The 40,674-nt window shown below is 64.7% G+C and carries 39 protein-coding genes; 24 read left to right on the top strand and 15 right to left on the bottom strand.

Annotation, left to right across the window (positions count from 1 at the left end; genetic code table 11):
• The 3 genes from EOA49_RS09580 to EOA49_RS09570 form a co-directional block, all read left to right on the top strand.
• Positions 1 to 831: NAD(P)-dependent oxidoreductase (locus EOA49_RS09580; protein WP_164749207.1), on the top strand; the 831-nt coding region annotated here is incomplete at its 5' end.
• On the top strand, positions 828 to 1,169 hold the full coding sequence (locus tag EOA49_RS09575; protein ID WP_127241079.1) for a hypothetical protein: 342 nt from the start codon (positions 828 to 830) through the stop codon (positions 1,167 to 1,169). The genes EOA49_RS09580 and EOA49_RS09575, both read left to right, overlap by 4 nt.
• A 125-nt stretch (positions 1,170 to 1,294) precedes the next feature.
• Positions 1,295 to 3,625: a response regulator gene (locus tag EOA49_RS09570; protein WP_127241078.1), complete on the top strand. Its 2,331-nt coding sequence runs from the start codon at positions 1,295 to 1,297 to the stop codon at positions 3,623 to 3,625.
• A 1-nt stretch (position 3,626) separates the two neighbouring features.
• Here the strand turns inward: EOA49_RS09570 and EOA49_RS09565 are convergent, their stop codons facing one another.
• The 3 genes from EOA49_RS09565 to EOA49_RS09555 form a co-directional block, all read right to left on the bottom strand.
• Positions 3,627 to 4,487 (bottom strand): lytic transglycosylase domain-containing protein, encoded by an 861-nt coding sequence (locus tag EOA49_RS09565; RefSeq protein WP_095799807.1) that lies wholly within the window; start codon positions 4,485 to 4,487, stop codon positions 3,627 to 3,629.
• Between the two features lie 3 nt (positions 4,488 to 4,490).
• Complete coding sequence (ispG, locus tag EOA49_RS09560; RefSeq protein ID WP_067319688.1) at positions 4,491 to 5,741, bottom strand: flavodoxin-dependent (E)-4-hydroxy-3-methylbut-2-enyl-diphosphate synthase; 1,251 nt, start codon at positions 5,739 to 5,741, stop codon at positions 4,491 to 4,493.
• Positions 5,742 to 5,996: 255 nt separating this feature from the next.
• Positions 5,997 to 6,176: a YdcH family protein gene (locus EOA49_RS09555; RefSeq protein ID WP_040998838.1), complete on the bottom strand. Its 180-nt coding sequence runs from the start codon at positions 6,174 to 6,176 to the stop codon at positions 5,997 to 5,999.
• 235 nt (positions 6,177 to 6,411) lie between these two features.
• On the opposite strand from EOA49_RS09555, the gene EOA49_RS09550 reads away from it, so the two are divergent.
• Positions 6,412 to 6,615, top strand: coding sequence for a DUF465 domain-containing protein (locus EOA49_RS09550; RefSeq protein ID WP_127240597.1), 204 nt, complete (start codon positions 6,412 to 6,414; stop codon positions 6,613 to 6,615).
• A 24-nt stretch (positions 6,616 to 6,639) separates the two neighbouring features.
• On the opposite strand, the gene EOA49_RS09545 is transcribed toward EOA49_RS09550, so the two are convergent.
• On the bottom strand, positions 6,640 to 7,440 hold the full coding sequence (locus EOA49_RS09545) for an IclR family transcriptional regulator (RefSeq protein ID WP_095824056.1): 801 nt from the start codon (positions 7,438 to 7,440) through the stop codon (positions 6,640 to 6,642).
• 162 nt (positions 7,441 to 7,602) lie between these two features.
• On the opposite strand from EOA49_RS09545, the gene EOA49_RS09540 reads away from it, so the two are divergent.
• The 8 genes from EOA49_RS09540 to EOA49_RS09505 all read left to right on the top strand — a co-directional run bounded on the left by EOA49_RS09540 (position 7,603) and on the right by EOA49_RS09505 (position 14,054).
• A complete protein-coding gene (locus EOA49_RS09540; protein ID WP_189413851.1) occupies positions 7,603 to 8,433 on the top strand; it encodes a transporter substrate-binding domain-containing protein in 831 nt (276 codons plus the stop codon).
• A 122-nt stretch (positions 8,434 to 8,555) separates the two neighbouring features.
• Positions 8,556 to 9,221, top strand: coding sequence for an amino acid ABC transporter permease (locus EOA49_RS09535; protein ID WP_067319366.1), 666 nt, complete (start codon positions 8,556 to 8,558; stop codon positions 9,219 to 9,221).
• Positions 9,221 to 9,871, top strand: coding sequence for an amino acid ABC transporter permease (locus EOA49_RS09530; RefSeq protein WP_067001941.1), 651 nt, complete (start codon positions 9,221 to 9,223; stop codon positions 9,869 to 9,871). The genes EOA49_RS09535 and EOA49_RS09530 overlap by 1 nt, the downstream gene beginning before the upstream one ends.
• Positions 9,872 to 9,875: 4 nt before the next feature.
• A complete protein-coding gene (locus tag EOA49_RS09525; RefSeq protein WP_067319368.1) occupies positions 9,876 to 10,670 on the top strand; it encodes an amino acid ABC transporter ATP-binding protein in 795 nt (264 codons plus the stop codon).
• A gap of 37 nt (positions 10,671 to 10,707) precedes the next feature.
• Positions 10,708 to 11,169: a RidA family protein gene (locus EOA49_RS09520; RefSeq protein ID WP_127240598.1), complete on the top strand. Its 462-nt coding sequence runs from the start codon at positions 10,708 to 10,710 to the stop codon at positions 11,167 to 11,169.
• Positions 11,170 to 11,186: 17 nt separating this feature from the next.
• Positions 11,187 to 12,392, top strand: a complete 1,206-nt coding sequence (locus EOA49_RS09515) for an aminotransferase class V-fold PLP-dependent enzyme (protein WP_127240599.1) — start codon at positions 11,187 to 11,189, stop codon at positions 12,390 to 12,392.
• Positions 12,393 to 12,483: 91 nt separating this feature from the next.
• Complete coding sequence (purE, locus tag EOA49_RS09510) at positions 12,484 to 12,981, top strand: 5-(carboxyamino)imidazole ribonucleotide mutase (protein WP_127240600.1); 498 nt, start codon at positions 12,484 to 12,486, stop codon at positions 12,979 to 12,981.
• A complete protein-coding gene (locus tag EOA49_RS09505) occupies positions 12,978 to 14,054 on the top strand; it encodes a 5-(carboxyamino)imidazole ribonucleotide synthase (protein ID WP_095828369.1) in 1,077 nt (358 codons plus the stop codon). Before purE ends, EOA49_RS09505 begins: the two co-directional genes overlap by 4 nt.
• Before the next feature lie 6 nt (positions 14,055 to 14,060).
• Here EOA49_RS09505 and EOA49_RS09500 read toward each other — a convergent pair whose 3' ends face one another.
• Positions 14,061 to 14,477 carry a lysozyme inhibitor LprI family protein gene (locus EOA49_RS09500; RefSeq protein WP_067002206.1) on the bottom strand — a complete coding sequence of 139 codons (417 nt, stop codon included), beginning with the start codon at positions 14,475 to 14,477 and terminating at the stop codon, positions 14,061 to 14,063.
• 335 nt (positions 14,478 to 14,812) lie between these two features.
• On the opposite strand from EOA49_RS09500, the gene ykgO reads away from it, so the two are divergent.
• The 3 genes from ykgO to EOA49_RS09485 all read left to right on the top strand — a co-directional run bounded on the left by ykgO (position 14,813) and on the right by EOA49_RS09485 (position 17,021).
• On the top strand, positions 14,813 to 14,938 hold the full coding sequence (gene ykgO, locus EOA49_RS09495) for a type B 50S ribosomal protein L36 (RefSeq protein ID WP_040974291.1): 126 nt from the start codon (positions 14,813 to 14,815) through the stop codon (positions 14,936 to 14,938).
• A 109-nt stretch (positions 14,939 to 15,047) separates the two neighbouring features.
• Positions 15,048 to 15,665, top strand: coding sequence for a hypothetical protein (locus tag EOA49_RS09490; RefSeq protein WP_067001924.1), 618 nt, complete (start codon positions 15,048 to 15,050; stop codon positions 15,663 to 15,665).
• A 297-nt stretch (positions 15,666 to 15,962) separates the two neighbouring features.
• A complete protein-coding gene (locus EOA49_RS09485; RefSeq protein ID WP_127240601.1) occupies positions 15,963 to 17,021 on the top strand; it encodes an alpha/beta hydrolase in 1,059 nt (352 codons plus the stop codon).
• Between the two features lie 151 nt (positions 17,022 to 17,172).
• On the opposite strand, the gene pyk is transcribed toward EOA49_RS09485, so the two are convergent.
• Both pyk and EOA49_RS09475 read right to left on the bottom strand, forming a co-directional pair.
• Positions 17,173 to 18,600, bottom strand: a complete 1,428-nt coding sequence (pyk, locus tag EOA49_RS09480) for a pyruvate kinase (protein WP_067319379.1) — start codon at positions 18,598 to 18,600, stop codon at positions 17,173 to 17,175.
• Positions 18,597 to 19,109, bottom strand: a complete 513-nt coding sequence (locus tag EOA49_RS09475; RefSeq protein ID WP_206519896.1) for a DUF1036 domain-containing protein — start codon at positions 19,107 to 19,109, stop codon at positions 18,597 to 18,599. Before EOA49_RS09475 ends, pyk begins: the two co-directional genes overlap by 4 nt.
• 220 nt (positions 19,110 to 19,329) lie before the next feature.
• Between EOA49_RS09475 and EOA49_RS09470 the strand changes: the two genes are divergently transcribed.
• The 3 genes from EOA49_RS09470 to EOA49_RS09460 all read left to right on the top strand — a co-directional run bounded on the left by EOA49_RS09470 (position 19,330) and on the right by EOA49_RS09460 (position 21,876).
• Complete coding sequence (locus EOA49_RS09470) at positions 19,330 to 20,127, top strand: N-formylglutamate amidohydrolase (RefSeq protein WP_067001916.1); 798 nt, start codon at positions 19,330 to 19,332, stop codon at positions 20,125 to 20,127.
• 29 nt (positions 20,128 to 20,156) lie between these two features.
• Entirely contained in the window at positions 20,157 to 20,465 is a 309-nt protein-coding gene (locus tag EOA49_RS09465; protein WP_127240602.1) for a DUF1244 domain-containing protein, read from the top strand.
• 229 nt (positions 20,466 to 20,694) lie between these two features.
• Positions 20,695 to 21,876 carry an MFS transporter gene (locus EOA49_RS09460; RefSeq protein ID WP_127240603.1) on the top strand — a complete coding sequence of 394 codons (1,182 nt, stop codon included), beginning with the start codon at positions 20,695 to 20,697 and terminating at the stop codon, positions 21,874 to 21,876.
• Here the strand turns inward: EOA49_RS09460 and EOA49_RS09455 are convergent.
• Positions 21,834 to 22,748 carry a LysR family transcriptional regulator gene (locus EOA49_RS09455; RefSeq protein ID WP_067319388.1) on the bottom strand — a complete coding sequence of 305 codons (915 nt, stop codon included), beginning with the start codon at positions 22,746 to 22,748 and terminating at the stop codon, positions 21,834 to 21,836. The two genes, EOA49_RS09460 and EOA49_RS09455, sit on opposite strands and share 43 nt — an antisense overlap.
• Positions 22,749 to 22,844: 96 nt before the next feature.
• Here EOA49_RS09455 and EOA49_RS09450 point away from each other — a divergent pair, with 96 nt between their 5' ends.
• The gene (locus EOA49_RS09450) at positions 22,845 to 23,801 is read left to right on the top strand and encodes an SDR family oxidoreductase (protein WP_127241027.1); all 957 of its coding nucleotides are present in this window, start codon (positions 22,845 to 22,847) and stop codon (positions 23,799 to 23,801) included.
• A gap of 64 nt (positions 23,802 to 23,865) precedes the next feature.
• Here EOA49_RS09450 and EOA49_RS09445 read toward each other — a convergent pair whose 3' ends face one another.
• The 3 genes from EOA49_RS09445 to EOA49_RS09435 form a co-directional block, all read right to left on the bottom strand.
• Positions 23,866 to 24,024 (bottom strand): DUF3309 family protein, encoded by a 159-nt coding sequence (locus EOA49_RS09445; protein ID WP_040991775.1) that lies wholly within the window; start codon positions 24,022 to 24,024, stop codon positions 23,866 to 23,868.
• Between the two features lie 99 nt (positions 24,025 to 24,123).
• A complete protein-coding gene (locus EOA49_RS09440; protein WP_127241028.1) occupies positions 24,124 to 27,300 on the bottom strand; it encodes an efflux RND transporter permease subunit in 3,177 nt (1,058 codons plus the stop codon).
• 74 nt (positions 27,301 to 27,374) lie between these two features.
• A complete protein-coding gene (locus EOA49_RS09435) occupies positions 27,375 to 28,547 on the bottom strand; it encodes an efflux RND transporter periplasmic adaptor subunit (RefSeq protein WP_127241029.1) in 1,173 nt (390 codons plus the stop codon).
• A gap of 22 nt (positions 28,548 to 28,569) precedes the next feature.
• Here EOA49_RS09435 and EOA49_RS33940 point away from each other — a divergent pair, with 22 nt between their 5' ends.
• Entirely contained in the window at positions 28,570 to 28,704 is a 135-nt protein-coding gene (locus EOA49_RS33940) for a hypothetical protein (protein ID WP_280944302.1), read from the top strand.
• Positions 28,705 to 28,915: 211 nt separating this feature from the next.
• On the opposite strand, the gene EOA49_RS09430 is transcribed toward EOA49_RS33940, so the two are convergent.
• The 3 genes from EOA49_RS09430 to EOA49_RS09420 all read right to left on the bottom strand — a co-directional run bounded on the left by EOA49_RS09430 (position 28,916) and on the right by EOA49_RS09420 (position 32,873).
• Positions 28,916 to 30,337, bottom strand: a complete 1,422-nt coding sequence (locus tag EOA49_RS09430) for a coniferyl aldehyde dehydrogenase (RefSeq protein ID WP_127241030.1) — start codon at positions 30,335 to 30,337, stop codon at positions 28,916 to 28,918.
• Between the two features lie 118 nt (positions 30,338 to 30,455).
• Positions 30,456 to 31,586 carry a patatin-like phospholipase family protein gene (locus tag EOA49_RS09425; protein ID WP_067319396.1) on the bottom strand — a complete coding sequence of 377 codons (1,131 nt, stop codon included), beginning with the start codon at positions 31,584 to 31,586 and terminating at the stop codon, positions 30,456 to 30,458.
• Positions 31,587 to 31,787: 201 nt separating this feature from the next.
• Positions 31,788 to 32,873 (bottom strand): citrate synthase/methylcitrate synthase, encoded by a 1,086-nt coding sequence (locus EOA49_RS09420; protein ID WP_127241031.1) that lies wholly within the window; start codon positions 32,871 to 32,873, stop codon positions 31,788 to 31,790.
• A 93-nt stretch (positions 32,874 to 32,966) separates the two neighbouring features.
• Between EOA49_RS09420 and EOA49_RS09415 the strand changes: the two genes are divergently transcribed.
• On the top strand, positions 32,967 to 34,118 hold the full coding sequence (locus tag EOA49_RS09415) for a citrate/2-methylcitrate synthase (protein WP_127241032.1): 1,152 nt from the start codon (positions 32,967 to 32,969) through the stop codon (positions 34,116 to 34,118).
• A 3-nt stretch (positions 34,119 to 34,121) separates the two neighbouring features.
• Here EOA49_RS09415 and phaR read toward each other — a convergent pair whose 3' ends face one another.
• Positions 34,122 to 34,715: a polyhydroxyalkanoate synthesis repressor PhaR gene (gene phaR, locus EOA49_RS09410; protein WP_067319402.1), complete on the bottom strand. Its 594-nt coding sequence runs from the start codon at positions 34,713 to 34,715 to the stop codon at positions 34,122 to 34,124.
• A gap of 299 nt (positions 34,716 to 35,014) precedes the next feature.
• Here phaR and EOA49_RS09405 point away from each other — a divergent pair, with 299 nt between their 5' ends.
• The 3 genes from EOA49_RS09405 to EOA49_RS09395 all read left to right on the top strand — a co-directional run.
• Entirely contained in the window at positions 35,015 to 36,202 is a 1,188-nt protein-coding gene (locus tag EOA49_RS09405) for an acetyl-CoA C-acetyltransferase (RefSeq protein ID WP_127243129.1), read from the top strand.
• A 133-nt stretch (positions 36,203 to 36,335) separates the two neighbouring features.
• The gene (locus tag EOA49_RS09400) at positions 36,336 to 37,058 is read left to right on the top strand and encodes a beta-ketoacyl-ACP reductase (protein ID WP_067319406.1); all 723 of its coding nucleotides are present in this window, start codon (positions 36,336 to 36,338) and stop codon (positions 37,056 to 37,058) included.
• Positions 37,059 to 37,781: 723 nt separating this feature from the next.
• A partial coding sequence (locus tag EOA49_RS09395; RefSeq protein WP_245460584.1) for a helicase-related protein occupies positions 37,782 to 40,674 on the top strand: 2,893 nt, incomplete at its 3' end.

Genomic DNA, 40,674 nt, shown 5'->3' with positions numbered 1-40,674 from the left:
CGCCTGCTCGCTACCGGCAACCGACTCTTCGTGTTTGATCTCGACACGACCAAGGTGGAAACGCTGGTTGCGAAGGGCGCCAGCGCCGCGGCCAGCGCGGCCGCGGCCGCCGCAGCGGCCGACTTCGTCATCCTCAGCCTCAATTCCGCGGCGATCGTGCGCCGCGCCGTGTTCGGAGATGGCGGCGTCGCCGCCGGCGCGAAGCCCGGCACGCTGATCATCGACATGTCGTCTATCGACCCCGACGCGACGCGCCAGCTGGCGGCGGACGCCGGCGAAAGGAGTCTGCGCTGGGTCGACTCTCCGCTCTCGGGCGGCGCGCCGAAGGCATTGGTCGGCGAATTGACGCTGATGGCGGGCGGCAAGGCGGAAGATGTGGTGGACGCGCACAAGGTGCTCTACCACGTCGCCAGCAACTATACCCATATGGGTCCGGCTGGCGCGGGCCAGACGACCAAGCTGATCAACCAGGTGCTGTGCGCCTTGAATTTCATGGCTGTGGCGGAAGCGACGCGGCTGGCGCTGGACGCCGGTGTCGACGCGCTCAAGATTCCGCAGGCGCTGAAGGGCGGCCGCGCCGACAGCGCCATCCTGCAGGAATACCTGCCGCGCTTCGCCACCCGCGACTACCGCCGCACCGGCCGCATCGACAACATGGTGAAGGACCTCAACGCTGCGCAGGACCTGGCGCGGCGCACGCACACCGCAATGCCGCTGACGGCCGTCTGCGCTGAAGTGCACCGGCTGTTGACGGCCGCCGGACTGGGTGGCGAGGACCAGGCCGCTTTGATGGAATTTTTCCGACGCAAGGATGAGGAGCCCGCAGCATGATCACACGCTATGCGCTGTTTGAAGGCAAGGTGAAGGACGGCCAAACCGAAGCCTTCCGCGAGGATGTGATCAGAACCGTCCTGCCGAAGTGGAAGGCTTTCCCGGGCGCGCTAGACGTACGCGTCAGCTTTGCCGAGAAGCGCGACGACGGCGCGCCGGAATTCCCGATGATCCTGGCAATCAACTATCGCGACATGGCCGCGGTCGAGGCCGCGCTCGCGAGCCCCGCCCGCTCGGAATCTCGCGCCGCGACCGAGGCGGTGTTGGCCAAGTATTTCGAGGGACGCATTCACCACCACGTCACCATCGCCAACGAGTTTTCCCTGTCGACGGATTGACGTGCTTAAATCTGCCCCTGAGCCCTAAATGCGCAGGCAAGACAGGCAGCCGCACCAACGAAATCTTAATGTAAATCAAGCGTAATCCCGACCGTTAAAATTGTGCGTTTGGGTTGGGGTTACGCATGCCGGAGTATTCCTCCTTCATCCGGTCGATCCGGGTCCGCTATATTTCGGGATTGCTCGTCTTTGCCCTGGCCTCGGCGGTCGTCATGTTCGCGCTCAACCGCGTGAACTCATACCGCCACGAAGTCGATGCCTTGAGCGCCAATTTCGTCATCTTCTCGCGCGACCTGCGCAACGCCACCAATTTCGCCGAGACGACCGGAACCGTGTGGCGGGCTGAGACCCGCGATGGGCTGACCGCAGCCGCGCGCGGCCATTCCGAACGGCTGATGGGCGAGATCGAAATCCTGAACGCGCAGCTCGCGGCGATCAGGCCGCGGCTGTCGAAGAAAACGCTCAATGCGCTCGAATCCGCTTCGGTGAACGACGATCTGTTCTGGTCGGCGCGCGACATGGTGCGCAATTTCAACCTGATGTCGGTGGCCCAGACAGTCGACGAATGGAGCTACCGCGAGATCCGCAACCAGAACGATCTTTTCGCCCAGCCGATGCTGGTTCGCGTGCGCACCGCGCTCGATGACGAGCGGCGCCTCGCCGATGCCGCCAGCGACCGGCTGCTCCTATGGGCGAGCGGTCTGCTGATCGCCGTCATCGCCATCGCCGCGGTTCTGATCTTCCGGCCGATGGAGAACGCGATCCGCCGCGCCTTCGCCGAAACCGCCGCATCGTTGTTCAAGGCCGAGGCGGCCGACCGGGCGAAATCGGAATTCCTCGCCAATATGAGCCATGAGATCCGCACGCCGATGAACGGCGTGCTCGGCATGGCCGAGCTTCTCGCCAAGACCGAGCTGACGCCGCGCCAGAAGACCTTCACCGACGTCATCGTCAAATCCGGCAACGCGCTGCTCACCATCATCAACGACATTCTCGATTTCTCGAAGATCAATGCCGGCCAGCTGACGCTCGACCCCGCCCCGTTCCGCCTGGCCGAAGCGGTCGAGGACGTGGCCACGCTGGTCTCGGCCCGCGTTGCCGAAAAGAACCTCGAGCTCATCGTGCGCGTCGACCCGCGCCTGCCTGGCTTCGTCGTCGGCGACGCCGGCCGTTTCCGCCAGATCGTTACCAACCTGCTCGGCAATGCGGTGAAGTTCACCGAGAAGGGGCATGTGCTGATCGATGTCGGCGGCGATGTGGTCGATGGGACCGTCCAGCTCAAGGTCCGCGTCGAGGACACCGGCATCGGAATCCCCGCCGAAAAGCTGCAGAGCGTGTTCGAGAAATTCGCCCAGGTCGACGGCTCGTCCACCCGTCGTCACGAAGGCACCGGGCTCGGCCTTGCCATCTCCGCCCGCCTCGTCGACCTGATGGGCGGCAAGATCGGCGTTGAAAGCGAGATCGGCCGCGGCTCGGTCTTCTGGTTCGCCGTACCGCTGCCGGCACACAAACAGCAGGCGCGCGACGAGATCGTGCCGGTCGACGTAACCGGCGCCCGCGTCCTGGTCATCGACGACAACCCGGTCAATCGCGAGATCCTGCTCGAGCAGCTGCGCAGCTGGAGCTTCGACTGCGCCGCGGCCGAAAGCGGCGCCGTCGGCCTCGCCTTTCTCGACCGCGCCTGCCAGCTCGGCGCTTCGGTCGACTGCATCATCCTTGACTACCAGATGCCCGGCATGAACGGCGCCGATGTCGCCAAGGCGATCGCCGCCGACAGCCGCCTGTCTTCCATTCCGGTCGTGCTGCTCACTTCGGTCGACCAGGTCGATTTCGGCCGACTGGTGATCGATTTCGGCATCGTCGCGCATCTCACCAAGCCGGCGCGTTCGGCGGTGCTGCTCGGCACCGTGATCTCCGCCATCCAGAAGGCGCGCACGCAAGGCGGCAAGGCGCATTTCGTGCGCGAGCCGGTCGTCGTCCAGTCGGCTCCGCCGCCCTTCACCGTCATCCGTGGTCCAGCCGTTCCGGTCCTCTCGCCCGAACCGGCGGCGGCGCCGAGCGGTCCGATCGATATCCTGATCGCCGAGGACAATGACGTGAACCAATTGGTCTTCGGCCAGATCCTCAACGGCCTCGGCCTCAGCTATCGCATTGCCGGCAATGGCCGCACCGCGGTTGAGATGTACCGCTCGCTGCGCCCGAGGCTGGTGCTGATGGACGTCTCCATGCCTGAGATGAACGGTTACGAGGCGACGCGCGCCATCCGCGCCATCGAAGGGCAGAGCGGCAGCCATACGCCGATCATAGGCGTCACCGCGCATGCGCTGAAGGGCGACCGCGAAAAATGCATGGAAGCCGGCATGGACGATTACCTGCCGAAGCCGGTCTCTCCCGACCGCCTCGGCGCCAAGATCGGCACCTGGCTCAGCGAGACGGTGGCGGCGAAGACGGCTTGAGCTACCGATTTCGCATAACCAGGCACGCCCCGCCGACGCTTTGCAGCTTATTGCAGATGCCGTTGGCCTCGGCGCGCGAGTCGGCACCGATCCTGACCGCATAGATGCCGCGCCGGCCGATCGGCGTGCGCACGCGGCTGACCACAGGATCATGGCTGCCAAGCAGGGAAGGGAATCGGCCGCGAACCCGCAACCACTGGCTGATTGCGGCGGAGCGGCGGAAATTGCCGGCCACCTGGACGCCCCACGGCTTGACGTTGATCGAGGCCATGGCGACGGTCCGCGACATGATCACCGGCAGCCTGCGGCAGGCGACCGCGAAGCTCATCTTCGGATCGAGCGGCCGGATAGTGCCGGCATAGGCGGTGTCCGAGAACTTGTCGACCGGCTCGCCCATGATGTCGAAGACATAGCTTTCGGTCTCCATCGGCAGGAAGCCGCCGGAGGACAGCCAGCGCGATACGCGGTTCTCGCCCGCATTGTAGGCGGCAGCCGCGAGGCCGAGATTGCCGTAGCCCGCCTTCATCTCGGCAAGATACTTGGCCGAGGCGGGGATCGCCTGCCCGATGTCGAAGGGATCGGCAAGCCCGCGCAGCTTGGCCGTGCCCGGCATGAACTGCGCGATGCCTTCGGCGCCCACGGGGCTCACCGCATTGGGATCGAAGCGGCTCTCCTTCCAGATCAGCCGGGCGAAGAAATCCTTGGGCAGGCCATTTTGCTCGGCCTGAGTTTCGATCAGATCACAGACGCGGTTGATCAGCCGTTTTGCGGCCGATCGCGACTGCGGCGGATCGGCGAATGCCTGACCGGCAGGGATCAGCGCGCAAATCAGGATCAGTGCCGTCCTGAGCAAGCGCTGCATGGCTCATTCCGCGGCGGCTTTGCCGTGTCCGTACCGCTGCTCGATATAGTCGGCGACCATCTTTTCGAAATCCTGCGCGATCGAGGGGCCACGCAGCGTCGCCGCCTTCTTGCCGTCGATGAACACCGGCGCTGTCGGCGTCTCGCCGGTTCCGGGCAAAGATATGCCGATATCGGCATGCTTGGATTCGCCGGGGCCGTTGACGATGCAGCCCATCACCGCGACCTTGAGGTTCTCAACACCCGGATATTTCTCACGCCACACCGGCATGTTCTTGCGGATGTCGGCCTGGATGCTTTGGGCCAGCTCCTGGAAGACGGTGGAGGTCGTGCGGCCGCAGCCGGGGCAGGCCGCGACGATCGGCACGAACTGCCGGAAGCCCATCGTCTGCAAAAGTTCCTGCGACACCTGCACCTCGCGCGTGCGGTCGCCGTTCGGCTCCGGCGTCAGCGAGATGCGGATCGTGTCGCCGATGCCCTGCTGCAGGAGGATACCCATGGCAGCCGAGGAAGCGACGATGCCCTTGGTGCCCATGCCGGCCTCGGTCAGCCCGAGATGCAGCGCATGGTTGGAGCGGGTCGCAAGCTCGGTATAGACGGCGATCAGATCCTGCACGCCGCTGACCTTGGCCGACAGGATGATCTTGTCGCGGCCGAGCCCAATCTCTTCCGCCATCTCCGCCGACAGGATCGCCGACTGCACGATCGCCTCGCGGGTGACTTCCTGGGCGGTGAGCGGCGAGCCCCGGCCCTGGTTGTCATCCATCAGCCGGGTCAAGAGCTCCTGGTCGAGCGAGCCCCAGTTGACGCCGATGCGCACCGGCTTGTCGTATCTGATCGCCATCTCGACGATCGCGGCGAACTGGCGGTCCTTCTTTTCCTTGAAGCCGACATTGCCGGGGTTGATGCGGTATTTCGCCAGCGCCTCGGCGCAGGCCGGGTGATCGGCGAGCAGCTTGTGACCGATATAGTGGAAGTCGCCGACCAGCGGCACGTTGACGCCGAGCCGGGCCAGCCGATCACGGATGCGCGGCACGGCAGCGGCGCTCTCGTCGCGGTCGACAGTGATGCGCACGATCTCCGAGCCGGCGCGATGCAGCGCCGCCACCTGGGCAACGGTTTGATCGATGTCGGCGGTATCGGTGTTGGTCATCGACTGCACGACGACCGGCGCGCCGCCGCCGACCATCACGCCGCCGACATCGACGCCGACCGATGCGCGCCGCGGGAAAGGAGAAGAAAAATATCCGGTCATGCCGGCCGCCTTCATCTGGAAGTTCCGGGCATGAGGTGGCGGAGCAAAGATGGCTTGTCAATGGCCGGTGACAGCCACGGTCCGCAAATCGGCTGCGCTTGGTTGGCGGCCGCGCGGTTCAGCAGCCCACATCGGGCTGCGGTTGCATTCCGGGAAGACTCGGGAAATTCAGGCGTAAACTCACCGTACCGGCGGCATTCTTGCCACCGGTTGGGTTGCACCCGACGGGTGCGGTTTATGCTGCCTAGAGGAGTTTCAGTGTGCCGTCGGTTTCGCCTTCAGCTTTTCAATCTCGTCCTTGATTGCCAGCTTGCGCCGCTTCAGAGTGGCGATCTCGAGGTCGTCTACCGAAGGATGATTCATCGCGTCGATAAGCTCGCGCTCGATGTCGCCGTGCTTCCGCTGCAGCTCATCAAGATGGGATGCAAGAGACATGATTGGTTCTCCCTTTCATGGATTCCTCGATTGCAGCCGTCTCAGGCACGTCCACCGCAGGTCGCAACTGTGACGGCACGATGACAGTTTGCCACCAACCAATCTCGATGTCGAATGCCGCGTGGTAGCATTCCACGACAATGTGAAATGTGATATCAGCGGCGCGCCGGTCACAAACCCCACCGGCCCCGCCCAAAGGCCCATCCCTGGGCGACGCATACGCAGACGGTAGATAATGTCCGAACAGGAACAGGCTGAGATACGCCTCGAATATTCCCGGCTCAAACAGGAACACGCCGATTTCGACGCCGCCATCAATGCGATGATCGCCGTGGGTTGCGACCCGCTGCAGATCCAGCGCATGAAGAAGAAGAAGCTGATGCTGAAGGACCGGCTGATGGCGCTGGAAGACCGCATCATCCCCGACATCATCGCCTGACCGGCAGCTTCCTTCGCTCGACGGCTAGGGGATCGAAAGCCGCGCGGCGCGGTCACGCAGCAGCGCGACCAGCTCGCCTGTCCGATCTTCCGACGTGTCGATCGGAACCACCAGGCACATCGTCGCCTCGATCTTCCCGGGCGCTGAAAAGACCGGCGCCGCCAAGCATTTGGTATAGGCGTCGACAAGGCCCGACGTCACGCAATAGCCGGTGACGCGGGCTTTTGCGATGTCGTCGATGAAGTCGTCGAGCTCGATCTTGCGGCCATCCGGCAGCACGAGGTCGTCCTGGGAGATCATCGCCTCGATCCGGCTGCGTTCCAGGCCGGCGAGCAGCAGCCGGCCCGACGCGGTCCAAGGCAGCGGGATCTGCAGGCCGGTGGCCGAGCTGATGCGGAACGGCCTGGTGCCCGGGCTCGAATGGACGATCGTGTAGCGGCCGCTCTGCAGCATGCACAGCTCCGAGGTCTCGCCGGTCTCGCGCGACAGCGTGTCGACCTCCTGCCGTCCGCGCCTGAGGAGGTCGTTGCCGCGCATATAGGCCATTCCGTAGAGGTAAAGCTTCTTGCCGAAATAGACGCGGTTGCCGTCGCCGGCCATCTCCAGGAGACCGGCACCGACCAGCTCGCGAACGAGCGTGTAAGTCGTCGAGCGGGGGGCGTTGAGCCCCTTGGCCAGCTCGCCGATGCCGATCGCGCGCTGCGTGGCATGCAGGAACTCCAGAATGTGCAGCGCGCGGTTGAGACCCTTCTCGCGAGAGTTCGCGGGCCTCTCCTCGTCCGAACCTGCGGCCTGCCACTCGGTCAGCGCTTCGCCATCTTGCATTGTCGATTCCCGGTGTTAGTATCTGTCTTGTACAGGATACATACGTCTCTTGTAAGAGACAATCGTATATCGATTGCTGACGCGTGTATTCATGGGGAACACACACCAAAGGAGGTCGCCGTGAACGACACATCCGGAAGACGTGATTTTCTGAAATTGGGAATGGCCGGACTTGCCACCGCCGGCGCGCTCACCGCGGTCAGCGCCGAGAAGGCCGCCGCGCAAGCCGCGTCCGATAGCGTGCTGCGGACCGCGCTCGATCGCGGCAAGCTGATCGTCGGCACCGGCAGCACCAACGCGCCGTGGCATTTCGAGAACGATGCCGGCGAGCTGGTCGGCATGGACATCACCATGGGGCGCATCCTCGCCAAGGGCCTTTTCGATGACCCGACGAAGGTCGAATTCGTCATGCAGGATCCGGCGCAGCGCATTCCGAACGTGACCACCAATAAGGTCGATATCACCATCCAGTTCATGACCATGACGGGGCAGCGCTCGCAGCTGATCCACTTCTCGCGCCCCTACTATGTCGAAGGCGTCGCGCTGCTGACGCTGCCGGGGTCCGAGAACAAGACTTTCGACAAGCTGCTGGCGAACGGCTCCGCCACGCGCATCTCGATCCTGCAGAATGTCGATGCCGAAAACTCGGTGCACTTTGCCCTGCCCCAGGCGCAGGTCATGCAGATCGACACCCAGGCCAACGTGCTGCAGGCGCTGGAATCCAAGCGTGTCGACGCCGCCGCGGTCGACCTCTCCACCGTGCGCTGGCTCGCCTCGCGCAACCCGGACAAATACTTCGACGCCGGCAAGAGCTGGTATTCGATGCTTTACGGCGCGGCCATCAGGCAGGGCGACCTCGACTGGCTGACCTACGTCAACCAGACCTTCACCATCGCCATGTTCGGCCACGAGACGGCGCTCTACGACGCTGCCTTCAAGGAATATTTCGGCCAGGAGCCGCCGCCGCGCCACCCGGGCTTCCCGGTCATCTGACGAAGCCTTCTGACTTTAGCCGGCGGAGGGACGCAACAAGCGCCCTTCCGCCTGTTCTCCTCGACACGGGCTCCTGCAGTGACGAATCCTGGATCGTCACCACAGGCCATTGAGACGGACGCATGGGCTATACGCTCAATTTCAACCTGATCTGGCGCCATTTCGACAAGCTGTGGGGCGGACTGCTGCTCAGCCTCGAGCTTGCGGTGATCTCGATCGCCATCGGCATTGTCATCGGGCTGGTACTGGCCGTCTGGTATGTCTCGGCCGGGCGCGTCGTGCGCGGCATTATCGCGTCTTACGTCGAATTCATCCGCAACGTGCCGCTGATCCTCTTGGTCTATCTGGTCTTCTACGGTCTGCCGACCGTCATCGACCTGGCCTACAGCGCGCAGACGTCCTTCGTCGCCACGCTTGCCGTCTACAGCGGCGCCTATCTCGTCGAAGTGTTCCGATCCGGCCTCGAAGCCGTGCCGCGCGGCCAGATCGATGCCGGCAAGGCGATCGGCCTTACGCCATGGCAGCGGCTTGTCCATGTGCGGCTGCCGACGATGATGCGCATCACCCTGCCGGCGCTTTCGAACACGTTCATCTCGCTGTTCAAGGACACGTCTGTCGCTTCCGTCATCTCCGTGCCCGAACTGACCTACGGCGCGCAGTGGATCAACTTCAACACCTTCCGCATCGTCGAGGTCTATCTGGTGGTGACGGCGATGTATCTGGTGACGGGTTACGCCCTGCTCTTCGCGCTCCGGCTGGTCGAGCGCTGGTATAGGACGGCGCGCTGATGCTTGGCCAGATCGCTTACGCCCTGCCGTTCCTCGCCGAAGGCTTCGCGCTGACGCTGTGGGTATCGCTGCTGGTCGTGGTGCTGTCGCTGATCGCCGGCGTTGTCCTCGGCGTTGGCCTCGTCTACGGGCCCGCACCCTTGCGCTGGGCGGTGCGGATCTTCAGCGACACCGTCCGCGGCATCCCGATCCTGGTGCTGATCTTCTTCGTCTATTACGGCCTGCCGGCCGTCGGCGTGCATCTCCAGTCCTTCTGGGCGGCGGTGCTGGCGTTGACCTTGTTCAAGACCGCGCAGGTCGTCGAATATCTGCGCGGTGCCGTCGCCTCGATCCCGAAAGGCCAATCGGAAGCGGCGATGGCGATTGGCCTGACCTTTCGCCAGCGCCTTACCTACGTGATTTTCCCGCAGGCCTTCCGCCGCTTCCTGCCGCCTTGGATCAACGGCGTCACCGACGCGGTCAAGGGCAGCGCGCTGGTCTCGCTGCTCGGCATCACCGATCTGATGCAGGCCATCAACCAGGTCATTGGCCGCACCTATGAGGCGATGCCGCTCTATATCCTCGGCGCCCTTCTCTATTTCGGCGTCAACTACGCGCTTTCGCTTGCCAGCCGACGGCTGGAGCAGCGCTTTGCCTTCATCCGGGAATAGCACGATGGCCACCACTTCCGATAACAGCCCTGCGCTTCTCGATATCGCCGAGGTCTCGAAATCCTTTGGCTCGGTCGAGGTACTGCGCTCGGTCAGCCTCAAGGTGGCGAAGGGCGAGGTGGTCGCCATCATCGGACCGTCCGGCAGCGGCAAGACCACGCTGCTGCGCTGCGTCAACTTCCTCGAAAGCTACGACAGCGGCTCGATCCGCATCGACGGCAAGGAGGTCGGTTTTCGCGACGGCGGCGCGCGCCAGCGCCGCAGCGAGCGCGACTTGGCCGCCATGCGCGCCGAGACCGGCATGGTGTTCCAGGGCTTCAACCTGTTCCCGCATCTGACGGCGGCCGGCAACATCATGCTCGGCCTCACCAAGGTACGCGGCAAGAGCAGCGCCGAGGCGCGCTCGATCGCCGAGCACTGGTTGGGTCGTGTCGGTCTCGCCCACAAGGCCGACAGCCTGCCCGCCGAGCTTTCCGGCGGCCAGCAGCAGCGTGTCGGCATCGCCCGCGCCGTCGCCATGGAGCCGAAGATCCTGCTGCTCGACGAGATCACCTCGGCCCTCGATCCGGAACTCGTCGGCGAGGTTCTGGCCGTGGTGAAAAGCCTCGCCGAGGACGGCATGACCATGGTGATGGTGACGCATGAGATGGCTTTCGCCCGCGACGCCTCAAGCCGCATCGTCTTCATGGCCGACGGCGGCGTCAGTGCCGTCGGGCCGCCGAAGGAGGTGCTTGCCGCGGAGACCACGAACGAGCGCCTGCGGACTTTTTTGGCGCGCTTCCGCGCCTCGCAATTCTGACATCGGATGGCAAATGCCATCCAAGGAGCATTCTTCCATGACGCCTTACACCCGGCTCGCCGAACTCGGCCTGACGCTGCCCGAGCCGCCAACGCCCATCGCCAACTTCGTCACTCATGCCGAGGTCGGCCGGCTGATCTTCCTCTCGGGCCAGGGGCCGCTGCGCGCCGATGGCACGCTTTGCACCGGCAAGGTCGGCGAGGACGTCACCGTCGAACAGGCCTATGAGCATGCCCGGCTCACCGGCCTCAACCTGCTTGCCGTCATGCACGCGGCGGCGGGCGACCTCGGGCGCATCGTGCGCGTCGTCAAGCTGCTCGGCTTCGTCAATGCGACGCCGACCTTCAGCGATCACCCGAAGGTGGTCAATGGCTGCTCCGATCTCTTCGCCGATGTCTTCGACAAGATCGGCGGCCACGCGCGCTCGGCGATCGGTGTCGGCTCGCTGCCTGGAAACATCACCGTCGAAATCGAAGCGGTCGTCGAGATCGCCGCCTGACACTGGGATCTGCTGCCATGAAAACCTATTCCGAGAACGGCTCCAACACCACGATCCGCGAGCGGCTGGGACTCCGTCCGATCATCAACGTCTCGGGCACGATGACGACGCTCGGCGCTTCCATCATCGTCCCGGAAGCGATCAGCGCCATGGCCGAGATCGCCTCGCAATGGGTGGAGATGGACGATTTGCAGCGCGCCGCGAGCGCAGTCGTCGCCCGTCTCACCGGCGGCGAGGCCGGCTTCATCACCGCCTGCTGCGCCTCAGGCATCACCATGGCGATCGCCGGCGCGATGACCGGCACCAACCTGCTGGCCATCGAACGGCTGCCCGACGACACCGAAGGGCTGAAATCGGAGGTCGTCATCCAGCTCGGCCATATCGTCAATTACGGCGCGCCGATCGATCAGTCGATCCGCGTGGCCGGCGCCAAGGTCATTCCGGCGGGCACCGTCAGCGTCACGCAGGATTACCACGTGCGCGAGGCGATCAACGAGCGCACGGCGGCCGCGCTTTACGTCGTCGCCCACCACACGGTGCAGTACGGCATGCTTTCGCTGGAGGAGTTCTGCGAGATCTGCCACGCCAAGAATGTGCCGGTGATCGTCGATGCCGCTTCGGAATACGATCTGCGGACATTTCTCGCGCAAGGCGCCGACATCGTCGTCTACAGCGGCCACAAATTCCTGAGTGGCCCGACCAGCGGCATCGTCACCGGCCGCAAGGATCTGGTGCGCGCCGCCTATCTGCAGAATCGCGGCGTCGCCCGGGCCATGAAGGTCGGCAAGGAAAGCATCGCCGGCACCATGGCGGCGCTCGACGCCTGGGAAAAGCGCGACCATGCCGGCATCCGCCGGCGCGAAGAGGCGGCGCTCGATCTGTGGAAGGATGCGCTGCAAGGCATTCCGGGCATTGGCGCTGAGATCGTGCCCGACCCAACCGCCAACCCGCTCGACCGCCTGCAGGTCTTCGTCCGTCCGGAGAGCCGCTTCACCGCCGCGGGCCTAACCTCGGCTTTGGCCGCCGGCTCACCGCCCGTCATCGTGCGCAACCATGAGGTCGAGCGCGGACACTTCTTCCTCGACCCGTGCAACCTGCATCCCGGCGAGGCCGAGATCGTCGCCGAGCGGCTGCGCGCCGTGCTGACCGCGGAGGAGCGTCCCGCGGATGCGATGAAAGCGGCGCGCAAGGATTCATCCGGGGCGCTGCGCTGGCCGGACTAGACCTCGCCACCGTCGGCCCACAGCCGCGACAATCCTTGCGGCTGCCGGCGAATTCCGCTAAGGCGCGCCTTTGCCGCCGGGAGCTTAAACCTTGACCGATCAGCGTGCCGAAGTCGCCCTCATCATGGGCAGCCAGTCCGACTGGGCGACGATGCGCCAGGCGGCGGAAACGCTGGATGCGCTGGGCATCCCGCACAAAAAACTGATCGTCTCGGCACACCGCACGCCGGACCGCCTCTATGAATTCGCCAAGGGCGCCAAGGCGGCCGGCTACAAGGTGATTATCGCCGGCGCCGGCGGCGCGGCGCACCTGCCCGGCATGACGGCGGCGATGACGCCGCTGCCCGTCTTCGGCGTGCCGGTGGAATCCAAGGCGTTGTCCGGCCAAGATTCGCTGCTCTCCATCGTGCAGATGCCGGCCGGCATTCCGGTCGGCACGTTAGCGATCGGCAAGGCCGGTGCCGCCAACGCCGCCCTTCTGGCCGCGGCCGTCCTGGCGCTGAGCGATGAAAAACTCGCCGCCCGCCTCGATGCCTGGCGCACCGCACAGACCGCCAAGGTCGCCACCGAGCCGGCGGATACCCCGTGAGCCTGGCCCCGGGATCGACCATCGGCATCATCGGCGGCGGCCAGCTCGGCCGCATGCTGGCGATGGCCGCCGCCCGCCTCGGCTATCGCACCATCGTCCTGGAGCCACAGGCCGACAGCCCGGCGGCGCAGGTCGCTAACCGTCAGATCGTCGCCGCCTATGACGATCCGGCGGCCCTTGCCGAACTGGCCGGCGCCAGCGCTGTCGTCACTTACGAATTCGAGAACGTCCCGGTTCAAGCGGCGCAGACACTCGCGGCGCGCGTTCCCGTCTGTCCGCCGGCCCGCGCGCTGGAAATCGCGCAGGATCGCGTGACCGAAAAAAGCTTCCTGAACGGCATCGGCGTTCCCACAGCCGAATTCTGCCCAGTGGACAATGACGAGCAGCTGACGGCCGCGCTGAAGAAATTCAGCGGCAGCGGCGTGCTGAAGACGCGCCGCATGGGCTATGACGGCAAAGGCCAGCGCGTCTTCCGCAACATGGAGACCGGCGGCTTTGCCGGCACCTGCGAGGCGATGGGCAATGTGCCGCTGATCCTCGAATCGCTGGTCGCTTTCGAGCGCGAGATTTCGGTGATTGCCGCGCGCGGGCAGGACGGCTCGGTTGCAGCCTACGATCCGGCCGAGAATATCCATCGCGAAGGCATATTGCGAACGTCGACATTGCCGGCCGCCATCGCACCGGACACCGCATCGGCGGCGAAGCAAGCGGCAGCAAAAATCCTTGCGGCGCTAGACTATGTCGGCGTCATCGGCGTCGAGTTCTTCGTGCTTGCCGACGGTTCGCTTTTAGCCAATGAGCTGGCGCCGCGTGTCCACAATTCCGGCCACTGGACGGAAGCCGCCTGCATCGTTTCGCAGTTCGAACAGCATATCCGCGCCATCGCCGGCCTGCCGCTGGGCTCGCCTGCACGGCATTCCGACTGTGTCATGGAAAACCTGATCGGCGATGACATGCTGAAGGTTCCGGCGCTGCTCGCCGAGCCCGGCGTGATGCTGCATCTCTACGGCAAGGCCGAGTCGCGGCCCGGCCGCAAGATGGGCCATTTCACGCGCATTGAGCGTCGGCGCTAACGCCGACTACTGCACGTCTTCGTCCTCGTCCGGGCTGGCGCAGCTCGGATCGCCTTCCTGGCAGTTGGGGCCGGAGGTGAGTTGCTTGGTGCGCTCGGTCGTCAGCTCCGTCAGGCATTGCGAAACCTCCATCGGGTGGATGGAACCGCCCTCGCTGTCGGCGGTCGAATAGGCGCATTCGGCGTCGCGGAAGGTGATCCAGGCGCGCTGTGCGGTCTGCAGCAACTTGTTGGCCTTCTCGTCATTGCGGCCGACAATATCCTTGTAGGCGGCGTTGAGCTTGGCATCGGCCGCCTGATAATCGGCATTGGCGCAGATATTCATCATCGACTGGCTGTCGTCGCTGCGATCGCAGTCCTCGGCCCATGCAGCCGGAACCGTCGCGATGAGGACAAGGCATGCGGGCAGAAAGAGACGGCGCATGATAAGACTCCGTTTCGCTGAGAGCATCTGCAACCTAGAGGAATCGCTTGGCGTCGCAGAAATGCGGCTAAACAAATAGACATAACCGGAGGGGACCTATGTCCCGCTCTGGCGTGGCCCGCAACATTCCAGCCGCCTCTGAGTCGCGCAATGCCGCGCGTTACCTATGGCGAATATTTGATCAGCGCACCATTTGCGGCATAAGAGCCGCCCGCTTGCGGTTGACACGGGCAAGGCTCCTCGTTTATGAGCCACGCAAGTTCAAGGCGCGCTTTTTTCGGGCGCGCCTTTAAAATTCGGCCCGGGACCGGGCCCCCGACCGAACAGGCAAGACCATGAAGATCAAGAATTCGCTCAAGGCGCTCAAGGCGCGTCACCGCGACAACCGGCTGGTTCGCCGCAAGGGACGCATCTACATCATCAACAAGACCGCTCCGCGCTACAAGGCGCGCCAGGGCTGAGACTTGCGCGCGGCGCTAAGCGCCGCGCCGCTGATGTCGACTGCCGGTTCGCCGGACCCTCACGCTAAAATCATTTTGACGATCCGCCGTCCGGGACTAGATTCCGGACATGCGGATTCTTTTTGCATTCTTCATTGCCCTCGTCCTTTCCGGAACGACCTTGCCCGCTTCGGCGCAGGATGAGGCCACGCCGCCCGCCGCTTCGCCGCCGCCCGCCATCACGCCTCCGCCGGTCGCCTCGACCAGGCAGGGACGGCTCGACCAGCTCTTTGCCGATCTCAGACGCGAGCGCAACGAGAAGGCCGCCGAACGCATCGCCGGCCGCATCTGGAATGAGTGGAACCAGTCCGGCAGCGCCTCGATCGACCTGATGATGCGATGGGCGCAAAGGGCGGCGGAAGACCAGAAATTCGACGTCGCGCTCGATTTCCTCGATCAGGTGGTGACCTTGCAGCCCGATTATGCCGAAGGCTGGAACCGCCGCGCTACCGTGCATTTCCTGATGAAGAACTATGGAAAGTCGATGTCGGACATCGACCACACGCTGCGGCTCGAACCGCGCCATTTCGGCGCGCTGTCCGGTCTCGCGCAGATCATGGCCGAGACCGGCCACAAGCAGTCGGCGCTGGAAGCCTGGCAGAAGGTGCTCACCATCTATCCGATGATGCGCAGCGCCCAGGGCCAGGTCTCGACGCTGTCGGAAGACCTGGCCGGCGAGGGCATTTGAGGGGCAGCTCTTCGTCATCCTCGGGCTTGACCCAACGACCATGCCGTGACTTTCCGCGCCGCGACGGTGGTGCAGACCTCTGCTCCCCTGCAGCCGTCGCGCAAGGTGACGGCGTGGATGCCAGCGGCTTCGCGACGGAGCTTCGCTCCTGCTTCGTCCTGACGTTGACAGGCCGGCCAAGCTGAACATTTGCGATACTCCACCGAAGCGGGCAATAATTTGGGCTGGCAGCAGGCCGCCAGCTCGCCAAACTCGCCGTGCTCCTAAACTAAATCCACTCGCCCTCGTACTTTCCGCATGTATCTTATCTGCGTCGCGCTCCTCCTCCTCGTTGCCTTCCTCATCGCCCTTGCCGGCATTACCCGCGCCTGCGTCTGGCTGATCGAGCGTCGCAATCCGCCGATCGGCGCATTCGCCGACATCGATGGTGCCCGCATCCATTATGTCCACGTCCCCGCCGCCGGCGCCGGTCTGCCGCCTGTCGTCTTCATGCATGGCGCCAGTGCCAATCTCAAGGACCAGATGCTGCCGCTGAGGCCTCTGCTCGAGGGCCGCGCCGAGCTGCTGTTCCTCGACCGACCGGGCTTCGGCTGGTCCGAGCGCGGCGACAACGAAACGCTGGCGGCGCAGGCCGACACTGTCGCTGCGCTGATGGATCGGCTCGGCATCGCAAGGGCCATCATCGTCGGCCATTCCTTCGGCGGCGCGGTCACCACCGCCTTCGCGCGCCAGCATCCGCAAAAAACGCTCGGCCTCGTCTTCCTGGCGCCCGTCAGCCATCCGTGGCCGGGCGGCGCGACCGCCTGGTATCACAAATTGACGGCTGTTCCGGTGGTCGGCTGGCTTTTTTCGGAGACCATTGCTTCCCCCGCTGGCATGCTGCGGATCGGCAATGCCACGGCCTGCGTGTTTTCACCGAACAATGTGCCGAAGGGCTATATCGGCAAGGCTTCCATTCCGCTTGTTCTGAGGCCGCCTGCCTTCCGCGCCAACGCCCGCGATGTGGCCCAACTTTACGATTATGTGCGCGCTGCCTCGCCTGGCTACCGTGAGATCAAGGCGCCGACCTTGGTCATCTCCGGCGATCGCGACAAGGTGGTCTATGCCACGGTCCATTCCGTCGGCCTCGAACGCGACATTCCCGGCGCCGAGCTGGTCTGGGTCGCAAATCTCGGCCACAAGCCCGACTGGATCGCCCCCGACCTCGTCGTCGGCGCCATTGAAAAGACGGCCGGCGCGCCGGTCGACCTGCAGTCGATGGCGAGTGTTGTGGAAAGCCGGATCGCCGGCGACGCGCAAGGCGCTGACAGGTACCCGGAACTGAAGGTGCCGGACGCCGAGCTGGCGCCGGGCTAAGCTCGGGACCGGAAGGCTGTCGAGATTCAGATTAGGCCGAGCCGAGCAGAGCGGATTCCCAGAACCGGAGCGGACCGACTTAACCACATGAGGCCCGGAAGCGCAGGGAGGCGCGCTTCACAGGCCGGTCCCACCTGAATACGGGCATAGCTTAGTGCGTCTCTGATCCGACATAGGCGATGCGCAGCATGTTGGTCGAGCCGGGCGTCCTCAGCGGCACGCCCGCCGTGATGATGACGCGGTCGCCAGGCTTGCCGAAGCCTTCCTCGAGGGCAATGCGGCAGGCGCGGTCGACCATATCGTCGAGGTCGATAGCGTCCTCCGAGACCACGCAATGCGTACCCCACAGAAGCGAGAGCCGGCGCGCCGTGTTGACGATCGGCGACAGCGCCACGATCGGCACTTGCGGTCGTTCGCGCGCGGCGCGCAGACCAGTTGTTCCAGAGGCGGTGTAGGAAATGATCGCCGACAGTTTCAGCGTCTCCGCGATCTCGCGCGCAGCGAGCGAAATGGCGTCGGCCCCGGTCGCTTCCGGTTCCGAGCGCTGGGCGTTGATGATGCCGGCATAAGTCGGGTCGGCTTCGACCTTGGTGGCGATGCGGTTCATCATCGCGACCGCCTCGACCGGGTAGGCGCCGGCGGCGGATTCGGCCGAAAGCATGATCGCGTCCGCGCCTTCGAAGACGGCGATCGACACATCCGAGACCTCCGCGCGGGTCGGCACGGGTGCGGTGATCATCGATTCCAGCATCTGGGTCGCGATCACCACCGGTTTGCCGGCGCGGCGGGCGGCTCGCGTGATCTGCTTCTGGATGCCGGGCACGGCCTCGAGCGGCATCTCGACGCCGAGATCGCCGCGCGCGACCATCAGCGCGTCGGAGAGTTCGATGATCTCGGCCAGGCGCGCCACCGCCTGCGGCTTTTCGATCTTGGCCATGATGAGGGCCCGGCCGCGCGCGATCTTGCGCGCTTCGGCCAGATCCTCCGGCCGCTGCACGAACGACAGCGCCACCCAGTCGACGCTTGCCGCCAGCACCGCGTCGAGATCGGCGCGGTCCTTCTCGGTCAGCGCGCCGACCGGCAGATCGGTGTCGGGCAGGCTGACGCCCTTCTTGTCGGAGATGCCGGTGCCGGCGACCACCGTGCAGGCGATCGACTTGCCGTCGCTCTTGACCGCCTTGAGCTCCAGCTTGCCGTCATCGATCAAAAGACGGTGACCGGCCTCGACCGAGTTCAGGATTTCCGGATGCGGCAGGTAGACGCGCTTCGACGTGCCGGGTTCCGGACTGTCATCCAGCGTGAAGGTCTGGCCGACGGTCAGTGCTTCCTTGCCATTGGCGAACTTGCCGACCCTGAGCTTTGGCCCCTGAAGATCGGCGAGGATGCCGATCGGCCGCCCGACCGCCGCCTCGACGGCCCGGATGCGGCCGACAAGCGTGCGCATCAGCTCGTGGTCGGTATGGCTCATATTGATGCGGAAGACGTCGGCGCCTGCCTCGAAGAGCTTTCGCAGCATCTCCTCGGAGGAGGAAGCCGGACCGATGGTGGCGAGGATCTTGACCTTGCGGTTACGTCTCATTGATTGTTCGTTCCCGGAGCGGGGGCCGCTGGCGCGCCGCCCGTTGCGGGCTCGTCAGTCAGCTGGACCATCCAGCTTGCCTGCTCGCCCGTGTCATATTCCTGAAATCCGGCGCGCTGAAAGCCCCGGGCGACGCAATCATTCACGCCGGCAATCTTGAACTCTTTTTCGGCGACGCACATGTTGATCGGGCCGTCCCAACGCCCGCCGCGCTCGGCGTCTTCTGCATAAAGATAGTAAAACCTTGATGACAGCGGCCCCTCGATCAGCGTCTTGCAGGTCGACCCCTCGATGTGCCACCAGCCCTCTGTGATCCAGCCGGCCTTCGCCCGATAGCCGATGCCGACGCCGACCAGGTTCTGCGTCGCGTTGCAGACGCGGAAGTCGGCGCGCGCCGGCGAGATCGCGGCGAGCGCGCACAGGCCCGCGCCAAAGATCAGGAGCGGCAGGCTCAGGCGCTTGCGCAGCCTGCCGGCGCAACCCAATCCAAAACCCTTGGCGAACCACATCTGCATCGTCGAAGCACCTTTTCAGCAAACTCCGGGCGCATGTCAACGCGCCGTTTTATTCAATTCCAATCGATTTAGAAGGGTCCGGTGAACGATTTGGCGTCCCATCCGGGATTCTTTGCAGAAACCGTGGCCAAACAACGGCATTGCGCCTCAGTCCTCTTCGTGGAATGACGATACCACCCCGCCCGGACGCCAGCGAACAGACCGTTTTCAGCCGATGACCCGATCCACAGCTTTCGCGCCCTTCGACATCGTCGAGGGCGACCGCAAGAAGGGCATCGTGCTTCTGGCCGATCACGCCCGTCGCGACCTGCCGGAAGAGTATGGCAGCCTCGGCCTGCCGGCTGCCGAGTTCGAGCGCCACATCGCCTATGACATCGGCGTCGAGACGGTGACGCGCGAGTTGGCGGCGGCGCTCGATGCGCCGGCCGTGCTGGCCGGCTTCTCCCGCCTTCTGATCGACCCCAACCGGGGCGAGGACGACCCGACGCTGATCCGCCAGCTCTATGACGGTACCGTCGTGCCGGGAAACTATCCCATGGCCGCCGAGGAGCGGGAGAGACGGCTCGACCGCTTCTACCGCCCCTATCACGACGCGGTCGGGGCGATGATTTCCTCGGTGGCGCAGGCCTCCGGCAAAGCGCCGTTCATCTTCTCGGTGCATTCCTTCACCCCTCGCATGCAAGGCTTCATCCGCCCCTGGCATGTCGGCATCTTGTGGGACCGCGACGACCGCGTTGCGCGGCCGCTGATCGACATGCTGGCCGAAGACAAGGCGCTGATCGTCGGCGACAACGAGCCCTATGACGGCGCGCTGCGCGGCGACACCATGTTCCGCCATGCCATTGTCAACGGCTATGCCCATGCCCTGCTCGAGATCCGTCAGGACCTGATCGCCGACCGCGCTGGCGCTGTTCAATGGGCGGAGCGATTGGCTCCGATCGTTGACGCCGTCGACCGCCGTGCCGATATACACGAGGTGAAGATGTTCGGCTCGCGCACCGGGCCGGCCTAAAAAACGGCCGAGAGGCCGGGGACCACGAAATGACCGAACTCAGCGAAGAACGGAAACGCGATTTCGAGGCCGGCGCCTTCCGCCGGCTGGTCGAGCATCTGCGCGCACGCGGTGACGTCCAGAACATCGACCTGATGAACCTGGCCGGCTTCTGCCGCAACTGCCTGTCGAACTGGTATCGCGAGGCGGCCGAGGCCGACGGCATTGCGCTGACAAAGGACGAATCGCGCGAGATCATCTATGGCATGCCCTATGCCGAATGGCAGGCGCTCAACCAGACCGAAGCCTCCGAGGCCAAGAAGGCTGAGTTCGAGGCCAGGCGGCCGAAGGATCATTGAACGGTCCTATTTGGCTCGCCCCTGCTGCTTTGTCATCCCAGGGTCTGCGCGCGTCGCTTCGCTCCTGCTTCGCCCATGGATGGCGAAGGAGGCGTTTCGGCCAAATCTCCAAAGTAGAGCCCATTCCTCACAGGTCCGCGCCTCTTGGTCCAACGCTTCTGCCATAGCGCTTCTTGACTACAAATTGAATCGATCTAATTTGCCGCGCAAAGCATTCGGACTTCAAACCATGAGCGTGCAAACCACAAGGCAAGCCGCGACGCGCGGCCGCTGGGCCGTTGCCGGCATTTTCCTGGCCAATGGCTTTCTCACCGGCAGCTGGGCGCCGCAGATCCCGGTGTTTCTGACCCGGCTGGACATCTCGAAATTCACCCTCGGCCTGCTGATCCTGTTGTTTGGTGTCGGCGCGGTGATGGCGATGACCTGGTGCGGCCATCTCATTTCCAGGCACGGCTCGCGCCCCGTGCTGCGCTGGTTCGGCATCTGCGGCAGTTTCGGCCTGCTGGTCGTGGCACTTGCGCCCAACGTGCCGCTCGCGGCCCTCGCGATGCTCGTCTTCGGCGGCTCGATCGGCGGCATGGACGTCGCCATGAATTCCAACGCGGTGATCGTCGAACGACGGTTCTCCCGCGCCATCATGTCGTCCTCGCATGGCTTCTGGAGCCTCGGCGGCTTCGCCGGCGGCGCGCTTGGTGGCTATTCCATTCAGAACTACGGCTATCTCACGCATGCGATTGCGGTGACGGCGCTCGCCTTTTTGGTCATCGCCTTTGCTGTTCGCTACCTCATCGCCGACGACAGGCCGCAGGCCGCCGGGCATCAGAAATTTACGCTGCCGCGGCACACAATTGTCTATCTGGTCGGGTTGATGGCGCTGCTCACCATGGTCTCAGAGGGCGCCGTGCTCGACTGGGCCGCGCTCTACCTCCAGCAGGAGCTCGGCGCCGACCTTGCGATTGCCGGCCTCGCCTATGCTGCCTTCTCCGGCGTCATGGCGCTCATGCGCTTTCTCGGCGACGGCGTGCGCAACCGCTTCGGCGCGGTGGCGACGCTGCGCGGCTCGGCGCTTGTCGCTGCCGCCGGCATGTTGGTGGCCGGCCTCTCCCCCTCGCCTTATCTTGCCATTGCCGCTTTCGCCTTCTGCGGTTTCGGCATCGCCAATATGGTGCCGATCCTGTTTTCGGCCGGCGGCAACCAGGAAGGCTTGTCTTCCGGCACCGGCATGAGCGTCGTCACCACGATGGGCTATTCAGGAATCCTGGTGGCGCCGTCGGCGATCGGCTTCGTCGCCGAGCATTCGAGCTTCGGCCCGATCTTCGTAGCGCTTTCCGGCCTGCTGGTCATCGTGCTGTTGATGGCGAACCTCGCTTACCGCGCCGAATTTGCCGCCGAGCCTGCGCCGGCGGAGTAGCGCTTCAGCTCTTCATGCAGGAAATCCGCGACGCGGCGGATGCGCATGCTGGTGCGCACGTCACGGTGCATTGCAAGCCACACCGGCAGCTCGGGCAAGGGAACCTCCGGCAACAGCTTCTCCAGTCGAGGATCGCGGCTAGCGAGCGGCTCCTGGCCGATGCCGATGCCATTGCCGGCCCGCACCGCCTCCCACAGCACGATCTGGTTGTCGGTCCTGAAGCGGAAGTTGCTGCGGCTGACCGGGATGCCAAACGCGGTGAGGCCGCGAACGATCTCATCGCTGCGGTCGAAACCGACCAAAGGATGGTCGACGAGATCGCTCGGCTTCTGCGGGCGTCCATGTCGGTCGAGATAGGATTTCGCAGCACATATGCAGAGCGCGATATCGGTGACCTTGCGCGCCATCAGCTCGTTCTGCGCCGGCCTGACCATGCGGATGGCGATGTCGGCGTCGCGCCGCAGCAGGTTCTCGACCTGGTTGGAAGCGACGATCTCGACCTCGATGCCCGGCTCTTCCTCGCCAAGGCGCGCCGTGATCTGCGGCAGCACGCAGGCCGCAACCACCTCCGAGGCAGCGATGCGCACCGTACCCTCGATCGCCTCGACCGAGCCCAGCGCAAGCAATGAGAATGCATTGGCCTGCTCGCTGACTGCCTTTCCGCGCTCGTAGAGTGCGCTGCCTGCCTCCGTCAGTTCGTAGCCGCGCCGCCCGCGCCGGAACAGCGTGACGCCGAGCGCCTGCTCCAGCTCGGCGATGTGGCGGCCGAGCGTCGGCTGGCTTGATGCGAGCTTGCGCGCGGCGGCCGAAAGGCTGCCGGTCTCGGCCACCACGACGAAGCTCTTGATCAGATTCCAGTCGAATTCATTCATTCGTTTTTGAATAACAGAGTGCCGATCTTAGTCAATTTCCATTCGACTTTGAAGACGTCAGATTAAGCGGGCAAACGCAAGCAACGGAGACGAACAATGACCAAGATCGCAATTCTGGGCGCCAATGGCCGGCTCGGACGCGTGGTTGCCAAGGCCTTCATCGACGCCGGTTTCGACGTCCGCGCCATCACCCGCACCGGCAAGGTGCCGGCCGAGCTCAAGGGCGCTATTGCCGTCGCCGGCGATGCTCTGGACCGCCAGTCGCTGATCCGCGCCACGCAAGGCGTCGACATCATCTTCAATGGCTTGAACCCGATCTATACCGACTGGGACAAATGCCTGCCGATGACCGAGAACGTCATGGCAGCCTGTCGGGCCAACGGCGCGCTGCATCTCTTCCCGGGCACTGTCTATAATTACGGCTCGCCGATGCCGCAGGTGATCACCGAGGAGACCCCGTGCCTTCCTACCACCGAGAAGGGCCGCATCCGTGTCGCCATGGAGGAGCTTTTCCGTCGCGAAGCCGATGCGGGCCGTGTGCGCACCATTCTGCTTAGGGCCGGCGACTTCTTCGGCGGCACCGGCAGCGGCGGCTGGTTCGACCTCGTCGTCGCCGCCAAGATGGAAAAGGGGGTCTACACCGCCGCCGGCCCGGCCAAGCTCGTGCACGAATGGGCCTATCTGCCCGACTTCGCGGTGGCTTTTGTCGCACTGGCGCGCAATCTCGATAAGCTCGGCTTTTACGAGGCCATCAATTTCCCCGGCCACGCCGTCACCGATCTCGACATCAAGGCCGCCGCCGAAAAGGCGCTCGGCCGCAAGCTGAAACTCACCTTCATGCCCTGGTGGGTGCTGCGCGCCGGCAGCCCGTTCGTAACCATGTGGCGCGAGATCGTCTCGATGTCCTACCTGCGGTTCGAGCCGCATCGGCTGGCGTCAGCGCGCCTGGAGAAGGTCATCGGCGAAATCCCGCACACCCCGCTGGCCCGAGCAGTGGCGGAAGCCATGCAAGACATCGGCATAGCCGTCGCGCCCATGCGTCAGGCCGCCTGAGCAAAGAACAACCTCAAGATGAAAACGGCCGGACTTCAAGGCCCGGCCGCAAATCGTCGTCGGTTCAGATCCTGCCCATCAAAAGCAGGATCAGCAACACTACCAGAATGACTCCCACAATCCCCGAAGGCCCATAGCCCCAAGACCGCGAGTGCGGCCATGCCGGCACGGCGCCGATTAGGATCAGGATCAGGATTATTACGAGAATTGTACCGATCGTCATTGAAAACCCTCGCCGTCTGGTTGAACTTCGAGGGAACAATGCAAAAAGCCGCCCGGTAGTTCCCGAGCGGCTTCCATGTACCTGAGTTGCGAAGTCGCCCTACTCGGCGGCTTTCGGGAAGGCGACCGCCGGCTCGGCATTGGCTTGCGCTACCGGCTCGCCTGTCGAGAGCTCGCCCTTGCCGCGGCGGAACAGGCGGCCGAACCAGCCACGCCGGGCGCCGGGCTTCACCTTGGCGCGGGTGAACACCATCAGCATCGAGGGCGTCACCACCAGCGTCAGCAAGGTGGCGAAGGACAGGCCGAAGACGATCGCCGACGACAGCGAAATCCACCACTGCGTCGATGGCGCGTTGATCGTCGTCTCGTGATGGAAGATTTCGAGACCGAGGCCGAAGGCGATCGGCAGCACGCCGAGGATCGCCGAGACCGCCGTTAACACCACGGGCCTGGCGCGTTCGCGGCAGGTCTGCAGCACGGCATCCATCTTGTCCCAGCCTTCCTCGCGCAGCCGGTCATAGGTGTCGATGAGCACGATGTTGTTGTTCACCACCACGCCGGCAAGCGCAATGACGCCGATGCCCGACATGACGATGCCGAAGGCCTCCCCTGTCAGAAGCAGCCCGAGGAACACGCCGATCGTCGCCATGACGACGCAGGAGAGAACAAGCCACACGCTGATGAACTTGTTGAACTGCGCGAGCAGCACCAGGAAGATCAGGAAGATCGCGGCGCCGAAAGCCTTGCTGAGGAAGGCGCTGGCTTCCGCGCTGTCCTCGTTGGAGCCAGCGAGCTTCCAGCGTATGCCGCTGCCGAGATCCATGTCGGCCACGGCCTTGGTGACTTCCGCCTGCACCGCTGCCACTTGCGCGCCGGCGCTGACATTGGCTTGCACCACCACGGTGCGCGCGCCATCGATGCGGTTGAGGACGCCGACTGTCGGCTCGGGCTTCCTGACCACGAAGTTCGAGATCGGGACCGAGCCTTGCGAGGTCTGCACCCTGAGCTCGTCGAGCGTCGAGAGCGTGCGCCGGCCTTCCGGCAGACGCAGGCGAATGTCGACGGCGTCGTCGGCGCCGGCCGGCCGGTACTCCGACAGCTTGAGACCGTTCGTCACCAGCTGCACCACAGTGCCTACCGAGGTCGGGCTGATGCCGTATTGCGCCGCCTTGGCGCGATCAACCTCAAGCGCCCAGTCGACGCCGGGCGGCGGCAGGCCGTCGGAAACATCGATCACGTTGGGGATCTTGGCGATGCGCGCGGCGACGGCGCGCGCCTTGTCGTCGAGCCCGGCCGGGTCGGCGGCCGAAAGCCTGATCTGGATCGGCTTGCCGGTCGGCGGGCCGGCCTCGGGCACGCGCACTTCGACATCGACCCCGGGAATGCCGGCCATGACGCCACGCAAATCATCGAGGATTTGGTTGGCGGATTTGCGCTCGCGCCAGTCGACGAATTCGTACTGGATCACCCCGACCACGTCTTCCGGGATGTCCTGGCCGCCGCCTTGCGTCTTGCCGACGCGCGTGTAGACCGATTTCACGCCCGGCCAGCCGAGCAGCCGGCTTTCCGCCGTCTTGGTTGCGGCGTCCATTTCGGCCAGCGAAAGGTTGCCGCGGGCATGCACATAGAGCAGGCCGTAATCCGGCTCGACGCTGGGGAAGAACTCGACGCCGGCGCCGTATTTCGAATAGGCGAAACCGACGCCGACCAGCAGGCCGACGGTGAGCAGGATGACGGTGATCGGGAAAAGCACCGCCTGCTTGACCAGCGCCATATACCAGCCGTCGCGATCGCTGTCCTCGTGATGCGCCGGCGCCTTGGCGAAGATGGCGCCGAGCGTCGGCGCGAAGACCAGCGCATAGAGCATCGAGGCCGACAGCGTCACGATCAGCGTGATCGGCATGTACTTCATGAAGTCGCCGATGATGCCGGGCCAGAAGAGCAGCGGCGAGAACGCGGCGATGCGCGTCATTGTCGCTGCGATGACCGGGCCGGCCATGCGCTTGGCGGCTAGCGCGAAGGCATCGGCCTTCGGCATGCCCTCGCTCATGCGCCGCTCCGCGAATTCGGTGACGATGATGGCATCGTCGACCAGCATGCCGACCGCCAGGATGAGGCTGAACAGCACGATCATGTTGATCGTGTAGCCCATCATCGCAAGCAGCAGGATGCCGATCAGGAAGGACGACGGAATGGCGAGGCCGATGAGCAGCGAGGCGCGTCCCGACAGCGCGTAGAGGATCACGATGAACACCAGGATGACGGCGATCATCACATGGTTCTGCAGGTCGCCCAAAAGCTGGTTGACGAAGACCGACTTGTCCTGCGTGTAGGTGACGTGCATGCCTTCCGGCATCGTCTTGATGAAGGTGTCCGACACCTCCCGGACATGGTTCAGCGTGTCGATCAGGTTGGCGCCGATGCGCTTCTTCACCTCGATGGCGATCGCCGGCTTGCCGTCGAGGCGGGTCACCGTCTCGGCGTCCTTGAAGGTGGAGCGGATGGTGGCGACGTCCTTGGCCTGCACCACGGCATTGGGCGTGGCGACGACCGGCAGTTTGGCGACGTCCTCGGGCGTCTCGATCAGCGACGGCACCTTGACCGCGTATTTGCCCTCGGAGCCTTCGAGATTGCCGGCCGCGACCAGGCTGTTGGAGGCGCCGACGCCCTGGATCACCTGATCGAGCTGGAGTCCGTAGGAGGAGAGCTTCACCGGATCGATGACGACTTCGACCAGATCGTCGCGCGCGCCCTGCAGCGAGCCTTCGAGCACGCCTGGCACCTCCTCGATGCGGTCGCGCAATTCGCGCGCCGCCGACGTCAGCACGCGCTCCGGCACGTCGCCGGAAAGCGTGACGACGAGAACCGGGAATTCCGAGACGTTGACTTCAGTGACGGTCGGCTCCTCCGCCGCCTGCGGCAGGTCGGCCTTGGCGTCCTGCACCTTGCTGCGGGTGTCCTGCAGCGCGGTGGCCAGGTTGGTCTGCGGTTGGAACTCGACCAGCACGTAGCCGCCGCCCTGGAAGGCGGCCGAGCGCATCTCCTTGAGCCCCTTCAGGCTCTTGAGCTTGCTTTCCATCGGCCTGAGCAGCAGCCGTTCGGAGTCCTCCGGCGATATGCCCTGGTAGATCAGGCTGACATACATCATCGGAATCGGAACGTCCGGCTCCGCTTCCTTCGGCGTCGACTGATAGGCGACCCAGCCCGCGACGAGCAGGAACATCAGCGCCGATATTGTGAGGCGGGCGTTGTGAATGGCGAGTCTGACGATGTCCATGACTTATGCCTGCTGTTTCCCTGGAAGCCGCGACATTGGCCAGCGGCGCCGGCCGAGCCGGCGCTGCGGCCGCGCTATTGCGTGCCGGCGGAGGCTTCGCTGATCAGCTTGTTGATGGTTGCCTGGTCGGCCTCGACCGGCTTCACCAGATCGCCTTCCTTCACCAGTTCCTGGCCGGCGACGATGATGCGCGCGTCCTGCGGGATGCCGCCAAGCACCAAGCCCTTCGGCGTGTCGTCGACGAGGTCGATCGGGAAGAACGCCACCTTGTCGTCCTTGCCGACGGCGCGGATGCCGAGGTCGCCCTTGTCGCCCAGCGTCACCACCGAGCGCGGCAGCATGACCGCATCGGTCGGCTGGGCGCTGAGCGTGATCTCGGCCGTCATGCCGGCGGGGATGGAGCCGTCGGCATTGGGGATCGCCACCTCGACACGGAAGGTGCGGGTCTGCGAGGAGGCGTCACGGCTGATGTAGCGCACCGTGCCGGTGACTTTCTGGTCGTTGACAAGGCGCACGTTGGCCTGGTCGCCGATCTTGATGTAGCGCAGGTCGCGCTCGCTGATCTCGCCGCGCGCGATCACCGGGTCGAGCTTGAGGATGGTGGCCACCTCGCCGCCCTGCATCACCGAGCTGCCGAGCTCGACCGGCACGCGGTCGATGACGCCGTCGAAGGGAGCCTTCACTTCGTTGCGGTCGAGTTCGGCCTGCGCCGTCTCCAGCATGGACTGCGCCGCCGTCAGGTTCGACCGAGCAGTGTCGAGCTGCAGCTTGGGCAGGTTGCCGGTCTTGGCCAGCCGCTCGGCTGCGTCGAGCTCGGCGTTGCGCTGCGCCAGCAACTGCCTGGCATTGTCGACATTCGAGAGCTTCTCCTCGGCGGCGAGCATCAGCACGAGGTCGCCGGTCTTGACGTGATCGCCCTGCTTGACCGGGAGCTTATCGATGACACCGGCGACGCGGACAGCAAGCACAGCGCGCTTGTCGGCTTCGGTCAGGCCCGAGATCCGTATCGCCCGCGCGAAGGTTTTGCGCGGCGGCGTCACCACCGCGACGGTGCGCAATGCTGCCTTCTGCTCGGCCTCCGCCGTCTTCGGCTTTTCGGCGCCGGACTGCGCGGCTTTGCCTGCTTCTCCGTCCTTCTGGTGATCGGCGGCGCTGCCCACGGACGAGAACTCGCCCGTTGCCATCCAGGCAGCGAATCCGATGAGCACAGCAATGGCTGCAAGCTTGTGAAACCTGATTTTCGGCATCGTCATTTTTTCCGTTGCAGGCTTGGGCAAGGTCGACGGTTTCGATCCCCGGGCGCGCGGCCGATATGGGGGCGCGCAGAGCCATCTTCAATTTGCCGTGATCGGCGAAGCGCGCTTCTACCGCAAAGCCGTTGCGCAAAACAGTCAGAAACTTTGATGGATTATTGCGCCGCCGAGCTCGGGGCGCTGGTTTTTTCCGCGTTTTACATGCTGGACTGCTTGGCTTTTCTCAATCGGGGCCGGCTTTTCAGCCGATCGGACACTCAATGGCAGCAGGCGTCAGTATGATGAAGAATTTTTTTGCGAAATGACATGTCGCATTGGCATGGGGCAATCAGAGGACGCGCCCAATCCGAAAATAAATCCGATCAGGTGATCAGGTTGAGCAAGCGGAACAGCCGCTCGAACGTCCGGCCATAAGGCGGCCTGAGCAGGGCACCGGCACCCAGCCTGGATTGGACGAAGATCGGTTTTTCCTTGGTGAAGGTGCGGAAGCCCCATTCGCCGTGATAGGCGCCCATGCCGCTTTCGCCGACGCCGCCGAATGGCTGCCGTTCCTGCACCAGATGCATCATGCAGTCGTTGATCGTCACGCCGCCGGCAACGGTTTCTTGCATGATCCTTTGGCGATTGGCGCTGTTTTTGCCGAACCAATAGAGGGCGAGCGGACGCTCGCCGCGGTTCACGTGATCGATCGCCTCATCGACCGTGCCGTATTCGAGGATCGGCAGCACCGGCCCGAAGATTTCCTCGCGCATCAGCCGCAAACTCTCGCCGGCGTTCCTGACCAGGACCGGCGCCATCTTGCGGTCGCTCACGCCAAGCCTTTCATTTGCCGGATTGACCTCGGTGACATCGGCGCCGCTTTCGCGCGCCTCGGCGACCATGTCGCTCAGGCGCCGCTGGTGCCGTTCGCTGACGATGGCCGTGTAGTCGGGATTGTCGCCCAGGCGCGGATAGAGCTGCGCCATCGCGCCGGCAAGTTTTGCGGCGATCGCCGCGCCTTGCCCTTGCGGGACCATCAGATAGTCTGGTGCGATGCAGGTCTGGCCGGCATTCAAGAGCTTGCCGTAGGCGACGCTCGCAACCGCAGCGTCGAGATCGCACGACGCATCGAAGATCGCCGGCGACTTGCCGCCAAGTTCGAGCGTCACCGGCGTCAGATTGGCGGCCGCGGCCAGCGCCACCTGCCGGCCGACCGCGGTGGAGCCGGTGAACAGGAGATGATCGAAAGGCATGGACACGAATGTCTTGCCGACTTCGGCATCGCCGACCACAACGCTTATCTCGTCGGAAGAAAAATGCTCTTCGACCAACCGGGCGAGCAGGTCCGAAAAGTTCGGCGTCAGCTCGGACGGCTTGAGCAGCACCCGGTTGCCGGCGGCTAGAGCGGCAGTTGCCGGCGCGATGGCAAGCTGGAACGGATAGTTCCAGGGCGAGACGATGCCGACGACCCCGAGCGGCTGCGGCAGAAGGCGGTTGCGCCCCGGCAGGAACGGCAGGCTGGTGGCGACGCGGCGCTCGCGCATCCAGCCGCGCAGATGCCGGATGGCGTGCTTGATGCCGGCGCGAACGACGAACAGTTCCGCAAGCCGTGTTTCCTGCGCCGCCCGTCCAGTGAAATCGCTGTCGATCGCCGTGCAGATCTCGGCTTCATGCTTTTCGGTCAGCGCCAGCAGCCGCTTCAGCCGATCCTTGCGCACTGCGAGGCCAGGAAAGGGGTCCTTCTCGAAGGCCCTGCACTGCGCCTCAAACTTGACCCCGAGAGAGTTCTGTCTGGTCTGCAGCATCGCTACCTCCCGTTTACGTCGAGGTAAACTACTCGCGCGACGGAGGTGAATCCAGCATATCGCCGGTTCCGCAAGGGAAACCTCAGCGCCTGCTGAAACGTGCGACAGGGTTGGGCAACTAGGCTCGCCGGCGCGCTGACTCTGGCTTGATGCGCGCGGCGAGGAATTCCTTGACCCGCCGGCCCGGGGCCGGGCCGCGCATCGGCTTGAAGCCGTCGTCGAGCTCGCCCGAGAGGTCGAGCGTCGCTCGGCTGCCGACCGCGTCGTAGTTCTCCTCCAGCCAGTCGCTGGCCGCACTGCGGCCAAGGTCGCGCAGATAGGCGAGGAAGGCCCATTCGGCGTTGACCTTGGACGAGGCCGACAGATCCTTGAAAGCCTCGTCGGCATCGATGCGGTGCATGCGGATGTCGCGGTATTCGCCATGCGGCAGCCGTCCCGCCGCGATCAGTTCCTTGACGAAGGCGATCGAGCGGAATTCGCGCAGCAGCCCGGCATTGAAGGTGATCTCGTCGATGCGGTTCTGGATCTCGTTGGCGCTCTTCGGCGTGCCTTCGCGCACCACCGGGTTGATCTGCACGAGCAGCACGTCCTCGGCCGCCGCAGTCTTGAAGAACGGATAGAGCGCCGGATTGCCGCCATAGCCGCCATCCCAATAGGGCACGCCCTTGATCTCGACGGCGCGGAACAATTGCGGCAGGCAGGCCGACGCCATCACCGTGTCGATGTCGATCTCGCCATCCGAGAAGACGCGCAGCTGCCCGGTCTCGACATTGGTCGCCGAAATGAAGAGCTCCATCGACTTGCAGGCGTGCACGTTGCCGAAGTCGATCTCCTTCTCGACCACATCGCGCAGCGGGTTGAGGCCGAGCGGATTGGCGACGTAAGGCGAGAAGACCCGCGACATGGTGTCGAAGAAGAAATAGCCGGGCGTGTTCTCGATCGACCAGTTCCCCCAGACCACGTCCCACGGCATGCGTTGCACCGGGCTGAACCGCCCCTTCGAGGCCACAGCACGCCAGAAATCATCGAGCTTTGTGCGCGCGCCCTCGACGCCGCCGCGCACGAAGCCGTCGGCCAGCGCCACCGCATTCATCGCGCCGGCGCTGGTGCCGGACACGGCAGCGATCTCAAGCCGCCCGTCTTCGAGCAGACGATCGAGCACGCCCCAGGAGAAGGCGCCGTGCGAACCGCCGCCCTGAAGCGCGATGTTGATCTTCTTCTTGTCCCCCGCCTTGCCGTTCTTCGCCATGGCGTTCCTTGTCTCGATGTGCCGGCCTGCCCCTGCGTCATTGGAGCGGGACCGCTGCCGTCAGCCTATGTTGCAGCGCAGCATATAAGGACGGACCAAGGCAAGAACACGAGCACACAAGCGTGATCGGGTGAAATTTCGCTCATGAAAAAACTGTCCGCTGCCGGACGCGGAGTATTGCATTGGGGTTTGCTCGCGGCGTCAGGCGACGAGATCGGGCGCCGGCCCGACATAGCGCGACTGCGGCCGGATCAGGCGTCCGGTCGCCTGCTGCTCGCGCGCATGCGCAATCCAGCCGGCGACGCGGCCGGCGGCAAAGACGTTGGAGAACGCCTCCTTCGGGAAGCCCGCGGCTTCGAGCAGGAGCGCGGTATAGAATTCGACATTGGTCTGGATCGAGCGTTGCGGCTTGGCGACCCTGAGCACGTCGAGTGCCGCCTGTTCCACCGTCTCGGCGAAGGCCAGCCGGCTGCCGGTCTCATAACGTGTGCCTAGCCGCCGCACGACGGCTTTCAGCACGTCGGCACGTGGGTCGCGCACGCGGTAGATGCGATGGCCGAAGCCCATGATGCGCTCGCCGCGCGCGATCTCGTTTCGCAGCCAGGCGGCCGCGTCGCCGCTCGCCTCGATCGCGTCGAGCATCTCGATCACCGGCCCCGGCGCGCCGCCATGCAGCGGGCCTTTGAGCGCGCCGAGCCCGGCCAGGATCGCCGAGGTCAAGCCCGCCTGCGTCGACGCCACCACCCGCGTTGCGAAGGTCGAGGCATTGAGCCCATGGTCGCAGACCGTCACCAGATACCTATCGAGCGCCTTGGCAAGCGCCGGCGAGGCCGTACCGGAGAGCATTCGCAACATGTCCTTCGCATGATCGGCGCGTGCGTCCGGAGGCAGAGGCTTCTCGCCGCGTCCGAGCCGCAGCAGGGCCGGCGTTAGCACCGCCGGCGCCGCAATCAGCCGGAGCGCGTCGGCGAGCGACTCGCCGTCAGGCAGAAGGGCGATGCCGCCGCGCATGCCGCTGTAGACATCGAGCGCTGGAAGTTCAGCGAGCATCGGCTGCAGCCGTTCGAAAACCTCGACACGCGCGCTGCCGATCGCCTTCTCCAGCTCGCTGTCGCCGGGAAGCTCGTCGAAGAACCCGTCGAACAACAGGCGGACCACCTGGCCGTAGCGCCAGTGCCCGGCGAGTTCCGTCAACGAATGGCCTCGGATGGTGAGATGGCCGCCCGCGCCGTCGACATCGGAAAGAACCGTCTCCGCCGCCACAACATCATCGAGCCCATTTGCCATGACTGTCTCCTTGACCCTTTGTGCACTGCAGTTAATGCTCTACAATCAACGCATCAATCTTGATCAACTGAATCAATATGAGGCGGTGCGGACTTGTCCGAATGGCTGACGCGGGAGGAAGCGCTGGCGCGGCTCAAGGTCCGGCCGCAGACGCTTTACGCCTATGTCAGCCGCGGCCGCATCGGCATGCGGCCCGACGGGGCCGATCCGCGCCGCAGCCAGTATCGAGCCGACGACATAGCCGCGCTCGCCACCCGCCGGGCGCGCGGGCGCAGCCCCCAGGCGATCGCCGAAAGCGCCATCGCCTGGGGCGAGCCAGCGATCACCACTGCCATCTCGACCGTGCTGCACGGCCGCCTCGTTTATCGCGGCAAGGATGCCGTTGCGCTTGCCGCGACAGCGACGCTGGAGGAGGCAGCAAGCCTGCTTTGGGCATCCGGCGCCGCGATATCCTTCGCATCGCTGACGCCTTCGATCGTTCGCGAGAGCGGCACCCCGACGGCCTTTGCAAGATTGTCGGCGCTTGCCGCGGCTGGCCGGCCTTCGCTCGGCCGCAGGCCGGGCATGCTGCAGCAGGATGGCGCCAGCGCCACCAGCGTGCTCGCGACGTCACTCGGTGCAAGCCCGGGGGCGGAGCCGGTGCATGAAAGGCTGGCGCGCGGCTGGTCGGTCGACGCTGCCGGTGCCGATCTCATCCGCAAGGCGCTGGTGCTTTTGGCCGATCACGAGCTCAACGCCTCGACCTTCGCCGCACGCGTCGCCGCTTCGACCGGCGCGCCGATCGCGGCCTGCCTGCTTGCCGGGCTTGCCACCCTTACCGGCCCGCGTCATGGCGGCGCCGGCGCCGCGGCCATCGCGCTGGTCGAGGATGCCGAGCGGCTCGGGCCGGACGAGACGATCGCGCGCTGGCTGGCCCACGACCGGCCGCTGCCCGGCTTCGGCCATCAGCTCTATCCCGAAGGCGATCCGCGCGCCGAGGCTCTGCTGCCCGACCTCGACATCGCTGACGATCTGCTTCATCTGCGCGACGCCGTCCTTGCCGCGACCGGCATGCGCCCGAATGTCGACTTCGCGCTGGCCGCGCTGACGCGCAGCCTCAATCTCCCCGCCGACGCGCCCTTTCGCCTGTTCGCGCTCGGTCGCAGCATCGGCTGGACGGCGCATGCCATCGAGCAGGTGACGAGCAACAGGCCGATCAGGCCGCGAGCCCGCTATGACGGCCCTGCAGGAACACCTGACGGCTAGCCATCACGACATGGTGTCGAGCTTGCGCTGCATGGCGGCGATCTGCGCCTTCAATTCCTGCAGGTCGTCGGATTTCTCGTCCTTCTTCGGCGGCTCGGCGGGCGCAGCGGAATTGGGGCCGCCGGACGGGAACGGCGTGAACATGCGCATCGCGTTCTGGAACATCTCGACGTTGCGCCGCGTCTGTTCCTCCAGCGCCTTCATCGGCGTCTTCATCATGTCGATCGGCGTCTTGCCGAAGGCGCCCTTCAGCTGCTCGCGGAAACGCTCCTGCTCCTTGGAGAAGGCGATCATCGACTGTTCGAGGAAGCTCGGCACGATCATCTGCATCTGGTCGCCGTAGAAGGAGATCAGCTGGCGCAGAAACGGGATCGGCAGCATGTTCTGCCCGTCCTTGTTCTCCAGCTCGAAGATGATCTGGGTCAGCACCGGATGCGTGATGTCGTCGCCGGTCTTGGCGTCCTGCACGGTGAATTCTTCGCCCTTCTTGACCATCTCGGCCAGATCTTCGAGCGTCACATAGGTGCTGGTGCCGGTGTTGTAGAGCCGGCGGTTGGCGTACTTCTTGATGACGATCGGGTCGTCTTTTGCGGCCATCCGTATCCTCCCCAGGATACCGGCGCGTTCACAGTAAGCGGCCGGTAACGATTGCGCCATTTGTCGAGGATATGCGCAAAAGCGTCACAATTCCAAGCGGTTTGTGCAGTGCGGCATCAATTAATGCCGAAAGGCGGGCCAAATTGTGCTGCAGCGCGATGGCCGCGCCGTCACGATAAGCGCTCGACTTGCTTGTCGCGCATGGCGGCCATGCCGATTTCCGGTTTGACTCAGGTGCTTGAACGGGCAAGAAAGTCTCCAAGGATAGCCTAACGACACCTCGAAGCCTGGAGAAGAAAATGTCCGCTTCCAATTCAATCGTCGTCGCCAGCGCAGCCCGCACAGCAGTCGGCTCGTTCAACGGCAGTTTCGCCACCACGCCCGCGCACGAGCTCGGCGCGGTCGTCATCAAGGAATTGCTCGCGCGTGCCAAGGTCGACCCGGCGGAGGTGGACGAAGTCATCCTCGGTCAGGTGCTGACCGCCGCTCAGGGCCAGAACCCGGCCCGCCAGGCTTCCATCAATGCCGGTCTGCCCAAGGAGACGACTGCTTGGGGCCTCAACCAGGTTTGCGGCTCGGGCTTGAGGGCCATTGCGCTCGGCATGCAGCAGATCGCCACCGGCGACGCCAAGGTGATCGTCGCCGGCGGCCAGGAATCGATGTCGCTGTCGCCGCACGCCCAGCACCTGCGCGCCGGCGTCAAGATGGGCGACTACAAGATGATCGATACCATGATCAAGGACGGCCTATGGGATGCCTTCAACGGCTACCATATGGGCAACACCGCCGAGAACGTCGCTCGTCAGTTCCAGATCACCCGCGAAGTCCAGGACGAGTTCGCGCTGGCCTCGCAAAACAAGGCCGAGGCGGCGCAGAAGGCCGGTAAGTTCAAGGACGAGATCGTCGCCGTCACCATCAAGGGCAAGAAGGGCGACACCATCGTCGACCAGGACGAATACATCCGCCACGGCGCTACGCTGGATGCCATGACCAAGCTGAAGCCGGCCTTCGACAAGGACGGCACCGTCACCGCCGCCAATGCTTCGGGCATCAATGACGGAGCCGCCGGCGCGCTGCTGATGAGCGAGGCCGAGGCTGCCAGGCGCGGCATCACCCCACTGGTCCGCATCGCCTCCTGGGCGACCGCCGGCGTCGATCCGGCGATCATGGGCACCGGCCCGATCCCGGCCTCGAAGCGGGCGCTGGAGAAGGCCGGCTGGTCGGCCAAGGACCTCGATCTCGTTGAGGCCAACGAGGCCTTCGCCGCGCAGGCCTGCGCCGTCAACAAGGGCATGGGCTGGGATCCCTCGATCGTCAACGTCAATGGCGGCGCCATCGCCATCGGCCATCCGATCGGCGCCTCGGGCGCCCGCGTGTTCAACACGCTGGTCTACGAGATGCGCCGCCGCGGCGCAAAGAAGGGCCTCGCGACGCTTTGCATCGGCGGCGGCATGGGCGTTGCGATGTGTGTGGAAGCCTTGAACTGAGCGAATGGCGAACTGAGCGAATAGCGAATGAGGAGTAGCGAATAGGGGGAAATGGCGTTGCACGACGGGCTATCGATCCCTACTCGCTATTCGTCACTCCCTATTCGCTCTTCCGACCAAAGGGAGGAAATGCATGAGCAAGGTAGCAATCGTCACGGGCGGATCGCGCGGCATCGGTGCGGCGATATCGGTGGCCCTGAAGAATGCCGGCTATTCGGTCGCCGCGAACTATGCCGGCAATGACGAGGCGGCCCAGAAATTCAAGGCCGAGACCGGCATCCCCGTCTACAAATGGTCGGTCGCCGATTATGACGCTTGCGCCGCCGGCATCGCCCAAGTCGAGGCTGATCTCGGTCCGGTCTCGGTGCTGGTCAACAATGCCGGCATCACCCGCGACACCATGTTCCACAAGATGACCCGCGAGCAGTGGAAGGAGGTCATCGACACCAACCTTTCCGGCGTCTTCAACATGACGCATCCGCTATGGAACGGCATGCGCGATAGGAAGTTCGGCCGCGTCATCACCATCTCCTCGATCAACGGCCAGAAAGGCCAGATGGGCCAGGTCAATTATTCGGCCTCGAAAGCCGGCGACATCGGCTTCACCAAGGCGCTTGCCCAGGAAGGCGCCCGCGCCGGCATCACCGTCAACGTTGTTTGCCCCGGCTACATCGCCACCGACATGGTCATGGCCGTGCCGGAAAAAGTGCGGGAATCGATCATCGCTCAGATCCCGGTCGGCCGTCTCGGCGAGCCGGAGGAGATTGCGCGCTGCGTCGTCTTCCTCGCCTCGGAAGACGCAGGCTTCATCACCGGCTCGACGATAAGCGCCAATGGCGGCCAGTATTTCGCCTGAGATCTTATTCGGCTGAACTCTTCTGACACCGATGGCAGGCGGCCCGCCGCAAACGGGCCGCCTGTTTTTGTCTGCGCTCCGGCGGCACCGGGTGGGCATGCCTCAATTTGGCACGCAATACTTAACGGCCTCCCCGCGCCCTGTGGAAACCCGGTTCACATGCTGTGAATTTTTCGGTGCACAAGCTTTGGACAACACCATATCTAGGGGTGAACAAACCGGGAATTTTTGCAGATCGCTGATTCGTCGCCGATTCGTTCCGGCTTTGGCCAAAAGGTTAACGGGCCACGCCGGAAACAGCGCGAAAAAGATTAACGACGATTAGGAAAGATCAACCATTTCATAATGTTCGCGGCCGCGCTCGAGTCCGTCGCGGTCGCTCCCCCGCAAAGGTTAACGACGCTCCGGAACCAGCGCGAGCCAAGCACGAAACGGGCCAGTTCACAGATTCAGCATGTGGTGAGACTCATGGCCAAAAAATCCACATATAGCCGTGAACAAAACCTGAATCAGAGTGAGTCAGTGATTCGTCGCCGATTCGTTCCAGACTCGTTCCAACGGTTAATCGACCGCGGATTTTGACCTTGCCTGTCGTCGCGCCATCTGTTGATGAGAACATTCCGCTTTCGCTTCGCGTCTGAAATCCCTATGTGTGCCCTGTCACACGCGGCGGCACCGCCGCGTCCCCGACAACGAGCGGCAGAAAGCCTCATTTCCGAGCCGATGAATATCCAGCCGAAACCCTCCCAGCCGCTGATCCTTTCCGGCCGCGACGTGACGGCCGTGCTCGGCCCCACCAACACCGGCAAGACCCATCTCGCCATCGAGCGCATGGTGGCGCACGACACCGGCATCATCGGTCTGCCGCTGAGGCTCCTTGCCCGCGAGGTCTATACACGCGTCTGCGAGAAGGTCGGCGCCAGCAAGGTGGCGCTGATCACCGGCGAAGAGAAGATCGTGCCGGCGAGCGCGAGATATTCCGTCTGCACCGTGGAGGCGATGCCGCGAGAGACCGATGCCGCCTTCGTCGCCATCGACGAGGTGCAGCTCGCCGGCGACCTCGAACGCGGCCACATCTTCACCGACCGCATCTTGCATCTGCGCGGCCGCCAGGAGACGCTGCTTCTGGGCGCCGCCACCATGCACGGCATCCTGCAACGCCTGCTGAAGGGCGTCTCGGTGGTGACGCGGCCGCGGCTGTCGCATCTTGCCTATGCCGGCTCGAAGAAGCTCACCCGCCTGCCGCGGCGCACGGCGATCGTCGCCTTCTCCGCCGACGAGGTCTATGCCATCGCCGAATTGATCCGCCGCCAGCAGGGCGGTGCTGCCGTCGTTCTCGGCGCGCTCAGTCCCCGCACCCGCAATGCCCAGGTGGAGATCTTCCAGTCGGGCGACGTCGACTATCTGGTCGCCACCGATGCCATCGGCATGGGCCTGAACCTCGACCTCGAGCACGTCGCCTTCGCCCAGAACCGCAAGTTCGACGGCTACCAATACCGCAACCTGACCGCCGCCGAGCTAGGCCAGATCGCGGGGCGTGCCGGCCGACACCTGCGCGACGGCACCTTCGGCGTTACCGGCCAGGTCGATCCGTTCGACGAGGATCTGGTCAAGAAGATCGAGGGGCACGATTTCGACCCGGTGAAGGTGCTGCAGTGGCGCACCGCCGATTTCGATTTTGCCAGCCTCGATGCCCTGAAACGCTCGATCGAGACCAACGCGCCGGTCGAAGGGCTGACCCGGGCATTGCCGGCGGTCGACGCCCAGGCGCTGGAACATTTGTCGCGCGACGCGGACATCAGGACGCTAGCCACCGGCAGGGAGCGCGTGGCGCTGCTGTGGGAAGCCTGCGCGCTGCCGGACTACCGCAAGATCGCGCCCGCCCAGCATGCCGACCTCATCGCCTCGATCTATATGGACCTTGCACGCCATGGCCATGTCGATGAGAATTACATGGCCGAGCAGGTGCGGCGGGCCGACACCACGGATGGTGATATCGACACGCTGTCGCACCGGATCGCCCAGATCCGCACCTGGACCTTCGTCTCCAACCGACCGGGTTGGCTGGCCGATCAGCTACACTGGCAGGAAAAGACGCGCGAAATCGAAGACAGATTGTCGGATGCGCTGCATGAGCGGTTGACGAAACGCTTCGTAGACCGCAGGACTTCCGTCCTCATGCGGCGCCTTAGAGAAAATACCATGCCTGAAGCTGAAATCAGCCCAACCGGAACCGTGCTCGTCGAAAGCCATCACGTCGGCGAGCTGCAGGGATTCCGCTTCACCGCCGACCAGAGCGCCGGCGGCGAGGACGCCAAGGCGGTGCGCACCGCTGCCCAGAAGGCGCTCGCGGCTGAGTTCGAGGCGCGCGCCGAGCGCTTCGCCGCCTGCGCCAATGGCGATCTGGCATTGGGCTCGGACGGTGTCCTGCGCTGGATCGGCGCGCCGATCGGCACCCTGGTCGCCGGCGACGAGGCCTTGAAGCCGCGCCTTGTGCTGCTTGCCGACGAGCAGCTCACCGGCCCTGCCCGCGACAAGGTCGCGGCGCGTGCCGAGCGTTTCGTCAATTTCCAGATCGAGTCGCTCTTGAAGCCGCTGGTCGATTTGAAGAACGCCGAGCAGCTCACCGGCATCGCGCGCGGCATCGCCTTCCAGCTCGTCGAGCATTTCGGTCTCATCAACCGCCGCGACATCGCCGAGGAAATGAAGTCGCTCGACCAGGAAGGCCGGGCGGCCCTGCGGCGCCTTGGCGTGCGCTTCGGTGCCTACCACGTCTTCGTGCCGGCGCTGATCAAGCCGGCGCCGGCCGGGCTGGTGACGCTGCTCTGGGCGCTTAAGAGCGACGGCAAGGACAAGCCAGGCTTCGGCGACGTGGTGCATGCGCTGGCATCGGGCCGCACCTCGGTGGTCATCGATCCTGCTTTCGACAAGACGTTTTACAAGCTCGCCGGCTATCGCAATCTCGGCCGCCGCGCCGTGCGCGTCGATATCCTAGAGCGGCTGGCCGATCTCATTCGCCCCGCGACCAACTGGAAGCCCGGCCTCGGCCAGCGACCCGACGGCGCCTATGACGGCCACGCCTTCATGGTGACGCCGCCGATGATGTCGATCCTCGGCGCCACCGCCGACGACATGGAAGAGATCCTAAAAGGCCTTGGCTATCGCGCCGAACCGAAGCCGGCGGCGGAGGTGAAGGCCAAGCTCGACGCGCTGGACAATGCCGCCCGCGAGGCCGCGGCTGCGAAGCTTGCGGCGGAAGAGGCTGCGCGTGCTGCACAGGCGGCAGAGGCGCACGCCGTGGCAACAGACACGGTTGCAGAGACAACGATCGAGGGATCCGAGCCGGCTGCCGCTGTAGTTCCTGCCGAAGCCATCGCGGAAGCCGCGACGGAGCCTGACGCGAAAGATCCGGCGGAAGCTTCGGCTGCGGTCGCGGAAGAGACTCCGCCTGTGGAGACCGCTGCAGCGGTGGACGCTGCAGCAGCGTTTGGGTCGGATGAAAGCGCCGACGCCTCCACCTCGATGGGGGAGGTCGCGGCGGGAAGCGACGCGGGTGGGGCTGACGGTGCCGACGATGCAGACGGCACCAACACCGCCGACGCCGGCGCTCCCCACG

Source organism: Mesorhizobium sp. M1A.F.Ca.IN.020.04.1.1 (genome assembly GCF_003997315.1).
Lineage (GTDB): Bacteria > Pseudomonadota > Alphaproteobacteria > Rhizobiales > Rhizobiaceae > Mesorhizobium.
Note: the sequence above shows the minus strand (reverse complement) of the source record. Positions and strands in the feature narration are given on the sequence as shown.

Coding starts and splice junctions, on each gene's coding strand:
- EOA49_RS09535 (WP_067319366.1), top strand. CDS start 8,556: ATGGGCTATACGCTCAATTTCAACCTGATCTGGCGCCATTTCGACAAG.
- EOA49_RS09520 (WP_127240598.1), top strand. CDS start 10,708: ATGACGCCTTACACCCGGCTCGCCGAACTCGGCCTGACGCTGCCCGAG.
- pyk (WP_067319379.1), bottom strand. CDS start 18,600: ATGAGACGTAACCGCAAGGTCAAGATCCTCGCCACCATCGGTCCGGCT.
- EOA49_RS09420 (WP_127241031.1), bottom strand. CDS start 32,873: ATGGCAAATGGGCTCGATGATGTTGTGGCGGCGGAGACGGTTCTTTCC.
- EOA49_RS09530 (WP_067001941.1), top strand. CDS start 9,221: ATGCTTGGCCAGATCGCTTACGCCCTGCCGTTCCTCGCCGAAGGCTTC.
- EOA49_RS09455 (WP_067319388.1), bottom strand. CDS start 22,748: ATGAATGAATTCGACTGGAATCTGATCAAGAGCTTCGTCGTGGTGGCC.
- phaR (WP_067319402.1), bottom strand. CDS start 34,715: ATGGCCGCAAAAGACGACCCGATCGTCATCAAGAAGTACGCCAACCGC.
- EOA49_RS09435 (WP_127241029.1), bottom strand. CDS start 28,547: ATGCCGAAAATCAGGTTTCACAAGCTTGCAGCCATTGCTGTGCTCATC.
- EOA49_RS09425 (WP_067319396.1), bottom strand. CDS start 31,586: ATGGCGAAGAACGGCAAGGCGGGGGACAAGAAGAAGATCAACATCGCG.
- EOA49_RS09545 (WP_095824056.1), bottom strand. CDS start 7,440: ATGCAAGATGGCGAAGCGCTGACCGAGTGGCAGGCCGCAGGTTCGGAC.
- EOA49_RS09400 (WP_067319406.1), top strand. CDS start 36,336: ATGAGCAAGGTAGCAATCGTCACGGGCGGATCGCGCGGCATCGGTGCG.
- EOA49_RS09540 (WP_189413851.1), top strand. CDS start 7,603: ATGGCCGGACTTGCCACCGCCGGCGCGCTCACCGCGGTCAGCGCCGAG.
- EOA49_RS09485 (WP_127240601.1), top strand. CDS start 15,963: ATGTATCTTATCTGCGTCGCGCTCCTCCTCCTCGTTGCCTTCCTCATC.
- EOA49_RS09565 (WP_095799807.1), bottom strand. CDS start 4,487: ATGCAGCGCTTGCTCAGGACGGCACTGATCCTGATTTGCGCGCTGATC.
- EOA49_RS09570 (WP_127241078.1), top strand. CDS start 1,295: ATGCCGGAGTATTCCTCCTTCATCCGGTCGATCCGGGTCCGCTATATT.
- EOA49_RS09490 (WP_067001924.1), top strand. CDS start 15,048: ATGCGGATTCTTTTTGCATTCTTCATTGCCCTCGTCCTTTCCGGAACG.
- EOA49_RS09450 (WP_127241027.1), top strand. CDS start 22,845: ATGACCAAGATCGCAATTCTGGGCGCCAATGGCCGGCTCGGACGCGTG.
- EOA49_RS09555 (WP_040998838.1), bottom strand. CDS start 6,176: ATGTCTCTTGCATCCCATCTTGATGAGCTGCAGCGGAAGCACGGCGAC.
- EOA49_RS09550 (WP_127240597.1), top strand. CDS start 6,412: ATGTCCGAACAGGAACAGGCTGAGATACGCCTCGAATATTCCCGGCTC.
- EOA49_RS09445 (WP_040991775.1), bottom strand. CDS start 24,024: ATGACGATCGGTACAATTCTCGTAATAATCCTGATCCTGATCCTAATC.
- EOA49_RS09500 (WP_067002206.1), bottom strand. CDS start 14,477: ATGCGCCGTCTCTTTCTGCCCGCATGCCTTGTCCTCATCGCGACGGTT.
- EOA49_RS09525 (WP_067319368.1), top strand. CDS start 9,876: ATGGCCACCACTTCCGATAACAGCCCTGCGCTTCTCGATATCGCCGAG.
- EOA49_RS09465 (WP_127240602.1), top strand. CDS start 20,157: ATGACCGAACTCAGCGAAGAACGGAAACGCGATTTCGAGGCCGGCGCC.
- EOA49_RS09475 (WP_206519896.1), bottom strand. CDS start 19,109: ATGTGGTTCGCCAAGGGTTTTGGATTGGGTTGCGCCGGCAGGCTGCGC.
- EOA49_RS09470 (WP_067001916.1), top strand. CDS start 19,330: ATGACCCGATCCACAGCTTTCGCGCCCTTCGACATCGTCGAGGGCGAC.
- EOA49_RS09575 (WP_127241079.1), top strand. CDS start 828: ATGATCACACGCTATGCGCTGTTTGAAGGCAAGGTGAAGGACGGCCAA.
- ispG (WP_067319688.1), bottom strand. CDS start 5,741: ATGACCGGATATTTTTCTTCTCCTTTCCCGCGGCGCGCATCGGTCGGC.
- ykgO (WP_040974291.1), top strand. CDS start 14,813: ATGAAGATCAAGAATTCGCTCAAGGCGCTCAAGGCGCGTCACCGCGAC.
- EOA49_RS09440 (WP_127241028.1), bottom strand. CDS start 27,300: ATGGACATCGTCAGACTCGCCATTCACAACGCCCGCCTCACAATATCG.
- EOA49_RS09430 (WP_127241030.1), bottom strand. CDS start 30,337: ATGCTGCAGACCAGACAGAACTCTCTCGGGGTCAAGTTTGAGGCGCAG.
- EOA49_RS09460 (WP_127240603.1), top strand. CDS start 20,695: ATGAGCGTGCAAACCACAAGGCAAGCCGCGACGCGCGGCCGCTGGGCC.
- EOA49_RS09405 (WP_127243129.1), top strand. CDS start 35,015: ATGTCCGCTTCCAATTCAATCGTCGTCGCCAGCGCAGCCCGCACAGCA.
- EOA49_RS09515 (WP_127240599.1), top strand. CDS start 11,187: ATGAAAACCTATTCCGAGAACGGCTCCAACACCACGATCCGCGAGCGG.